Annotated in this window: 50 protein-coding genes (1 of these 50 running past the window's edge); 21 read left to right on the top strand and 29 right to left on the bottom strand. The window is 69.9% G+C overall.

The window, feature by feature from the left end:
• Both ACTH43_RS02040 and ACTH43_RS02045 read right to left on the bottom strand, forming a co-directional pair.
• On the bottom strand, nt 1–860 hold the 5' portion of the coding sequence (locus tag ACTH43_RS02040; RefSeq protein ID WP_441443258.1) for a type II secretion system F family protein. 13 nt of this gene lie to the left of the window's left edge; 860 of the gene's 873 nt are visible here — the first part of the coding sequence; it begins with the start codon at nt 858–860; its stop codon lies beyond the left edge, outside the window.
• A complete protein-coding gene (locus tag ACTH43_RS02045) occupies nt 857–2083 on the bottom strand; it encodes a CpaF family protein (protein ID WP_441443259.1) in 1227 nt (408 codons plus the stop codon). The genes ACTH43_RS02040 and ACTH43_RS02045 overlap by 4 nt, the downstream gene beginning before the upstream one ends.
• 193 nt (nt 2084–2276) lie before the next feature.
• On the opposite strand from ACTH43_RS02045, the gene ACTH43_RS02050 reads away from it, so the two are divergent.
• From ACTH43_RS02050 to ACTH43_RS02075, 6 genes are all read left to right on the top strand, one after another.
• On the top strand, nt 2277–3437 hold the full coding sequence (locus ACTH43_RS02050) for a YihY/virulence factor BrkB family protein (protein WP_441443260.1): 1161 nt from the start codon (nt 2277–2279) through the stop codon (nt 3435–3437).
• 1 nt (nt 3438) lies between these two features.
• Nucleotides 3439–4185: an SOS response-associated peptidase gene (locus ACTH43_RS02055; protein ID WP_441443261.1), complete on the top strand. Its 747-nt coding sequence runs from the start codon at nt 3439–3441 to the stop codon at nt 4183–4185.
• Between the two features lie 228 nt (nt 4186–4413).
• Nucleotides 4414–5676, top strand: a complete 1263-nt coding sequence (locus tag ACTH43_RS02060; RefSeq protein WP_441443262.1) for a sensor histidine kinase — start codon at nt 4414–4416, stop codon at nt 5674–5676.
• Nucleotides 5677–5754: 78 nt separating this feature from the next.
• Entirely contained in the window at nt 5755–6444 is a 690-nt protein-coding gene (locus ACTH43_RS02065) for a response regulator (RefSeq protein ID WP_441443263.1), read from the top strand.
• Between the two features lie 194 nt (nt 6445–6638).
• Entirely contained in the window at nt 6639–7388 is a 750-nt protein-coding gene (locus ACTH43_RS02070; protein ID WP_441443264.1) for an ABC transporter ATP-binding protein, read from the top strand.
• Complete coding sequence (locus ACTH43_RS02075; RefSeq protein ID WP_441443265.1) at nt 7388–9901, top strand: ABC transporter permease; 2514 nt, start codon at nt 7388–7390, stop codon at nt 9899–9901. The genes ACTH43_RS02070 and ACTH43_RS02075 overlap by 1 nt, the downstream gene beginning before the upstream one ends.
• 247 nt (nt 9902–10148) lie before the next feature.
• Here ACTH43_RS02075 and ACTH43_RS02080 read toward each other — a convergent pair whose 3' ends face one another.
• The gene (locus tag ACTH43_RS02080; RefSeq protein ID WP_441443266.1) at nt 10149–10601 is read right to left on the bottom strand and encodes a hypothetical protein; all 453 of its coding nucleotides are present in this window, start codon (nt 10599–10601) and stop codon (nt 10149–10151) included.
• A gap of 386 nt (nt 10602–10987) precedes the next feature.
• Between ACTH43_RS02080 and ACTH43_RS02085 the strand changes: the two genes are divergently transcribed.
• Nucleotides 10988–11236 carry a WhiB family transcriptional regulator gene (locus tag ACTH43_RS02085; RefSeq protein WP_299304496.1) on the top strand — a complete coding sequence of 83 codons (249 nt, stop codon included), beginning with the start codon at nt 10988–10990 and terminating at the stop codon, nt 11234–11236.
• A 116-nt stretch (nt 11237–11352) separates the two neighbouring features.
• Here ACTH43_RS02085 and ACTH43_RS02090 read toward each other — a convergent pair whose 3' ends face one another.
• Nucleotides 11353–12846, bottom strand: a complete 1494-nt coding sequence (locus tag ACTH43_RS02090) for a sensor histidine kinase (protein ID WP_441443267.1) — start codon at nt 12844–12846, stop codon at nt 11353–11355.
• Between the two features lie 108 nt (nt 12847–12954).
• Between ACTH43_RS02090 and ACTH43_RS02095 the strand changes: the two genes are divergently transcribed.
• Complete coding sequence (locus tag ACTH43_RS02095) at nt 12955–13461, top strand: DUF2505 domain-containing protein (RefSeq protein WP_441443268.1); 507 nt, start codon at nt 12955–12957, stop codon at nt 13459–13461.
• A 19-nt stretch (nt 13462–13480) separates the two neighbouring features.
• On the opposite strand, the gene ACTH43_RS02100 is transcribed toward ACTH43_RS02095, so the two are convergent.
• The 3 genes from ACTH43_RS02100 to ACTH43_RS02110 are packed head-to-tail and all read right to left on the bottom strand — an operon-like array spanning nt 13481 to nt 15823.
• Nucleotides 13481–13966, bottom strand: coding sequence for a DUF6912 family protein (locus ACTH43_RS02100; protein WP_441443269.1), 486 nt, complete (start codon nt 13964–13966; stop codon nt 13481–13483).
• Between the two features lie 16 nt (nt 13967–13982).
• Nucleotides 13983–15185: an AAA family ATPase gene (locus tag ACTH43_RS02105; protein ID WP_441443270.1), complete on the bottom strand. Its 1203-nt coding sequence runs from the start codon at nt 15183–15185 to the stop codon at nt 13983–13985.
• Nucleotides 15182–15823 (bottom strand): SAF domain-containing protein, encoded by a 642-nt coding sequence (locus tag ACTH43_RS02110; protein WP_441443271.1) that lies wholly within the window; start codon nt 15821–15823, stop codon nt 15182–15184. Before ACTH43_RS02110 ends, ACTH43_RS02105 begins: the two co-directional genes overlap by 4 nt.
• A gap of 219 nt (nt 15824–16042) precedes the next feature.
• Between ACTH43_RS02110 and ACTH43_RS02115 the strand changes: the two genes are divergently transcribed.
• On the top strand, nt 16043–16282 hold the full coding sequence (locus ACTH43_RS02115) for a helix-turn-helix domain-containing protein (protein WP_441443272.1): 240 nt from the start codon (nt 16043–16045) through the stop codon (nt 16280–16282).
• A gap of 41 nt (nt 16283–16323) precedes the next feature.
• Here ACTH43_RS02115 and ACTH43_RS02120 read toward each other — a convergent pair whose 3' ends face one another.
• Entirely contained in the window at nt 16324–16869 is a 546-nt protein-coding gene (locus tag ACTH43_RS02120; protein WP_441443273.1) for a hypothetical protein, read from the bottom strand.
• A 259-nt stretch (nt 16870–17128) separates the two neighbouring features.
• On the opposite strand from ACTH43_RS02120, the gene ACTH43_RS02125 reads away from it, so the two are divergent.
• Both ACTH43_RS02125 and ACTH43_RS02130 read left to right on the top strand, forming a co-directional pair.
• Nucleotides 17129–18022 (top strand): LysM peptidoglycan-binding domain-containing protein, encoded by an 894-nt coding sequence (locus ACTH43_RS02125; protein WP_441443274.1) that lies wholly within the window; start codon nt 17129–17131, stop codon nt 18020–18022.
• Complete coding sequence (locus tag ACTH43_RS02130) at nt 18019–18420, top strand: Rv3235 family protein (RefSeq protein WP_441443275.1); 402 nt, start codon at nt 18019–18021, stop codon at nt 18418–18420. The genes ACTH43_RS02125 and ACTH43_RS02130 overlap by 4 nt, the downstream gene beginning before the upstream one ends.
• Nucleotide 18421: 1 nt before the next feature.
• Here ACTH43_RS02130 and secA read toward each other — a convergent pair whose 3' ends face one another.
• The 7 genes from secA to mtrA all read right to left on the bottom strand — a co-directional run bounded on the left by secA (nt 18422) and on the right by mtrA (nt 28748).
• The gene (gene secA / locus ACTH43_RS02135) at nt 18422–21439 is read right to left on the bottom strand and encodes a preprotein translocase subunit SecA (protein ID WP_441443276.1); all 3018 of its coding nucleotides are present in this window, start codon (nt 21437–21439) and stop codon (nt 18422–18424) included.
• Between the two features lie 113 nt (nt 21440–21552).
• Entirely contained in the window at nt 21553–22815 is a 1263-nt protein-coding gene (locus tag ACTH43_RS02140) for a winged helix-turn-helix domain-containing protein (protein ID WP_441443277.1), read from the bottom strand.
• Nucleotides 22816–22900: 85 nt separating this feature from the next.
• Nucleotides 22901–23560, bottom strand: coding sequence for a ribosome hibernation-promoting factor, HPF/YfiA family (hpf, locus tag ACTH43_RS02145; protein WP_441443278.1), 660 nt, complete (start codon nt 23558–23560; stop codon nt 22901–22903).
• Nucleotides 23561–23725: 165 nt separating this feature from the next.
• Nucleotides 23726–24520, bottom strand: coding sequence for a ComF family protein (locus tag ACTH43_RS02150; RefSeq protein WP_441443279.1), 795 nt, complete (start codon nt 24518–24520; stop codon nt 23726–23728).
• 100 nt (nt 24521–24620) lie between these two features.
• Complete coding sequence (locus ACTH43_RS02155; RefSeq protein WP_441443280.1) at nt 24621–26324, bottom strand: LpqB family beta-propeller domain-containing protein; 1704 nt, start codon at nt 26322–26324, stop codon at nt 24621–24623.
• A complete protein-coding gene (gene mtrB / locus ACTH43_RS02160) occupies nt 26321–27991 on the bottom strand; it encodes an MtrAB system histidine kinase MtrB (protein ID WP_441443281.1) in 1671 nt (556 codons plus the stop codon). The genes ACTH43_RS02155 and mtrB overlap by 4 nt, the downstream gene beginning before the upstream one ends.
• A 61-nt stretch (nt 27992–28052) precedes the next feature.
• Nucleotides 28053–28748: an MtrAB system response regulator MtrA gene (gene mtrA, locus ACTH43_RS02165; protein WP_441443282.1), complete on the bottom strand. Its 696-nt coding sequence runs from the start codon at nt 28746–28748 to the stop codon at nt 28053–28055.
• Nucleotides 28749–28938: 190 nt separating this feature from the next.
• Here mtrA and ACTH43_RS02170 point away from each other — a divergent pair, with 190 nt between their 5' ends.
• From ACTH43_RS02170 to ACTH43_RS02190, 5 genes are all read left to right on the top strand, one after another.
• The gene (locus ACTH43_RS02170) at nt 28939–30087 is read left to right on the top strand and encodes a glycerophosphoryl diester phosphodiesterase membrane domain-containing protein (protein ID WP_441443283.1); all 1149 of its coding nucleotides are present in this window, start codon (nt 28939–28941) and stop codon (nt 30085–30087) included.
• The gene (locus tag ACTH43_RS02175; RefSeq protein ID WP_441443284.1) at nt 30084–30758 is read left to right on the top strand and encodes a DUF4129 domain-containing protein; all 675 of its coding nucleotides are present in this window, start codon (nt 30084–30086) and stop codon (nt 30756–30758) included. The genes ACTH43_RS02170 and ACTH43_RS02175 overlap by 4 nt, the downstream gene beginning before the upstream one ends.
• 188 nt (nt 30759–30946) lie before the next feature.
• On the top strand, nt 30947–32041 hold the full coding sequence (locus ACTH43_RS02180) for a DUF4350 domain-containing protein (RefSeq protein WP_441443344.1): 1095 nt from the start codon (nt 30947–30949) through the stop codon (nt 32039–32041).
• Entirely contained in the window at nt 32038–33066 is a 1029-nt protein-coding gene (locus tag ACTH43_RS02185; RefSeq protein ID WP_441443285.1) for an AAA family ATPase, read from the top strand. Before ACTH43_RS02180 ends, ACTH43_RS02185 begins: the two co-directional genes overlap by 4 nt.
• Before the next feature lie 10 nt (nt 33067–33076).
• Nucleotides 33077–34375: a DUF58 domain-containing protein gene (locus ACTH43_RS02190; RefSeq protein ID WP_441443286.1), complete on the top strand. Its 1299-nt coding sequence runs from the start codon at nt 33077–33079 to the stop codon at nt 34373–34375.
• Between the two features lie 47 nt (nt 34376–34422).
• Here the strand turns inward: ACTH43_RS02190 and ACTH43_RS02195 are convergent, their stop codons facing one another.
• Nucleotides 34423–35076, bottom strand: a complete 654-nt coding sequence (locus tag ACTH43_RS02195; protein ID WP_441443287.1) for a class I SAM-dependent methyltransferase — start codon at nt 35074–35076, stop codon at nt 34423–34425.
• Between the two features lie 41 nt (nt 35077–35117).
• Nucleotides 35118–36113, bottom strand: coding sequence for a stage II sporulation protein M (locus ACTH43_RS02200; protein WP_441443288.1), 996 nt, complete (start codon nt 36111–36113; stop codon nt 35118–35120).
• Between the two features lie 116 nt (nt 36114–36229).
• Here ACTH43_RS02200 and ACTH43_RS02205 point away from each other — a divergent pair, with 116 nt between their 5' ends.
• A complete protein-coding gene (locus ACTH43_RS02205) occupies nt 36230–37078 on the top strand; it encodes an RDD family protein (RefSeq protein WP_441443289.1) in 849 nt (282 codons plus the stop codon).
• Between the two features lie 80 nt (nt 37079–37158).
• On the opposite strand, the gene ACTH43_RS02210 is transcribed toward ACTH43_RS02205, so the two are convergent.
• Together ACTH43_RS02210 and ACTH43_RS02215 are read right to left on the bottom strand one after the other, a co-directional pair.
• Nucleotides 37159–38949 (bottom strand): phosphomannomutase/phosphoglucomutase, encoded by a 1791-nt coding sequence (locus ACTH43_RS02210; protein ID WP_441443290.1) that lies wholly within the window; start codon nt 38947–38949, stop codon nt 37159–37161.
• 4 nt (nt 38950–38953) lie between these two features.
• The gene (locus ACTH43_RS02215) at nt 38954–39325 is read right to left on the bottom strand and encodes a DUF3499 domain-containing protein (RefSeq protein WP_441443291.1); all 372 of its coding nucleotides are present in this window, start codon (nt 39323–39325) and stop codon (nt 38954–38956) included.
• 105 nt (nt 39326–39430) lie between these two features.
• Between ACTH43_RS02215 and ACTH43_RS02220 the strand changes: the two genes are divergently transcribed.
• Nucleotides 39431–39886, top strand: a complete 456-nt coding sequence (locus ACTH43_RS02220) for a metallopeptidase family protein (RefSeq protein ID WP_441443292.1) — start codon at nt 39431–39433, stop codon at nt 39884–39886.
• 85 nt (nt 39887–39971) lie between these two features.
• Here ACTH43_RS02220 and ACTH43_RS02225 read toward each other — a convergent pair whose 3' ends face one another.
• From ACTH43_RS02225 to ACTH43_RS02235, 3 genes are read right to left on the bottom strand one after another with little or no spacing between them, the layout of a single operon-like run.
• Nucleotides 39972–41621, bottom strand: a complete 1650-nt coding sequence (locus ACTH43_RS02225) for a DUF5719 family protein (RefSeq protein ID WP_441443293.1) — start codon at nt 41619–41621, stop codon at nt 39972–39974.
• The gene (locus ACTH43_RS02230) at nt 41614–45114 is read right to left on the bottom strand and encodes a hypothetical protein (RefSeq protein ID WP_441443294.1); all 3501 of its coding nucleotides are present in this window, start codon (nt 45112–45114) and stop codon (nt 41614–41616) included. Before ACTH43_RS02230 ends, ACTH43_RS02225 begins: the two co-directional genes overlap by 8 nt.
• Before the next feature lie 12 nt (nt 45115–45126).
• Nucleotides 45127–45426: a WhiB family transcriptional regulator gene (locus ACTH43_RS02235; RefSeq protein ID WP_299304560.1), complete on the bottom strand. Its 300-nt coding sequence runs from the start codon at nt 45424–45426 to the stop codon at nt 45127–45129.
• Between the two features lie 141 nt (nt 45427–45567).
• On the opposite strand from ACTH43_RS02235, the gene cofE reads away from it, so the two are divergent.
• On the top strand, nt 45568–46671 hold the full coding sequence (cofE, locus tag ACTH43_RS02240; RefSeq protein ID WP_441443295.1) for a coenzyme F420-0:L-glutamate ligase: 1104 nt from the start codon (nt 45568–45570) through the stop codon (nt 46669–46671).
• Nucleotides 46668–47414, top strand: coding sequence for a TIGR03089 family protein (locus tag ACTH43_RS02245; RefSeq protein WP_441443296.1), 747 nt, complete (start codon nt 46668–46670; stop codon nt 47412–47414). Before cofE ends, ACTH43_RS02245 begins: the two co-directional genes overlap by 4 nt.
• Nucleotides 47415–47515: 101 nt before the next feature.
• Here the strand turns inward: ACTH43_RS02245 and ACTH43_RS02250 are convergent, their stop codons facing one another.
• From ACTH43_RS02250 to ACTH43_RS02275, 6 genes are all read right to left on the bottom strand, one after another.
• Nucleotides 47516–48286: an ABC transporter ATP-binding protein gene (locus ACTH43_RS02250; RefSeq protein ID WP_441443297.1), complete on the bottom strand. Its 771-nt coding sequence runs from the start codon at nt 48284–48286 to the stop codon at nt 47516–47518.
• A gap of 13 nt (nt 48287–48299) precedes the next feature.
• Nucleotides 48300–49226 (bottom strand): ABC transporter permease, encoded by a 927-nt coding sequence (locus tag ACTH43_RS02255; RefSeq protein WP_441443298.1) that lies wholly within the window; start codon nt 49224–49226, stop codon nt 48300–48302.
• A complete protein-coding gene (locus ACTH43_RS02260; protein ID WP_441443299.1) occupies nt 49223–51328 on the bottom strand; it encodes a glycosyltransferase in 2106 nt (701 codons plus the stop codon). The genes ACTH43_RS02255 and ACTH43_RS02260 overlap by 4 nt, the downstream gene beginning before the upstream one ends.
• Before the next feature lie 56 nt (nt 51329–51384).
• Nucleotides 51385–52545 (bottom strand): UDP-galactopyranose mutase, encoded by a 1161-nt coding sequence (glf, locus tag ACTH43_RS02265; protein WP_441443300.1) that lies wholly within the window; start codon nt 52543–52545, stop codon nt 51385–51387.
• 135 nt (nt 52546–52680) lie between these two features.
• Nucleotides 52681–53577: a glycosyltransferase gene (locus ACTH43_RS02270; protein WP_441443301.1), complete on the bottom strand. Its 897-nt coding sequence runs from the start codon at nt 53575–53577 to the stop codon at nt 52681–52683.
• Nucleotides 53574–54581 carry a glycosyltransferase gene (locus ACTH43_RS02275; protein ID WP_441443302.1) on the bottom strand — a complete coding sequence of 336 codons (1008 nt, stop codon included), beginning with the start codon at nt 54579–54581 and terminating at the stop codon, nt 53574–53576. The genes ACTH43_RS02270 and ACTH43_RS02275 overlap by 4 nt, the downstream gene beginning before the upstream one ends.
• Before the next feature lie 641 nt (nt 54582–55222).
• On the opposite strand from ACTH43_RS02275, the gene ACTH43_RS02280 reads away from it, so the two are divergent.
• The gene (locus tag ACTH43_RS02280) at nt 55223–56140 is read left to right on the top strand and encodes an LCP family protein (RefSeq protein ID WP_441443303.1); all 918 of its coding nucleotides are present in this window, start codon (nt 55223–55225) and stop codon (nt 56138–56140) included.
• Between the two features lie 69 nt (nt 56141–56209).
• Here ACTH43_RS02280 and ACTH43_RS02285 read toward each other — a convergent pair whose 3' ends face one another.
• The gene (locus ACTH43_RS02285) at nt 56210–56929 is read right to left on the bottom strand and encodes a glycosyltransferase family 2 protein (protein ID WP_441443304.1); all 720 of its coding nucleotides are present in this window, start codon (nt 56927–56929) and stop codon (nt 56210–56212) included.
• Between the last annotated feature and the right edge of the window lie 16 nt (nt 56930–56945).

The following is a 56945-nucleotide window of genomic DNA, read 5'->3' on the forward strand; positions in this document are numbered from 1 at the left end:
CGCTCGTCCTGAGGAAGCCTGGCGATCAGCAGCATGATGCGATACGCGACCAGGGAGACGGCCGCTCCGACCATGATCACGATGAGTCCCGTCCCCGAGTCGTAGGCCTGGGCCGCCTCGGGACGCGTCGCCATCAGACCCAGCACTATCCAGGGCGCGCCGAGCGCAAGCCGCGCCGCATTGACGGTCCAGGACTGCCTGGCCTCCAGCTCCGCGCGGGTTCGGGAGTCTTCACGGAGGAACGCGGACAGCGTGCGGAGCAGGCCGCCGAGATCTGTGCCGCCGACATCCCGGGTGATCCGCAGCGCCTCGACGATCCGGTCCCCCACGGGATCCGCAAGGCGAATCTTGAGCCGATCGAGGCAGGATGCGAAATCACCGCTGGCCTGGTAGTCGAGGGCGAACTCCGCGAAAGCTGGTTGCAGCTCCTCAGGCCCCTTACGGCTGAGCTGGACGAGAGCTTCCGGGAGCGACAGTCCGGCACGGACCGCTGAGTTGATGTGGTCGACTGCCTCCGGCCAGACCTCGCGCATGGCGGTGGTGCGACGGCGCGCCGCCGAGCGCAGCACGAGCACCGGAAGCGCGGAGACGACCACTCCGATCGTCAGCGACGGGACTACCGCGCTGGAGATCGCCCAGAGGACTGCCGCCACCACCACTCCCAGACCGGCACTGAGTGCCGGCACCGAGGCGGGCGGAACCGTATCGAGCCCGACCTTGATCAGATCATCGCGAAGTCGATCCATCGCCCGGGCGACGACCCCTCGGCGGCTCGTGCTGCCCTCCTGTTCCCACATCGACCACCAGATCGCAAGCAGGCCGAGTCCCGCGATCAGTCCCAGGAAAGCTCCATCACTCATGCCGCCAGCGCCTGCCCCAGCAGTGCCGTCAGGTCGAATCCGGCACGGGCGAAACGCTCTGGATGAGGCGGATGACCGTCACCCCGCACCAGCCGATCCCCGCGCTGCGAGAAGACATCGGAGATCTCGATCGTCTCGTCCTCCACCCGACCGCTGAGCCCGACGATCTCCCGCACCCGGCGACGACCATCCGCGAAGATGTCGAGGTGGACCACCAGGTCGATGGCGCTCGCCACCGTGGGGACCACGAACCTGCTCGACACGTTCTCCCCGGCGAGCAAAGGCAGCGTGCACAGCTTCGTGACGGCATCGCGTGCCGAGTTCGCGTGGATCGAGGCGAGGCCGGGCAACCCGCTGTTCAACGCGATCAACATGTCGAGGCTCTCCGCCTCACGGACCTCACCGACGATGATCCGGCTGGGGCGCATGCGGAGCGCTTCCTTCACGAGCCTTCGCATCGAGATCTCCCCGGTGCCTTCGAGGTTCGCCTGACGGGTCTGCATCGCCACCACATCCCGCAACGCGAGGTTCAGCTCGAAGACCTCCTCGATCGTCACCACTCGCTCCCGAGCACCGACGGATTGTGCCAAGCAGCGCAGGAAGGTGGTTTTTCCGGCGCCTGTCGCCCCTGACGCGATCACGTTGAGCCCGGAGGCGATCGCGGCGTCGAGGAAATCCGCAGCCTGCTGCGGAAGGGAGCCGAGGGCCACCAGACCCTGCAGGTCATATGCCTTCGCCACGAACTTTCGGATGTTGATCGCCCAATGGGCCCGAGTCACGCTGGGGATCACGACATGCAATCGCGACCCGTCGGGCAGCAGCGCATCCACGAAGGGTGTGCTCATGTCGAGCCGGCGGCCGCTGCTGACCAGCATCCGCTCGACGATGCCGCGCACCTCGGTATCGCTCAGCACGACGGTGGTCAGCTCGCTGCGCCCGTTCCGCGCGACGAAGACCTGCGAGGGCGAGTTCAACCAGATTTCCTCGATGCCCGGGTCGTCGAGCATCTCCTGCAGCGGGCCGAAGCCGCCGATCCGGGCAGCGATCGTCGCGACCATCGTGTCGTCGTCGCGCAGCACCGGGACCTCACCCGACGAAGCGCGGCGATCGTAGTCAGCGACCACCTCACGAATGAAGGGCTCCAGCTGATCAGCATGCACATCGAGCCCGCGGCGGCGTATCAGCTCGCGCGATTCGCTCTCGATGATGGTGGCGGCGTCCATCCATTCCCCTCCCGGCTCCGACCGACCGGTTGCCTCACGAATGTGAGGTGACGCACGTCGCGTCGTCTCCGCCACTGTAGGGGGAACCAGCCGCCACCGCTCGTGACTCTCAGCGATTGTGGACAACTCTCCCTGCTCGCGCTCATGGCAGGATGACAGCTGTCCGCGAGTCAACCGATCCCAGGAGCTCCCCATGGCCGACTCCGCAGCCAAGGGCGATGGCGCCCCATCGATGTCCGGCACCACCGTGAAATACATGGCCAAGCGCGTGCTCTCAGAGTTCACCCGCGATGGCGGCACCGACCAGGCCGCGAAGCTCACCTACTTCATGGTGCTCTCGATAGCGCCCACGCTCCTGGCGCTGTTCTCCCTGGCCACACTGCTGCTCTCCGGGATCAAGGACCAGATCGCGCAGCTCATCAAGGATGCGATCTCTTCGGGGGCAGGCGGCAGCGGGATGGAGGTCGGCGGCGCCGTCGACTCCACGCTCGACTCGTTGCTGGGCTCCTCGACCGGCGGCACGGTCGCCCTGATCATCGGTATCGCCACGGCGCTGTGGTCCGCCTCGGCGTACATCAAGGCCTACGGCCGGGTCGCGAACCACATCTATGAGGTGCCCGAGGGTCGCGGTCCGGTCCGCATGAACGGCACCATGCTGCTGCTCACGATCGCGATGATCCTCGGCATCCTGCTGGTGATGATCTCCTTGCTCCTGAACGAGGCGATCGTGCAGAGCCTGCTGGGCCCGATCGCCTCCAGCATCGGGGCGGAGGGCGTGCTGACCTTCCTCTTGGGCTCGTTCCTGCCGATCTGGGCGTGGGCCAAGTGGCCGGTGATCCTGGTGATCGCCTTCGCCCTGATCTCGCTCCTGTACTGGGCAGCGCCCAACATCAAGAAGCCCTTCCGCTTCATCTCCCCCGGCGGGGTCTTCGCGATCCTCGGCATCGCCGTCGCCGCGGTGGCGCTGTCGATCTATATGAGCACCGTCGCCGGCTACTCCAGCTACGGCGCCATCGGCGGCATCATGGCGGTGCTGTTCGCGCTGTGGGTCATCAACATCGTGATCATCATGGGGGCGGAGGTCGACGCCGAGTACGAGCGCGCGCGCGAGCTAGCGGCCGGCAAGCCCGCCGAGGACTCCCTGGCCCTGCCGATGCGCGAGACCGCCGGCGCGGAGAAGGCAGAGGCCAAGCACGAGAAGATCGTCGACGAGGGCCGCGACATCCGTTTGCAGAACCTCCACCACGACTCCGAGGCGTACACCGGTGAGGATGCCCGCCTCACCCCGCGCCACGGCGTGCCCGCCGTCGATCCCGAGACCGACAGCGCCGGTGCCCCCTCGAAGGACTCCTGAGATGTGCGGTCGCTTCGCCTTCTTCCAGGAGATCGAGCCGCTGGTGGCTGACCTCGGCGCCGTGGACCTCACCGATCCGCACCTGCGCAGCCGCTGGAACATCCCTCCCACCGCGCCGATCCATGTGGTCACCGAGTCGGTGGACCAGGAGACCGGCCACGTGCTGCGGGCCCTGCGGGTGGCGCGCTGGGGGCTGCTGCCCCCGTTCGCGAAGGAGGCGTCGTTCTCCTCCCGCACCTTCAACGCCCGTCGCGAGACCCTGGCGGAGAAGCCGAGCTTCCGCGGGAGTCTGGGGCGATACCGCGCGATCGTCCCGATGGACGGCTACTACGAATGGGTGCGCGGGGAGAAGGGCACCCGGAAGCAGCCGTACTTCATCGCCCCGGCGGATGGCTCCGCGCTGTACATGGCAGCCCTGATCTCCTGGTGGAAGGGTCCGGGATCTCACGAAGGCCCCGCCGCGAGCGAGGACGGCCGCTTCCTGCTCAGCGCCACGATCATCACCCGGGAGGCGACCGGGGAGCTCGCCGAGATCCACGACCGCACCCCGGTGATGCTGCGACGTGATCAGCTCGATCTCTGGCTCGACACCGCGGTGGATGACCGTCACGCCGCTCAGGAGTGGATCTTGGAGGACACCCACCTGGTGGATGACTCGACCCTCGCCGTCCGCGAGGTGGATCCGGGCGTCGGCAAGGTCGGCACCGAGGGGCCCGAGCTGCTGGATCCGCCGCAGACCCTGCTCTGAGCAGCGTCTCGACTCACACTTCACCACCGCGCAACGCACCGCGCCGCTCCGTTCCGCTCCGCTCCGCTCTGCACTGCACTGCACTGCACTGCACTGGGCTGTTTCTGCACGGTTTCCGCACGGCTCCGACCATGGCCTCACATCACCACCCCTGGTGCGACGACCACCGGCGCAGATCCGACCGCGGTCTGACGCGCCGGGCACCGCAGCGCCCGTACCCTCAAGGCCATGACCAACGGTTCCGAGCATCGGACGGACGCACCCGGCGGGCGCGTCCGCTTCCGCGACCCGTTCCGCTGGATCATCGAGAATCCCGGCACCGTCGACCTGATCGGCTTCGGCGGCGCCTCATTCCTGGCCCTGCTCTTCTCACTGTGGACCGGATCCATCGGCTGGTGGACCCTGTTCACCGTGCCGATGATCGCCGCCGGAGCGCTGTGCCGGGTGCGGCCGCTGCTCGGCGTGCTGCTGATCGGCGGGCTCGCAGTGCTCCATCTGCTGGTGAACGTCCCGGTGGTCATGGGCGACATCATGACCTTCTACGCGATGTTCTGCGCCGTCGCCTACGGCAGGCCCGTCGTGCACGGTGTCGGCGTGGCCGCAGGCATGCTCGGCGTCTTCGCACAGGCCACGTTCTGGGCGATCGACGCCCTGCGCAGCGAGTACGGCGGGCCGATCGAGGCACTGATCAGCTTCTTCGGCCTCGGCCTCGTCGGCACCATCACCATCGTCGCGGTCTGGGCGCTGGCCAACCTGCAGCGGGCTCGGGTGCGACAGCTCGCCCTCACCCGTGACCGGGCCGAGCAGGCCCTCCGCGAGCGAGAGCAGCGCACCGCCCTCGCGGTGGCCGCCGAGCGCGCCCGCATCGCCCGTGAGATGCACGATGTGGTCGCCCACTCCCTCTCGGTGATCATCGCGCAGGCGGACGGCGGCCGTTTCGTCGCCGCGCAGAAGCCGGAGAAGGCCGCCGAGGTGCTGGCCACCATCGGGGAGACCGGTCGAGCGGCGCTGGCCGACATGCGCTCCCTGCTCGGCGTGCTGCGCCAAGAAGATGAGACCAGCTTCGGCCCGCAGCCGGGCACGGAGATGCTGGGCGACCTGACGGACCGGGTGATCGCGGCGGGGCTTCCCGTCGCTCTGGAGATCAACGGATCGCTGGACGGCCTTCCCCATGCGCTCGGCGTGTCCGTGTTCCGTCTGGTCCAGGAATCGCTGACCAACGTCCTCAAACACGCAGGCCCCGGCGCCAGCGCCGCCGTGCGGATCACCCGCGCCCCTCAGCAGCTCATCATCGAGGTGCTCGACGACGGCCAGGGCACCGACCCATCCTCCGACGGCCAAGGGCACGGCCTGACCGGGATGCGGGAGAGGATGTCGGTGTTCGGGGGCACCCTGCAGGCCGGTCCGCTCCCCTCTCGCGGCTACCGGGTCCGTGCCACCGTGCCGCTGACCGGATCCTTGGAGCCGCTGGCCGCCCGCACCGCCTGGTGACCGCGTCGGTCCCCGTCCCTTCACCATGTCCTCCCTCCACCCCGCCCGTCCCCTCTGCGAGTTCCCAGGAGAGCCCCGATGAATGATCCCCTCGACCGACCGCTGCGCATCGCCCTGGTCGATGACCAGCCGCTGGTACGCGCCGGCTTCACGATGGTGATCGGCTCGCAGGACGACATGGAGGTCGTCGCCCAGGCCTCCGACGGCGTCGACGCCGTCGAGGCGCTGCGCGGCCGCACCGTCGACGTGGTCCTCATGGATGTGCGCATGCCGCGGATGGACGGCATCGAGGCCACTGCCCGGATCCTCGAGCAGGCTCCGGCGGACCGCTCCCCGAAGATCATCGTGCTGACCACCTTCGATCTCGACGAGTACGTCCTCTCTGCGATCCGGGCCGGTGCCAGCGGCTTCCTGCTCAAGGACGCCCAGCCCGAGGACCTCCTGGGAGCGATCCGCACCGTCCACCGCGGGGACGCCGTGATCGCCCCGTCGGCAACTCGCCGCCTGCTGGAGCGCGTGGTCCGCGCTCCCGATCCGCAGGAGAAGGACACGGCGGTCCTGGAGCCGCTCACCGAGCGGGAGCGAGAGGTGCTCACCCTGATGGGTCGAGGCTTCTCCAACCGCGAGATCGGGGCGGAGCTCTTCGTCGCCGAGGCGACCGTGAAGACCCACGTGGGCCGCGTTCTCGCCAAGCTCGGCGCCCGGGACCGGGTCCAGGCCGTGATCATCGCCTTCGAGACCGGGCTGGTCGCCCCCGGCGCCAGCTGACCCCGCCCCTCCCACCGCCGCCGCTCCAACCGTCGGTATCAGCCCGCTGCGTCGCGGCATCAGACCCCGGTATGACGGCATCAGCGCTCCAGGTCGTTCCAGACCTCCGACAGCGCGACCACAGGCTGACGCGGCAGCATCCCCCGCCACGGGATCATCGATCACGACCGCTTACCTCCTCGTGAAGGACTCCGATGACTTCCCAGCCACTCGCCGTGCCCTCCTCCGGCGGCACCGCCGCTGCGGCCCCTGCACCGCCCGCCATCACCGCCCGCGCCGTCACCCGCACCTACGGCACCGGGGCCGGGATCGTGACCGCTCTGGATGCCGTGGACCTCGAAATAGCCCGCGCGGAGTTCACCGCCATCATGGGCCCCTCCGGGTCTGGGAAGTCCACGCTGCTGCACACCCTGGCGGGACTCGACGACGTCGACCACGGATCCATCAGCATCGATGGCACCGAGATCACCGCGCTCGGCGATGACGCCCTCACCAAGCTCCGCCGGGAACGCATCGGCTTCGTGTTCCAGTCCTTCAACCTGCTTCCGATGCTCACCGCCGAGCAGAACATCCTGCTGCCCCTGGAGCTGGCCGGGAAGCGCGTGGACCGCACCTGGTTGGACACCATCACCTCCGCCTTCGGGATCACCGACCGGCTCTCCCATCTGCCCTCGCAGCTCTCCGGCGGTCAGGTGCAGCGCGTCGCCATCGCCCGCGCCCTGGTCACCTCCCCCGCCGTGGTCTTCGCCGATGAGCCCACCGGCAACCTCGACTCCCGCACCACCGAGGAGGTCCTGGAGTTCCTGCGGCTCTCGGTGGACCAGTTCGGCCAGACGGTCGTCATGGTCACCCATGAGCGGGACGCCGCCGAGCGCGCGGACCGCATCATCACGCTGGCCGACGGCCGGATCGCCCGTGACGAGGATCTGCGGGGCGAGCGCTGATGGCCCTGCGCACTCCGGTGAAGCTCACTCCGCTGCGAAGGCACCTCGCGGCCGTCGTCACCATCGCCCTGTCCTGTGCTTTCGTCGCCGTGATGGTGCTGGCCGGGAACCTCATGCAGGCCTCGTTGCGCTCACAGGCCTCCCAGCAGTACGAGGGCGCGGACCTCGAGATCGTTCGCCCGCTGACCGATGAGCAGTGGATGACCGAGGCGCCGCTCGAGGCACCGCAGGTCGAGGGAGCCGACGCCGTGTGGCCCCAGCTGCAGGAGTACTTCGAGCTCACCTCCGCGGAGGGTGACAGCAGTTTCCTCTCGCTCTCCCTGCTGCCGCCGGGGCAGCCGGAGGCAGACTCCATGCAGGAGGGCGTCCTGCCCGCCTCGAGCACGGAGATCGTGCTCGACACCGCCGCGGTGGAACAGCTCGGCGTCGACCTCGGGGACACCGTCACGGTGCCGGCCGAGTGGACTCCGAGCAACCAGGAGCTCCCGCTGACGGTCGTCGGCATCGCCTCCGCCCCGCAGGGTGCCGTCTTCGGCGGCACGCCACGGGTGCTGATCTCCGAGGCCACTGCCGTCGACCTGCTCGGGCCGAATGCCGGCACCATCACCGAGACCTGGCTCGCCACCGTGGCCGAGGGCACGGACCCTGCCGCTGTCGCATCCGCGGCGACGACGGACGACCAGAGCGTGCGCACCGTCGAGGAGGCCGAGGACGCGGCCGCCGGGCAGTTCCTGGGCGACTTCGCGGCCCTGGGGATGGTGCTCGCCGTCTTCGTGGTGATCGCCCTGTTCACCAGCGCCGTGGTCATCGCGAACACCTTCGCCGTGACCATCGCCCAGCGCACCAGGAGCCTGGCGCTGCTGCGCACCCTCGGGGCGACGCGCTCGCAGGTGCGCGGCGTCGTGCTGCGGGAGTCGCTGAGCGTCGGCCTGATCGGTGCCGCGGCGGGCATGATCGGCGGGCATCTCCTGGTGCAGCTCGCACTGGCGATATCCGCCGGCGTCGGCTGGCTGGACGGCGTGATGCTGGTGCCCTTCAGCCTCTGGTCCCTCCTGCTGCCGTTGCTCGCCGGCGTGGCGATCACGCTGCTCGCGAGCCTCGCCCCCATGCGGTCGGCCACCAGGGTGGCACCCCTGCAGGCGCTGCGCCCGGTCCCTCCCGCGATACATCACGGCATCGGCCTGCGAGGTGCCCTCGGCCTGGGCGCCGTCATCCTCGGCATCGCCGTCATGGCCGGAGGCACCGCCCTGGCCATGAACGGCAACGCCACGATCGGCATCCTGCTGGCGATGCTCGGCGGCGTGGTCAGCTTCACCGGCATCCTGCTCTCGCTGGTCGTCCTCACCCGGCCCCTCTCGGCCCTCGTCGGCCGCATCATGGGCAGGGTCGGCGGACTCCCGGCGCGGATCGCGAGCGCGAACGTCGCCCGCAATCCGCGGCGCAGCGCAGCCACGATCGCCGCCCTCCTGATCGGCACCACGCTCATGACGATGATGGCCGTCGGAGCCCGCACCGCCGAAGCGACGCTCATCTCGGAGCTCGATTCACGGCGCCCGATCGACATGGTCATCTCCGCCGAGGAGGTGCCCGATGATGCCTTGGAGCAGGTCCTCGCCCTGGATGGCATCGACACCGCCCAAGAGGGGAGCCGCGGGGACATCCAGGTGGGCGTCCCCGAGCCGATGACCCTCTATGGCATCTCCCGCGATGCGGTGCGGGAGACCTCGCACCGACCGGGCATGGCCGATGAGCTCGTGGACGGCGTGGTGCTGCTGGGTCAGGAGCGCTCCGAGCGCTTCGGCGTCACCGATGGTCAGATTCTTCAGGTCGAGGGCGCCGACGGCGCTGTGCACGAGCTGCGGGTCCAGATCGATGCCAACCTGCAGCTGTCCTTCGTGAGCCCGGCGACGTTCGAGGAGATCGTGGGGGACGAGGCCACGACGGCGATCTTCGGCGACTTCGCCGATCCCGGCACGCCCGAGCGGGAGGGTGTGGAGGCTCTCGACCTGGTGGGAGCTGTCGACGAGGTGCTGATGGGCGAGGGCTTCTCAGAGGCCTCCGCCGACTTCGGCGGGATGGAACGGGAGGCCTACGGCCAGATCCTCACCATCCTGCTGGGGATCACCGTCGGCCTGCTCGCAGTCGCCGTGCTCGTGGCCCTGGTGGGTGTCGCCAACACGCTGAGCCTCGGCGTCATCGAGCGCACCGGGGAGAACGCCCTGCTGCGAGCGCTGGGCACCACTCGCGGCCAGATGCGCGCGATGCTCGGCTGGGAGGGTGTGCTGCTGGCGCTGGTCGGTGCGGTGCTGGGCATCGTGATCGGCAGCGCCTACGGGATCCTGGGTATCAACGCCCTGCTGGGGTCCGCGTATCCCGTCACGATGACGATCCCGTGGGGGCAGGTCGGCCTGGTGCTGCTGCTGGCCAGCATCGCCGGTGCTCTCGCCTCGGTTCTCCCCGGGCGCACCGCCGCCCGGACGGCACCCGCCGCGGCCCTCGCGGACAACGAATGAGCCGCTGAGGGGGCTGCAGAGGTCCCTACGCTGAGGTCCCTGCACAGTCCAGGCCCTGCTCCGGAGTGCTCCGGGGCAGGGCCTGGGCTGTGTCTGGGCTGTGCCCCTCTGTTCTCTCACCGCGGGTCGTCGTTCGCCGCGGGTCGTCGTTCACCGCGCGTCGTCGTTCTCTCCTCGAGGGTCGGCCGCTGCTCGCTTCGGAGGCTCGCCGCCACCGCTCACGGCTGCGCGGCGCAGCGGCCAGTCCTCAGTCGCCGCGGTGCGGCAGGGGTGTGGAGTGGACCAGTCGAGTCAGCAGCACGAACAGCGTGATCGCGAGGATCAGTGCGAGGGTGCCCTGCCAGTACATGGAGGCGTTGAGCATGCTCGCCCCCACCAGGGCCTGGAAGAGCTGCCAGGTGATGCCCCATCCGAGTCCGAAGCGGCCCCTGAGGAGGATCGAGCGCGCGGCCAGTGCGAGCAGCAGCGCGAACAGGAGCAGGAAGACCCCGAGGCCTATCCCGAGGCGGGTGTGCAGGCCGCCGCCGGCGACCACGACGAAGCAGTAGGTGGCGGCCGATGCGAGCAGCAGCGCCTCGATGCCCAGCAGCAGGGCGACGATCGGGCGGCTGCGAGGGCTCGGATCCGGGCCGTCCTCAGATCCGCGAGCGCGGTCGTCTCGAGAGCCTCCGCGCGTGGAGGTATGGGATTCGGTGGGCATGAGGGCACTGTAATCTCCGCGCCTGTGCCGGGACGTCACCTCCCCGGCCTCGTCATTCCTCGAGCCCGCCGACGCCCGCACAGGCAGCTTCTGAAGCACCTTCCGCACCCGGATGCAACGCCTTCGTGCCCGGCATCACGCCTGCTGCGGCCCGGACTCAGACGGTGTGGGAAGTGCCACCAGGCTTGCCCATCCTGGCCCTTGTCGAGTTCCCGACCGCCCCAGAGAATGGAGATCGGCTCGTCGGGCTGATGGACATCGCGGGAGCATCCGCTCCCCGTCCTGCCCCGAAGAGCCAGAGACCCGAGAACGCCCCGTTGAGGGTGACCCTCGCCGCGCCACGCCCCACGGGGCGGGGCGGGGCGTCCTGGAAAGAGAGAGTGACGATGGACTGGCGCCACCGTGCCGAGTGCCTCAAGCATGATCCCGAGCTGTTCTTCCCGATCGGGAACACCGGACCGGCGATCACCCAGATCCAGGAAGCGAAGGCGGTGTGCCAGGGCTGTGACGTCATGACAGCCTGCCTCAAGTTCGCGCTCGAGACCGGCCAGGATTCTGGCGTCTGGGGCGGACTCTCCGAGGATGAGCGCCGTTCCCTGAAGCGCCGGAACGCCCGCGCCCGACGCGCAAGCTGATTTCTCCGTCCTGCGGCGCCCCCCTCTGAGCGTGGCGCCGCAGGACCCAGTTGCGCTTCCTGACCGACGCCCCCGGCTGGCTCCTGCCCGGTCCTCGGCTCGTGAGCGGTCCCCGCTCAGATCGTGAGCGGATCCAGGTAGACCTCGACCATCGCCCTGGTCCCGCCTTCCGGGCGGTCCTCCCAGGTGAGCGTCCCGCCGAGCTGGCCCTGCACCAGGGTCAGGGCGATGTTCGTGCCCAGCCCCGTCGGCTTCGCAGCCCCCATGCCCATACCGTCATCCTCGATGGAGATGACGAGATGGGATCCGGTGCGATCGCTGCGGATGGTGAGCGTCCCCCCGGTCTCGGAGAGCCCATGCTCGACCGCATTGGTCGCAAGCTCGGTGACCACCAGAGCCAACGGCGTCGCCTCCTCCGCCCGGATGGACCCCACCCGGCCGATCTTCTGCGTGCGCACCTCGACCTGGCTGTCGGTCAGCTGCGGGGTCCCCGCGCGATGGACGGATGCGCTCGCTGCATCCACTGCCAGCCGCAGGCAGCGGTCGATGACCTCGTCGAAGTGGACGGCCTCCTGAGATCCCTGGAGCAGGGACTCATGGACCAGGGCGATGGTCGAGACTCGGCGCATCGCTTCGGCCAGCGCCTCCCGCGCCTCATCCGTCTTCATACGTCGTGACTGCATCCGCAGCAGCGCAGCCACCGTCTGCAGATTGTTCTTCACCCGGTGGTGCACCTCGCGGATGGTCGCGTCCTTGGTGATCAGCTCACGCTCGCGGCGACGCAGCTCGGTCACGTCCCGCACCAGGATCACCGCACCGGTGCGGCGGCCCTGCTCGGTCAGCGGCACTGCTCGCAGGGAGAGGGTCCCCCCGCGCGCTTCCATGTCGGAGCGCCAGGCGGCGCGACCCATCAGCACCAGCGGCAGGGATTCATCGACCGGGGAACGGGACTGGAGCATCTCGGTGGACAGTTCGGCGAGCGTGATGCCCTCCATGTCCCCTGCGATGCCGAAACGATGGAAGGCCGAGCGTGCATTCGGTGAGGTCCACTGGACGATCCCGGACTCATCGAGCTCGACCACCCCGTCCCCGACCCGGGGCGCACCGCGCCGGGGCGGGATCGGTGCACCCGCGATCGGGAAGGCACCGTTCTCGAGCATCCGCAGCAGGCGGTGGCCCAGCGCACGCTGGTGGATCTCGTTGTCGGACGGCTGATGGTCCGCCTCGGGGACCTCGGCGGCCAGCGCGGCGAGGGTGCGGCCGTTCTTGCGCACCGGGACCAGGGTCCCCATCGCCCGACGTCCTTCTCGTTCGATCTCGGTGGTGACACGGAGCGGGTCCCCTCCGGCCAGCAGCCGCGCGATCTCGGTGCCCTGTTCACCGCCGTCGCTCGTGGTGCCGACGGGATCCTCGTAGTAGACGGTCGGACCGGTGGCAGGACGGCAGTGCGCGACAGCCAGCGGACCGTCATCCTCCTGGATCCACAGCACGAGGTCGGCACGCAGAAGGTCGGACAGCAGGTTCCAGTCACCGACCAGGTGCTGCAACCAGTCCGCTTCCTTCTCGGAGAGACCACGGTTGTCGGCGAGGAACTTGGACAGGCTCGGCATGGGAACAGGATAGGCGTCCGCGTCACCTGGCCGGTGACCGTCCCACCGGCGAGCGGCTCCTCCGCACTGTTCTAGGCTGGGCCCGAACCGTTCCGAGGAAGGACCAGGATGAAGCTTCGCGAGACTTTGAACCTCCCGCTGTCCGCACGCGCCGCTGCGGAGATGTACGCCGATCCGGAGTACACCGGGATCCGCCGGCGCACGCTCGGCGCCGCACAGGCAAAATCCACCCTGGAGGGGGACCCTGCCGGTTCCTTCACCGTGCGCACCGAGCTGTCGATGCCGACCGACCGGGTGCCGGACATGGTGCGGCCCTTCGTCGGCTCCTCGGTCACCATTCGTGAGGAGCAGTCCTGGTCCGCGCCCGAGCAGGACGGCAGCCGCCGAGGCACCATGCACCTAGACGTCGTCGGCACTCCCGCCGGACTCACCGCGACGCTGCGCCTCACCCCCACCGGAGAATCGACCAGCACGGTCGAAATCGACGGCGATCTGGTCGCGAAGGTCCCGCTGCTGGGGCCGCGCCTGGAGAAGGCGGCGATCCCCTACGTCTCTACAGTGCTCCGCGCCGAAGAGCGCTCAGCGTCGACCTATCTCGAGTCGACGACCCGCTGAGCGACCCCTCCAAGGACGGTCAGCTCTTCGTTGCGGCGTCTGTAGCTGCGACGTCCGAGGCGGCGGCGTCCAGATAGTCCAGGGCGTCGGTCGCCTCGCTGGTGTCGAACCACAGCAGGGCGGGATCCGTGTCGTCAGCATGCGCAGCCGCCGCATCCTGCTCGGTGACATGAAGGCTCGCGATCCTGGCAGAGGTCGCTTCCCTCAGGACGACTCCGAAGACTCCACTGTCCTCGGCTCCGGGCGACAATGCGCCGTCGGGCACATCTGCGGCGATCACGAGCGCCCTCGCGCTGCTCCGTCCCGTGCTGAAGGCGACATGGACCGCGTCCTGGAGAGCGTCGTACTCGAGGTCCTCCTCGTCCTCGCCGGAGCGGTCTGCACGCGCTTCGACGGTGACCGCCCAGGCGGTGCGGCCCGCCTCGAGATCGAGTCGGGCGCCTGCGCCCTCGAGCGTGCGTCGGTCCTGGTCGGTCAGCGGCAGGTAGATCCTCATGGAGGTCATCTTCTCACCGGCTCCCTCAGCCTCGTGCCGGAACACCCTGGCCGCGCAGAACAGGAGAGGCCGCGATATCCCGCAGCCCCTTGCGCAGCGCCGAACGTGGAGCAATCTCGGCGAGCAGAGCCCCGTCCCAGCCCGCGGTCCGGCAGGCGATCGGATCATCGGGCAGCAGGTTCAGGGAGGCGACCGGGATCCGCGAGGCGATCAGGTCCCGCACCCGGTCACCCGGAACCGGCGCCCCCACCCGGTTGACCACGACATGGAGCTCTCTCACCCCCAGCTCCTCCAGCCTGGTGTGCTCGCGGAGCAATCGGGTGATGCTGATGGGATCGGCGGTGACCACCGCGATCACCGCGTCGGCCGCCTCGATCGCGCTGATCGCCGCGGCGTTGCGCTGCGGTGCGGCGGTGTCGTAGCTGAGCTCCTCGTCCTCCTCCAGCACCGGACCGATATCGGCGAGCACGAGCCCGCCTCGTCTCGCCAGCGCTCCCCAGACGCCTTCCATCGAGGTTCGGCGCAGCTCTGCCCAGCGGCCGGGGACCCCGATCCCGCTGAGCAGGTGCAGGTGGGGCTGGACCAGCGGCAGCAAGGACTCCAGGGTCTCCTCGTCCAGGGTGTCGCGGTCATGGGCACGTGCCGCGGCCACCAGACCGGGCGCCTCATCCAGCACTCCGAGCAGCTGGCTCTGCGAGGGGCCATAGGTGTCTGCGTCGACCAGGACCGTGTCCTCCCCGCTCGCTGCAGCCTCGGCGGCCAGGTTGACCGCGATCAGGGATCGGCCGGGGGACCCCGTCGGCCCCCACACCGCCACCAGCCGACCTGTCGGCACATCCTCGAGGTCCGACGCCTCCTGCACCCAGGAGTCCGCCTGCTCCTGCTCCCCCGAGACTGCCGCGGAGACCGCGGCCAGGATCTCGTCGATCGAGGAATGGGCGGGGAGCACATGACGCAGTCCGAGCCCGGTCTTCTCCGCAGCCTCCTCGGATTGCAGTCCCACCACCGTGGCGTCCCGCATCATCGCAGCGATCGCATCGCGTCCCAAACCGCGGACCGACACGTCGATGAGCACCACGTCACCGATCCCCGCTGCAGTCACCGCGAGGGTCTCGGCGAGATCCGCGCATCGGCGCACCACCCGGGCCGTGCGGTCACGGTCCACCGCCAGGTCGTGCACGATGCGTACCTCATCGCTGCCCGAGGCGCAGAGCACGATGTCGATCATGGCGCGAGTCCATGGGCGCCGGGGACGCCGATCACGTCCAGCCGTTCATCTTTCGAGAGCACCTCGAGCACCGCTCCGACGCTGCCACTGGGCACCAGCACCTCGACGGCCATCGACCGCATGCCCAGCGAGCTGCCCTCATCGATGCGGCGGACCACGGCGTCGGGAACCAGCAGCACTGCCTGTGCGTCCTCGGAGTCAGCACTCGTGGGAGCGGTATGCCAGAGCTCCACGGTCGCACCGGGGACGACGGACTCTGCCACGGTCGCGTCGACCGGGATCACCACGGGTCTCAGCGTCACGTCAGCTGCCTGCCCGATCGCCGACATCGGGAGCAATTCCCCCTCATGCACGGTGCGGGTGGCGACCGCGCCGGCGGGGATCGACTCCACGTTCCCGGCGTAGAGAGCCGTCTGGTCCCCGAGCCTCATCTCCACGACCACCAGGTCCGCGGAGTCGATCGGGTCCCCGGGCACGATCGGAGAGCGGGTGACCAGGACCGGCGTCGTCTCGGAGAGTCGAGAGACCAGCAGGGCTCCCATCAGCACGCTGGCGACGACCAGGACGATCCCTACGATCAGACGCGGATCCTTCCATCGTGGTCGGCGCAGCCTCATCATCGGTGCGGTAGCCCCCACTGCCCTCTCCTGCCCCCTCGCTGGGATCCCGGGGTACCGGGACCTCCCGGGAGGTTACGACAGCAGGGGCTCCGATGGGGCCGATGCGGGAGCTTTGTGGATATCCGGGCCGCCGAGGCAGATGGATGGCGGCTGTCCACAGCGGGGAGGGCGGTCAGTGCCGAGGATGAGAGAATGGCCGGGCCTCACCTCCAGGTGCTCCGCTCGGAAGGATCGTCGATGTCGCCACGTTTCGTCCCGCTGTCTGATGTCGCGGAGATGCTCTCCATCTCCGCGTCGCAGGCGTACGCTCTGGTGCGCTCCGGGGAACTGCGGGCGATCAAGGTCGGCGGGCGGGGTCAGTGGCGGGTCGAGGTCACGGAGATCGAGTCATACATCCAGCGCAGCTACGAGGCGACCGCGAGCATCCTCGAGGAGGAGCGCCAGCGGGAGCAGCTGAAGGCTGGCGGGAAGAGCTGACCGCACAGCTCCTTGCAGGTCGGTCCTGCGACGCACGGAGTTCAGCGCGGCAGCACGGCCTGCAGCGCGGCGATCGCCACGGTGAGCCGTTCTGATCCGGGGACCAGCACCGATTCCCCGGTAGGCAGCGCATGGAGATCCAGCGTGTCAGCACCCACCGCCGCGATCCGACCGATCACTCCGCCGGCAGTGGTCTCCAGCCGCACGATGCTGCGATCCCTTGCGATCTCTCGCAGGACGGAGCCCAGACCGAGCGGCGATCGTAGCGACTCCTCGGGCAGCCGCGCCCTTGTGGGCAGCCCGTGCACGAGCGCGATCGCTCCGAGCGGGACCAGGATGCGCTGACCGCCCGCGCTGTCACGCAGTGCAACCCAGTCCGACCCCACCCCTTCGACGGTGCCATCGAGACGCAGCCCGGTACCGACGTGGAGCGTCAGCCGCTGCGTCCCCGCTCCCCGCAGCCGGTCGGCCAGTGTGAGCTGGGCACGCTCAGCCCGGGCCAGGTCCTCTGAGACTGCACGCATCTCCTGCTGCTCATGGTGGGCGAACCGTCCCTCGAGGTCTTCGAAGATCCGCTCGAATCGCATGGCGCCACTCTAGGCCCTGCCCGGTTCCGCACCCTGGCCCGAAGCTTCTCTGCGCCGACCCTGGGTCTCTCAGCGGCCGCCGGGGATCGTTCCTCCCCAGCTGCCGATCTTCCACATCTCACGGCGACGCCATTGCGTCCTGCATCACAACACGATAAATTGCTCCCAAGAAGCACTAGATGCATCAAACTGCACCAAACGACACCAACGGGACGGCGTCGCTCCCTGCAGCGACGGCCCATCACAGCCAGGGGCTTCCATGAAGGACGACACCACGGCGACGACGCCGGGACACACAGGGACCACGTTCCTGTGCATGCTGCTCGCGGCGAGCGGTACCGCCGGTATGACAGCCGCAACCGACTCGCTGCGCAGAACAGCAGAGACCTCCCACGCGGACCAGGCACTGATCGGCTGGGTGCTGGTCGTGCTCGCCGCACTGGGCGCTCTGCTCTGCCTCTATCTCACGGTCGTCTGGGGGCTCGCCACTGCCGTGCTCCTGGCTGGGCCCGCTACCCGCATCGGCACCGCCTCACTGGCTGCGCTGCGACTGCTCGCACCACGGCTCGCCCAGCGAGTGGCCACCGGGGCCGCAGTCGCGACGACGGCGACCGCCCTCGTGCTCGCCCCTGCGACGGCGAGCGAAGGACATCCCGCCTCCTCGGCTCTGAGCGAGCGGGCTCCCGCCCAGACCGCCCAGCTGCTGCCCACAGACGGCCCGCTTGCGGCTCCCTCACCGGAGCCCGCGGCATCAGGCTCTGCTGCCGGAAGTGACGCCGCCGAGAGCAGAGCGCTGCTGCCCCCGCTGGACTGGGCCGAGGAGCCCTCCGCCACCCAGCCGGCTCCCGACGGGTCAGCCTCGACCGTCTCCCCGGCCTCTGCGGCACCCACAGCGGCACCCGCAGAGGACGAGACGACGGACGAGACGACAATGTCCAGCCCGCACATCGTGATCGTGCGCAGCGGAGACAGCCTGTGGAGCATCACGGACGACCTGCTCTCTCCCAGAGCGACCGCTGCCGCGGAGATCTCCGCCTCATGGCCGCTGCTGCATGAGGCCAACTACGAGGTGATCGGGGCAGACCCGGATCACCTGGTCCCCGGGATGGAACTCACCGTCCCCCACGCACTGACCAACAAGGACATGCCATGAGTGCCACAGATCAGCGCCCCGCCGCCCAGGCCGCCAATGCCGAGACCTACGCCCCTGACGATCCGCGGGCGATAGAGCATCTGGTCGTGCCGGTGGCTCGGCGCGCTGTCGAGATCGTGCGCGACATGCGGCCGGAGAACTCACTGACCCGCCTGGTCACCCCTGAGATCAGCCAGCAGCTCGCGCGGCGCGCCGCACTGACCCGTCGGCTCCGGGCCACCACCGGCTTCGCGCCTGCACGACAGCTGATGGTGACCGGGGTGCGGATCTGCGTGGTCAACGATCACACCGTCGAAGCCAGCTGCGTGCTCAGAGAGCCCGACCGCGCACGATTCATGGCCATGCGCTGGGAGCTGCGGCACACGGGGTGGCGCGTGACGGTGCTGGAGATCGGCTGAGTCAGCGGCGGCGACGCCTCATCCTCCGCTGAGCCCGGTTCTGGCCCTCTCCCTGCGGCGCGCCCTCGGGCTTGTCCTGCACCTTGTCGCTCGCGACGGGGCTCGCCTCGCCGTTCTGGGCCTGGCGCGCCTGCCTGCGGCGCTGCGCCCGAGAAAGAGTCGAGGAGTCTTGGACGCCACTGCCCTCGGCAGAGGTGTATCGCAGCTGGCGCTCTCCCGGGCCATCATCCAGGCCCTTGGCACGCAGCACGACGCGACCTTCCTGCGCCAGCTTCTCCTCAGCGGGTGCGTCGCTCCCGCTGTCGTCGCTGTCAGTCTCGGCGTCGTCGGCCCCCTCCGAGCTCGACGACTCCGCCGGCTCTGCAGCAGCCTCCTCGGACTTCACAGACTTCACGGCCGGGGCGCGCTCGCTGCCGGCACCGGCACTCGCCGCCGCGCCGGTCGCGGCAGCTGCAGCAGCGACCTTCGAGGCACTGCGCAGCAGGTCGCTGACAGCCTTGGGCACCACGGGCTCGACCTTCTCGACCTGGACCTCGAGGTTGTAGACGTAGCCGACCACGTCCTCCTTCACGCCAGCCATCATGTCGTTGAACATGAGGTGGCCTTCGCGCTCGTACTCGATGAGCGGATCACGCTGGGCCATCGCCCGCAGGCCGATGCCCTCCTTGAGGTAGTCCATCTCGTAGAGGTGCTCACGCCAGCGTCGATCCATCACGGACAGCAGCACGCGGCGCTGCAGCTGCCGCAGTCCCTCGGCGCCCAGCTCGTCCTCGCGCTTCTCGTAGGCGACACGGGCATCGGCCAGGATCTCCTCCTTCAGCACCTTCGCCTCGAGGTTCTCCTTCCCGCCCACCTCCTCGATGAGCTCCTCGGCCGTGAGGGAGACCGGATATGCGGGTCGCAGGGCGCCCCACAGCTCCTCCAGATCGACATCCTCCGCAGGCTTGCCGCGGGTGTGGGCGTCGACGGTGCCTCCGATGACCTCTTCGATGAAGCGTTCGACGTGCTCGTCGAGGTCTTCACCCTCGAGGATCCGCGAACGCTCCTCGTAGAACTTCTTGCGCTGCTTGGTCAGCACATCGTCGTACTTCAGGACGTTCTTGCGGATCTCGGCGTTGCGCGACTCGATCGAGTTCTGCGCGCGCTGGATCGCGCCGGAGACCATGCGTCCGGTCAGCGGGATCGATTCGTCGACACCGCCGCGGGCCAGCAGGGACTCTGCCGCTCCGGAGTTGAACAGCCGCATCAGGTCGTCCTGGAGGGAGAGGTAGAAGCGGGACTCCCCCGGGTCTCCCTGTCGGCCGGAGCGGCCGCGCAGCTGATTGTCGATGCGGCGGGACTCGTGCCGTTCGGTGCCCAGCACGTACAGGCCACCGATCTCGACGACCTCGTCGTGCTGCTCGGCGACGGCCGCCTTGGCCCGCTCGAGCTCCTCGTCCCAGGCCTTCTCGTACGCGTCCCGGTCCTCCTCCGGATCCATGCCGCGCTTCTCGAGCTCGGCGTGGGCCATGAACTCGACGTTGCCACCGAGCATGATGTCGGTGCCGCGACCTGCCATGTTGGTGGCCACGGTGACGGAGCCCTTGGCGCCGGCCATGGCGACGATCGCGGCTTCTCCCGCGTGGTTCTTCGCGTTGAGCACCTCATGCTCGACGCCCTGGGCGGTGAGCAGCTTGGAGAGGTACTCAGACTTCTCGACGCTGGTGGTGCCCACGAGCACTGGCTGGCCCTTGTCGTGGCGCTCGACGATGTCCTCGACGACCGCTTCGAACTTCGCCTTCTCGGTGCGGTAGATGCGATCGGCTTCGTCCGCACGCTGCATCGGACGGTGCGTGGGGATCGGCACCACACCCAGGTTGTAGGTGTTCATGAACTCGGCGGCCTCGGTCTCGGCCGTGCCGGTCATGCCCGCAAGCTTCTCGTAGAGCTTGAAGTAGTTCTGGAGGGTGATCGTGGCGAGAGTCTGATTCTCCGCCTTGATCTTCACGCCCTCTTTCGCCTCGATCGCCTGATGCATGCCCTCGTTGTAGCGGCGACCGGCGAGGATGCGACCGGTGTGCTCATCGACGATCATCACCTCGCCGTTGAGGACCACATAGTCCTTGTCCTTCTTGAACAGCTCCTTGGCCTTGATGGCGTTGTTGAGGAAGCCGATCAGCGGGGTGTTCAGCGATTCGTAGAGGTTGTCGATCCCGAGATGGTCCTCGACCTTGTCGATCCCGGCCTCGAGCACGCCGACGGTGCGCTTCTTCTCGTCGACCTCGTAGTCACGATCCTGGCGCAGCAGCTTGACGACCTTCGCGAATTCGCTGAACCACTTGTTCGCGTCCCCGGAGCCGGGCCCGGAGATGATCAGCGGGGTGCGCGCCTCATCGATCAGGATCGAGTCGACCTCATCGACGATCGCGAAGCTGTGCCCTCGCTGGACCCTGTCCTCGGGCTTGAGGGACATGTTGTCGCGCAGGTAGTCGAAGCCGAACTCGTTGTTCGTGCCGTAGGTGATGTCGGCGTTGTACTGCTCGCGACGCTCGGCAGGGGTCATCCCGGATTTGATCACCCCGGTGGTCAGTCCCAGCGCGCGGAACACGCGGCCCATCAGGTCGCTCTGGTAGCCGGCGAGGTAGTCGTTCACGGTGATCACGTGCACGCCCTTGCCGGAGAGCGCGTTGAGGTACGCGGGGAGCGTCGCCACGAGAGTCTTGCCCTCACCGGTCTTCATCTCGGCGATGCGGCCCCGGTGCAGGGCCGCGCCACCCATGATCTGCACGTCGTACGGACGCTGGCCGAGCGTGCGGTGAGCCGCTTCGCGCACCGCGGCGAACGCCTCGACCATCACATCGTCTAGGGTCTCGCCGTCCTCGAGCCGTTCCTTGAAGTGGTCGGTCTCGGCACGGAGCTCGTCATCGCTGAGCTCGCTGAAGACGTCCCCCGCCTCTCCCACTCGCTGGGCGATGGCTTCGAGCCTGCGCACTTCCCGGCCTTCGCCGGCGCGCAGGATCTTGTCGAAGAGGTTGACCACTCGTGCTCCCGTAGATCTCGTGTACACCCCGTGGGGCGGCTGATGCCTGCCCCATCGTATGCGTCACCGCCCAGGAAGGTGACCACCTGCGCGCATCATCACCCGAAGCCGGTTCACCCGTGGACGGCCGCCGCGAGCTCGGGCGAGAGCTCCCCGGTCCCGGGCCCGGTGAGGACCTCGATCGTCTCAAGGCCCTGCCAGCGGGCGGCGCGCCGGAGCTCCTCGGCGAGCGCCGCGACGATCAGGTGGTCCTCCGGCCGCTGCCCGGTGGGCAGGTTGGGCAGCGGTTCACGGTAGGTGCCCCGCACCTCGAGCACGTCCCGGGCGCGATCCGCCCGCAGATCCACGCGCGCCGGGATGACGTCATCGAGCAGGAAGAGCAGCGAGTAGTAGCCGGTGGTGCGCCGTGCGGCAGGGGTGTAGATCCCGATGCGGTACTCCACATCGAAGAGATGCGCGAGTCGTGGGCGATGGAACACGATCGGGTCGAACGGGCTGACCAGTGCGGCGACGCGCAACGGGGCGGGGGCCGGGGCATCCCGGTGCAGCAGCATCCTCCGGCTGCCGGCGGGGTGGGAGACCTCGACCTCCTGCAGCTCGCCCTGGACGATCAGACGCTCGACGGCGGGAATGACTTCCCGCGTGCGAAGGCGGAAGTAGTCCGCCAGCGAGCCGACCTCGGCGATGCCCAGCGAGCAGGCCGCTCTCGAGGTGAGCTCTTCGATCGATGCTGTGTCCTCCCCTAGCTCCTCCTGAGGCGGTGGGGAGTCCTCCCCTGCGAGGGAGTACAGCCGCTCGAACTGCGACGAGCGGCCCACGCAGTCGAGGTCTCCGGTGCGGAACAGATACTCCACCGCCCATTGGGTGGCGGTGCGGCGCCACCCCCAGCCCTCTCCGCGCTCGGTGTCGCCCAGGTGCTTCGAGACGGTGGCCGCGCTGGCGGGCCCGATCTCCTCCAGCACCTCCCGGATCTGCGGGAACAGATGGGGTGAGGTCACAGCGATGTCCCGCAGCACTCCCCAGTCCTTCTCGGAGGTGGCCCGGCGACGGAAGGCCAGCAGGCGGTGAATCTCGGGAGAGGTGTAGGTGGCCTCATGCGCCAGGCTCTCCCGCAGAGTGCGTCGCGGCCCGGGACGGACGGAGTCCTCGAGCACGGAGGGGTCCCAGGGCCCGCTGCGGGTGAAGACGGGGAGGTGATGGGCGCGCGCGAACACGCTCACCGAATCGATCTGGAGCAGGTGGGTCCGCTCGAGGGTGCGTGCGAGCGCACGTCGGCTGGTCGCCATGGCCGGCATATCGTTGCGGCGGGCTCGCCCCATGCCTTGTGCCCGCAGGGCGATCCGGCGTGCACGGGTCCACGTGAGGGTCGAGCTCATCAGCGGGGTGCTCCTGCATGGTCGGCACGACAAGGGGCGGGAGGAAGCTGTGCAGCTCCTCCCGCCCGGCCGTCGTGAAGAGAGGTCAGGCTGTCAGCTCTGCGTCGAGCTCGATGACACCGTAGTTCCAGCCCTTGCGGCGGTAGACCACTTTCGGGTGGCCGGTCTCGGCGTCGACGAAGAGGAAGAAGTCATGGCCCACGAGCTCCATCCGATAGAGCGCGTCATCAATGCTCATGGGTGTTGCGGAGTGCTTCTTCTCGCGGATGACCACCGGTGAACCGGCCTCGGCGAGGTCGTGCTCGTCCGTGGCCGTGACCGACTCCGTCTCGTCCTCGCTCGCGGCTGCGTCGTCCAGCAGAGGTGGGGGCATCTCCTGGTCAGCAGGCATGGTGCGGAGGCTCGCTCCGGCGCCCTGATGGGAGCGGTCTCGGCCACGACGGTGGTCCTTACGGCGGTCGCGGGACCGACGGAGGCGTTCGAGGAGCTTGCCGTAGGCGACGTCGAGCGCTCCGTAGAGATCGTCCGCCCGGGCCTCCGAGCGGATCACCGCGCCATTTTCATGGACGGTCAGCTCCACACGATCGCTGAGCTCAGTCTGCCTGGGGTTCTTCTCCTGTGAGATCTCGACGTCCACGCGGAGAGCCGCGGGGGCGAGCTGGGTGACCTTGTCGAGCTTGTCGGCGAGATGGCGACGGAATCGGTCCGGGACGTCCATATGGCGTCCGACGACATTGATCTCCATGAGTGGGTTCTCCTCCTATCCGGGTGCGGCCGCTCTGAGCCCGGCCGCGGTGGCTCTTCGGCTGGGTGTCGCACCTCCTGGTGAAGGGGGTCCCGCCGTCGTGTGGCGGGTATCACCAGCATGCCATGTTTTGCGCAGGGTTTCCTGAATGTTCGTGCCGAAAGTTCATCCTGTTCGCTCGCTGGCCGCGCTCTGCGCAGGGACTCGGGCGGAAGCGACCACCGCCGCCCCCAGCACCCGCATGCCGGCGGAGGTGAGCGCCTGATGCATCCCGCGCAGGGTGGAGCCGGTGGTGACCACGTCGTCGACGATCACCACCGGAGCACCCTGCCGTCCCGCTTCGCGGGCGGCGCGCCCTCGAAGGAGTATCTGACGGGTGCGGCGCTGTCGTGCGCCCTGTCCCTCCTGGGCGGTGGTGGGCCGCGCGCGCAGCAGCAGAGCGTGCCCGGCACCGCTGCGTTCCATGGCACGCACCAGCTCCGCGGTGTGGTCCTCACCTCGACGAAGCCGTGCGCTGCGCTGCGAGGGCACCGGGACCAGGAAGGGCGGGGCGGGGTCAGCTCCCTCGACGAGCCGGGCGACCGCAGGGGCCAGCGCAGGGGCGATTCGTGCGCCGAGGTGGAGCATGCCTCCGTTCTTCCATGCCAGGATCAACCGCTGCAGGTCCCCGCCGTACTCTCCGAGCGCGAGCACAGGCAGCAACGGTGCGTGGTCGACTCCGGCGGGCAGCACGAGATCGCCGAGCTCCACGTCTCGCACCCGTGCAGCGCTCAGCTCCTGCAGCGCGTCACAGCACGACTCCACTCGGCATGGCGCCGTCTCCAGCAGCTTCGTGCATGGCTGGCAGAGCCATGTGCCCTCCTGCCCGCAGGGGCAGTGCCGGGGCGCGACCAGTGCGCAGGTCTGGGCTGCCACCCCGCGCAGCATCCCCCACAGGGTCGGGTGGCCGGTATCCGTCATGCCTCCATTTCACGCCAGCTCGGCCGGGCGATCCATCCCTGGGCCCCGTTGGTGGATGAAACTGCTCTGTGGAGGAACGATGGCCCGCGAGGCGGGCTGCTCAGTAGAACGACGGATCCCGGCCCTCGATGTCGACCGTGGCCCACCCTTCTCCGCTGCTGCGCAGCAGAACGCCCTCCGTGGTGCCGGCCCACACCGTCTCCGCCACCACCGAGCCGGCGATCCGATCGGTGCCGGGAGCGAGCGGGGGCAATGCCTCCCTGCCGCTGGCGAAGTCGACGATCTGCGCCCGCCGCTCCCCCGACGCGGGGTCGGTCCCCAGCACCAGCACCGCGATCTCGTCATACCAGCCGGCCTCGGTGATGTCCTGGAGATAGGTGCGCACGGCAACGGGCTCGGTGAGCGAGGTCGGGCTCCCCTCCCCATCCCGCACCACCGCGCACAGATCCAGCCGGCTGCCCCCGGAATCCGCGGACAGCACCAGCATCCTGGTGGCGTCGGCTGCGATGTCCAGGGCACGAATCTCGCGGGAGGTCAGCCAGGGGGCATCGACCTTCGCATCGAGCTCCGCCCCCTGGCCGGACAGCGCCAGCAGAGCGCCCGCGCTCGACCGGGTGGCGGTCCAGACGAATCCCGCGTCATCGAGGCACGGTGCGACGAATGCGCCACCGGTCGCGGCCTCCCGCACCGGGACGGAACCGTCCGTCGAGGCGAGCAGCACGATGCTCCCCTCCGGGTTGCGGGCTGCTGCGAGCACTCCGTCCTGCGCGATCACCGGGGAGGAGAGCTCAGCATCTTCGAGTGCAGGCACCAGCTGTGCGGCGGGTGCTCCCCCGCCCGGTTCGGCCAGCGAGATGATCCCGGTCGCTCCGGCGGCGATCGGGCGATGTCCGGGCAGCGCGCGCTCGGTCCGCACCTCCTCGTCGAGCACCAGCTCCTCGCCGTCCTGCACCATCCGGACTCCGGACAGGGTGCGCAACGAGCGCAGAGAGGCCTCCAGCTGGGACAGCGCCAGCATCCTCGGGCCGGTGGGAAGGCTGGCGATCGCGGTGGGCACCGCAACCTGCGTGCCGCCGTCGGCGCCGGTGGTGATGACGGCATCGGAGATCCCGGAGGTGCGGGGGATCTCGCTGCTGACAGCCCCTTGGAGGAAGATGGCGGGACCGGCGACGAGCGCTTCGAGCACGCTGGCGGCGCCCCGGCGCAGCGGGAACCAGCGATGATCGGGGACCAGGTGACGCTCCCGCACATCCAGGAAGTAGAGCCGGGCAGGGCCATAGAGCGTCTCGAACGCCGCCTCCGAGAGGAAGATCCCGTCGGGCACCTCGCTGAGCCGCCATTGGTCATCGACCTGCTCGATCGCCACCTGGACTTCCCGGGGCACCGCTCCGGCCAGCACCGTGCGCACCCCGCTGCCGTCCACCAGGGCGACCACCTGGAGGACCAGTGCGAGCCTGCCGTCATCGAGCGTCTCAACCTGCAGCTCCTGGCTGCCGGAGTACACGGTGATCCCGGCGGCCGGGTTCCACAGTTCGCTGGCCGGGTCGGTGAGATATGCGCGAGCCACCGCGAAGTCGTCCTCGGAACCGACCCCGGCCTGCACGAATCCGGCAGCGACCTCCGAGGCGTCGGCGTCGGGCGGGGGCGGCAGCGCCCTCACATAAGGGGCCCCCGGCTGGGACCGTCCGGTCAATGCGCGGCTGTCGATCGGGGAGTCCGTGGGAATACGGGCACAGGCCGCGCCCATTCCCAGCACCGCCGCGGCACCCGCAGCGCGCAGCACATGACGACGTGCCGGTCTCATCGCACACCTCCGCTCTCGTCGGGCTCCGGGAATGAATCGCTCCCTGGATCCTCCAGATCCGGGAGCAGGCCGGGTCCGATCCGGAGCTCCCCGGTCGGGGTCGGGGAGACCGCGGCGTCGGCCCCCCACCGATCCAGCGATCGCTCGAGCCGCAGCGGGGAACGTGTCAACGGGGTTCCCGGGCGCCGCGGGAGAGTGAGCCGGAATACTGCGCCCCTGCCCTCCTGTCCCCAGGCCTGGAGCCAGCCGTCATGCAGTCTCGCGTCCTCGGCGGAGATCGACAGCCCCAGGCCGGTCCCCCCGAGGGTCCGCGCCCGGGAGGGATCGGCACGCCAGAAACGGTCGAACACGTGCGCCGCATCCTCAGGGGAGATGCCATGGCCCTGGTCCTGGACCACCACCGCCACCGCGTCATCGTCCGCGGCGGTCTGGATCAGCACCGGATGCCCCGCGCCATGCTCGATCGCATTGGTCAACAGATTGCGCAGCACCCGGTCGATGCGACGTGCGTCGACCACCGCATGCACGTCCCCGCCCGCCAGCCGCACGTCCAGCAGGCAGCCGCGGGCCCCTGCCAGCGGGCGGAGGTCCTCGAGCGCCCGCTCGACGAGCGCGTCGACGTTCTCGCGGTGCGCCTCGAGCTCAGCGGCGCCCGCATCGAAGCGGGAGATCTCCAGCAGGTCCGTGAGCAGCACCTCGAAGCGCTGGACCTGCGCGGAGAGCAGCTCAGTGGTCCGCTGCAGCTCACCGGGCAGATCGGAGCGTCGAGCATCGAGCACCGAGGAGGCCATGCGGATCGTGGTCAGCGGCGTACGAAGCTCATGGGAGACGTCGGAGACGAACCGCTGCTGGACGTACGAGAGCTCGGTGAGATCGTCGACCTTCTGCTCGAGGCTGCGGGCCATATCGTTGAAGGACTCCCCCACCCGGGCCAGCTCGTCACCACCGGAGACCTCGACGCGGCTGGTCAGATCCCCTGCGGCCATCCGCTCCGCCGCGTATGCGGCGCGTTTCAGAGGAGTGGTCACCATCCGCGCCACGACGATCGCGATGCCGACGATGAGAGCCATCAGCACCCCGCCGCCACCCAGGATCACCCGCTGCACGAAGGCGAGCGTGTCCTGTTCCTCCTGCATGGAGTAGACGAGATAGAGATCGTAGGAGCCGGAGCCGGGGACGATCACCCGGGTCCCCACCAGCAGTGCCGGGGCTGTGTCCCCCCAGCTGTCCTCGCGTCCGATCGAGCGCCAGGAGATCGTCTCCGGCTGCTCCGCGACCGCTGCGGCGAATTCGTCGTCGACCTCGTCGAAGAGGGTCCGATCGGAAGAGGCGACGGGGAAGACCGTGCCTGTCGTCTCCACCGGCACCAGCGCGACCTCGCGGCGGTCACCACCTCCCTGCCCGCCCGAAGTCTGGACGAAGGCGCTCACAGCGTCCTGCTGCTGGGTGCTGGTGGCTCCTGAGACCTGCGTGAGGCTCTCGGTGAGATCACCCCTGACCTCGAGCGTCTCTTCGAGCACCCGGTCCCGGCGCTGCTCGTAGAGCCCGTCGGCGATCACCGAGGAGAGATAGGCGCCGACCACGAGCAACGCCACGACGGACAGCAGGGTGGTCACCAGCACGACCCGGAGGGCGAGCGGCCAGCTGCGCGGATCGACGTCGATCATCGACCGTCTCACCGGAGACGGGCCGCTGCCCTCGAGAGTGCTCACGACCATGCCGGTGCTCTCAGGATCCGCCCCCGGCGCGATATCCGACCCCGCGCACGGTCACCACGATCGCGGGGTTCTCCGGATCGTGCTCGATCTTCGAGCGCAGCCGCTGCACATGGACGTTGACCAGACGGGTGTCCGCGCTGTGGCGGTATCCCCAGACGTCGCGCAGCAGCACGTCACGGGTGAACACCTGCCACGGCTTGCGGGCGAGCTGGGTGAGCAGGTCGAACTCGAGCGGAGTCAGCGAGATCAGCTCGTCACCGCGGCGCACCTCATGACCGTCCACGTCGATGGTGAGATCACCGATCGCAAGCTGCTCGGTGGTGGGGGCCTCGACCCGCCGCACCCGGGCCTTGATCCGGGCGACCAGCTCCTCGGGTTCGAAGGGCTTGGTGAGATAGTCATCGGCCCCCGCCTCGAGGCCCTCGACCACATCTGCGGTGTCGGTGCGGGCGGTGAGCATGATGATCGGCACCCCGGATTCCCGGCGCAGCCGGCGGCACACCTCGATCCCGTCCATTCCGGGCAGCATGAGGTCGAGCAGGACCAGGTCAGGTCGCAGGCGTGGGAAGGTCTCCAGCGCGGAGGCTCCATCTGGTGAGGTCGCAACCTCGTAGCCCTTGCCGCGCAAGACGATGCCGACCATTTCGGCGATCGCTTGATCGTCATCGACCACGAGGATCCGTGAAGGCGTCGTCATGGGGATCATTGTGCCACCGCCGAGGGTCAGGAGCTGGGAGGCGGGGGCCAGGGGTGTCCGGAAGACGCGAGGTCTTCGACGTTCGTCGGATCAGCTGCGGTGCCCGCACTCCGTAGTGTCGGTCCTGGAGATCCGCTCCCACCCCGTCCGGACATGGCAACCGGCCGCACAGCACCCGCCAGCAGCAGCAGGAGGACCGATGAGCACGCAGTGGACCGCCCCGGGAGCACAGGGGTCCGGCGAGCCCTCCCCGCCGTCGTCCGCTGACGGCGGGCCGTTCGGGCCGCAGCCCACCGACGGCGCACCGGGCCAGCACTCCGCGCCGCCCCCGGGCGGGCCCCGTCGCGAGCTGGTCCAGGCGATGCCGCTGTTCCCGCTGCGGCCGCTGGGACTGGGCGAGGTGCTCGGAGCGGCGGTACGGATCTATCGGCTGCGCGCTCGCTCGGTGCTCGGCGTCGCCGCAGCCGTCTACGGCGTCGCCTTCGTGATCATGACCTTCGCGACCGGCGCGAGCATGGTCCCCATGATCGGTGACATGCAGGCCGTGTTCGAGGATCCCGAGACCACCACCACCGGGCTGGGATCGCTGCGCGACGTGGTGCTGATGGTCGTCTCGAGCGTGGTGACCATGATCGTCTCGCTCCTCTCCTCGGCGCTGGTGACCGTGGCGCTGACCCGCGTCGCGCTCGGAGAGGCCGTCGGCGATCACGTCTCGACCGCCGATATGTGGGCCACGATGCGCCGCCGCGGGCTGCCCGCCGTCGCGGTGGTCCTGCTGATCGGCCTGCTCAGCACGGTCGCCTTCGTGGTGCTGCTGGGCCTGGGGATGCTCCCGCTGATCCTGCTCCAGGAGGCGACGGCAGTGACCATCACGCTGCTGGTGATCGGCCTCGTCGCCGCGGTGCTGGCCTCGCTCTGGGTCTGGGCCCGCACGGTGCTCGCCATCCCCGCGCTCGTACTGGAGGAGGCCGGGGTGCTCGGCTCGCTCCGGCGCAGCTTCGCGATGACCCGCGGCCGTCGGCTCTGGCGAGTGCTGGGCACCACGCTCCTGCTGTACCTGCTCTACATGATCGCGGTGCAGGTCATCGTGGGCGTGTTCAGCACCATCGCCATGCTCGCCTACGTCGCCATCCTGCTGATCAGCTCGTTCGAGGCGATGCTGCTGGGCATGACCGTGCTGACGATCCTCTCGATGGTGGGCAGCTATGCGGCGACGTTCCTGCTGGCCCCGTTCCTCTCCGCCGGCTACGTGGCCGTCTATGCGGACAACCGGATGCGTCATGAGGCCTGGGACGTCGAGCTGACGCGCCGCGCCCGTGCGCACTGGGACGGGACAGGGATCCGGTGAACCCCGCCGCTCCCCCGCCCCTGGATCCCGACGAGGCACGCACCCGCGTCCTGGAAGAGCTCTCGAAGCCGGAGTACGACGACTCCCCCGGGTTCGTGGCCTGGGTGCTCAGCGCCCTCGAGAACTGGCTGATGAAGGTTCTCGACGGCATCGACGGCTCCTCGGCCACACAGGCGGGGATCGCCGTGCTGATCGTGGTGGCGCTGGTCGTGCTGGTGGTCCTCGTGCTGCGCCGCACCGGGCTGATCCGCCGCAGCCATGCCCTCTCCGTCGCGGCCGAGCTCGATGCGGAACCGGTGCTCAGCGGCGCCGAGCTGCGCGACGCGGCCAGGGCGGCGATCGGTGCGGGTCGCATCGACGACGGCACCGTGCTCGCGCTGCGCGGGCTGGTGCGCGATCTCGAGGAGCGCACCCTGCTGGATGTGTCCGCCGGGATGACCGCGCACGAAGCTGCCGCCCACGCCGCCGCCCCGTTCCCTGAGCTGCGGGGGCGCCTGCAGCGCGGCGCAGATGCCTTCGACACCGCCGCCTATTCCCACCGCACCGTCGCCGTCAAGCAGGCGGATGATCTGCTGCGCCTGGCCGAGTACATCGCCGAGTCCGTGCCGGATCTGTCCGCCGTCGGCGACGAGGAGCCGGTCCGTGCACCGGTGACGGGAACGAGCACATGAGCCTCGGTCCCGCCCCCGCCCCGTCGGCACCTGCTGGCCCGTCGGCACCCGCCGACCCGTCGGCGCCCTCGGGAGCATCGCAACCGTCGAGAGCAACAGACCGGACAGGAGGCTCAGACCGTGCGGAGGGCCGACAGGCACGGCCCTCCCGCCGGCGCCCCTGGCTGACCGTCCTCATCGTGCTCGCGATGCTCGCCGCGATCCTGGCCTCGATCGCCCGCGGGTATTACCGGGACGGGCCGCTCGAGCCTGATGCTCCCACCGGTCAGGGCTCGAAGGCAGTGGTCCAGGTGCTCGGGAATCTCGGCGTCGACGTGGACGTGGACCGCCACACGGCCGACGCCGCAGAGGCGCTGCGCAACGGCCGCACCGTGCTGGTCACCGCCCCGCGGAGCCTCAGCGCCGACCAGCTGATGACCCTCGCCGAGGCCCATGAGGACGGGGACGGACGCCTGGTGCTGGTCGCCCCCGATCTGGTGACCCTCTCCTTCGTCTCTCCGGAGATCATGCCTTCGGGCGCGGTGCGGACCGAGACCCTGATCGAAGCCGGCCCCGGCTGCGGCGATCTCCAGCATCAGGCCGAAGCGGTCCTGGTCCCCGCGGCCGAGGAGGCGATCCGAGGTGCCGCGTCCCTGTACCGGGTCGCGGGCGACAGCGAGGGCAGCTCCTGCTTCAGCACCGAGCAGGGCTCGCTCGTGGCCGAGCATGAGGGGGTGGTCGTGCTGGGCAGCGCGGATCTGCTCACCAACGACACCCTGGGCCGGGCGGACAACTCCGCCCTGGTGCTGAACCTCCTCGGGGCCGAAGGCGAGCTGAGCTGGTACGTCCCCTCTGCGACCGATCCGATGGGCTCGACCTCGCAGACCCTGCTCGGCTATCTGCCGGACTGGGCGGGCCCGCTCCTGCTGTGGCTGCTGCTGATCGCGACCGTCGCGCTGGTGGCTCTCAGCCGACGCTTCGGACCGGTCGTGGTCGAGCCGCTGCCAGTCACCGTCCGCCCCCAGGAGCTGGTCCTGGGCAGGGCCCGGCTGCTCCAGCAGTCCGGCAGCCGGCAGGCCGCCGCGACAGCGCTGCGATCGGCGACGGCGACCCGGCTCGCGAATCGTCTCGGGCTGCGCCGTGAATCCGCCCTCGACGGTCTGCTGGCGGCGCTCGCACCGCATGTGGACCGCTCCCCCGAGCAGCTGCGCACGCTGCTCGGACCCGCCCCCGTCACCAGCGACCAGGACCTCGTGCGCCTCGCACACGACCTCGACCATCTCGAGAAGGAGATCGACCGATGACTGACCCCACCCCGGGCGCCGTCCCGCCCGCCGCACCCACCACCACCGAGGTGCCCGGCGCCGGTCCTGATGTCGACCAGGACACCCGCGCCCAGCTCCAGCGCCTCTCCACCGAGATCCACAAGGGGGTGGTGGGGCAGGACGCGGCCGTGACCAGCCTGGTCGTGGCGCTGCTGTGCCGCGGGCACGTGCTGCTCGAGGGCGTGCCGGGCGTCGCCAAGACGCTGCTGGTCCGCTCGCTGGCCGCAGCGCTCGATGTGCGGATGCGGCGCGTGCAGTTCACCCCTGACATGATGCCCGGCGACATCACCGGATCGCTCATCTACGACACCGCCACCAGCGATCTCGTCTTCCGCGAGGGCCCCGTCTTCACCAATCTGCTGCTGGCCGACGAGATCAACCGCACCCCGCCCAAGACGCAGTCCGCGCTGCTGGAGGCGATGGAGGAGCGGCAGGTGACCGTCGACGGGGCGAGCCGGCCGCTGCCTGACCCCTTCGTGGTGATCGCCACCCAGAACCCGATCGAGTTCGACGGCACCTACACCCTGCCCGAGGCCCAGCTGGACCGCTTCCTGCTCAAGGCCGTCATGCCGTTGCCGGAGCGGGAGGTCGAGGTGGACGTGCTGCGTCGCCACGCCGATGGCTTCGACACCACGGACCTCGCGGCGATGGGTCTGCGGGCAGTGGTGGACATCCCCTCCCTGCATCGCGCCCAGCGCGATGTCGCCGCGGTGGTGGCCGAGGATCCCGTGGTGCAGTACATCGTGGACGTGTGCCGGGCCACCCGTCGCTCCCCCAGCCTCACCCTCGGGGTCTCACCGCGCGGCGCGATCTCGCTCCTGCGCACCTCCCGGGCCTGGGCCTATCTCTCCGGGCGCGATTTCATCACGCCGGATGACGTCAAGACCATGGCCCTGTCCACGCTCTCCCACCGGGTGCGCCTGACGACCGAGGCCGAGCTCGAGGGCACCCAGGTCGAGGCCGTGCTCGCCGCGACCCTCGCCTCCGTGCCGGTACCCCGCTGAGGAAGGGCTGATGAGGATCTCGCTGACCCCGCGCGCGGCCCTGGTCGCGCTGCTCGCGCTGCCCGTGATCGTGCTCTGGCCCCAGTGGTGGGTGGTGCTGATCCTGGTGGCGCTGTGGGCGCTGGTGATCCTCGCCGATGCGTTCACGGCCCCGGACCCGCGCCGGATCCGGGTACGCCGCGAGGCGCCGACGCAGGTGCGGCTCGGCAACACCGTCCGCGGCCGACTGCTGCTGACGAATCCCACCTCACGCACCGCTCGGCTCGAGGTGCGCGATGCCTGGAACCCCACCGCCGGGCTCGACGCCCAGCGCTGCGCGCTCGACGTCCCCGCACAGGAACGACGGGCCGTCGCGCAGAGCTTCACCCCCACCCGCCGCGGAGAGCACAGCTCGCGCACGCTGCTGGTCGCTTCACGCGGCCCGCTGGGGCTGGCCCGGCGCACCACCGCGGTCGACACCCCGGGGCGGTTGCTGGCCCTGCATCCCTTCGGGTCACGCCGGCATCTGCCGTCGCGGGTCCAGCGGCTGCGCGAGCTCGAGGGGCTGGCGGCGATCCATCAGCGTGGGCAGGGGACCGAGTTCGACTCCCTGCGCGACTTCGTGGACGGGGACGATGTGCGCTCGATCGACTGGCGCGCCACCGCCCGTCGGCGCAGCGTGGTGGTGCTCACCTGGCGACCCGAACGGGATCGTCATGTGCTGATCGTGGTGGACACCTCGCGCACCTCGGCCGGCCGGCTCGGTGAGTCGACCCGGCTGGATGCGGCCTTCGACGCCGCGCTGCTGCTGACCGCGCTCGCGGGGCAGGCCGGTGACCGGGTGGATCTGATCTGCGTGGACCGCATCCCCCACCTGTCGGTGCTCGGCTCGACCCGCACCAAGGTCCTCCACGACATGGTCACCGCGACCGCTGCGGTGGATCCGGCGCTCGTGGAGACCGACTGGGAGCTCGCCGCGAGCACCATCGCAGAGCGCGCCCGTCGGGGCTCCCTGGTGGTGCTGCTGACCCCGGTCGAGCCCTCTGTGGTCCACACCGGGCTGCTGCCGGTGGCGGCCCGTCTGGCCAGGGACCATCCACTCGTGGTCGCCTCGGTCTCCGATCCGGCGCTCGAGGAGCTCGCCGCGGGCCGCGGCGATCTGGAGTCCGTGTATCTCGCGGCGGCGGCAGAGCAGGCCCGCGCCGAGCGATCGGGCGTCTCTCACGCCCTCGAGCGGGTCGGCGCGCATGTGGTCGATGCCCCGCCGGATCGGGCCCCCCAGGCTCTCGCGGATGCCTATCTCGCCCTGAAGGCCGCTGGAAAGCTCTGAGCCGTGCGCCGTCCCCCTCCGGGCATCACCGGAGGGGGCGCCGCGGCTCAGGGCCGACGGGCGAGGACGCGGTAGGTGTGCCAGTGCTTCGGGCCGCTGAACGAGCGTCCATCGCGTTCCTCCTCGACCAGCTCGAGCACCTCGAGCCCGTCCAGCAGGGCCTCGACCTCCGGCCGGGTCAGGAAGGTGCCGTCCGTCCCTGCCCAGTCGTCACGTTCTCCGAAGAGGTCCACGGCCAGGATCCCCCGCGCTCGCAGCCCGGCCCTCATGACGTCCCACAGCGTGTCGAAGGACCCGCGCGGCAGGAAGGGCAGGGAGGCGCAGGCCAGGATCAGATCGGCCCCGGGCAGTTCACGGAGCTGCGAGAGGTCGAGGATCTCGGCGTGCACCGGCAGCTCGGCGGCGAGCTCCTCGAGGGCGCCGCTCACGCTCGGGTCCACGTCATAGGCGTGGACCGTGAATCCGTTCTCGGCGAGGAATCGTGCTTCGATGCCGCGACCGCATCCGAGCTCGACAGCGACCGGTCGATCTCTCCCGGCGGTGGGATCGTTCCCCGAGGTGGGCTCATTCCCGCCGGGGAGCTCCTCCGCCGCGTCGCTATGGGCGAGGGCGACGGCCCGCTGAGCGAGCGGGCGCACCGCTCGCTCGGCCTGGGCCGCGTTGTACTCGGAGAAGTCACGGTCGGAGTGGCTGCGTTGCACGGCACTGAGCGTAGCGGATCCCCGCAGCCGGATGTCTCCGTTCAGCCGGCGGTCGCGAGGTGGTCGCCGACCAGCTCCGCGGAGAGATCCCCGGTGATGCCGGCGCGATGCACCTGGCGGCCACGGCCCAGCATGAACACCATGAAGGCCAGCCAGGCCGCCGCGCCGATGCCGATCCGCACCGCGGGCGGCAGGGTGCTCGGGGTCACGAAGGCTTCGATGAATCCTGAGACCAGCAGCACGGGCACCAGCCCGATCGCGACGGTCACCAAGGCGCGCGCGGATCGTGAGAGCGCCCAGAGCCGCGGCACCGGGCCCGGCCGTACCCAGGCCCAGAAGGTGCGCAGTCCGGCACCGGCGCCGACCAGCACCGAGGTGATCTCGAGCAGTCCGTGCGGAAGGATATAGATGAAGAAGGTGTCCAGCCCCCCGTAGGCACCCATCACCCCTGCGGACAGGCCGACGTTCAGCCCGTTCTGCACCAGCATGATCACCGGCCAGAATCCGGTGACGCCGAAGACCACCGCCTGGACCGTGATCCAGGCATTGTTCGTCCACACCTGGGCGGCGAATCCCGAGGCCTCGCCCTGGAAGTAGTAGCTGACGAATTCATGCTGTGCGAGGGAGCGCTGCGCCGCCTCGGGCACCACCAGCCCTCTCGCCGTGGCGTCGAATCCGAAGTAGAAGCCCGTCACCAGGGCCGAGACCAGGAAGAGCCCGGCCGCCAGGGCCACCGTCCACCGCGCCTCGTAGAGCGCCGCGGGCAGGTCCTCCCAGAAGAAGGTGCGGGCGTGCTTCCACAGCGGGATGCGGGCGCCGGTGATCCGCAGTCTCGCGCGGTGCACCAGCAGGGAGAGACGGGAGATCAATGCCGGGTCGGGGTTGGTGGAGCGGACGGTCGACAGGTGGGTGGAGGTCTCCTGATAGAGGGAGAGCAGCTCGTCGATTCCGGCCGCGTCGAGGTGCCGGCTCCGGGAGAGCTCCTGGAGCCGGTCCCACTGCTGTCGGTGCACGGCGATGAAGGCGTCGGTGTCCACGCTCTCAGGGTAGGGTCCCGCGGGGCTCGGGACCGCCGACGAAAGTCGGAGGCCAGGGCGTCGTAAGCCGACGGTCGGCGCTGACCTCCACGCCGCTGCGGTGTCAGGATGGGGCCATGGCAACCATGGGAACCACAGCGACGGTCTCCCCCGTCGATCGCGATGCCCTGATCACCGGAGACGCTGTGCTGCTGGACCTGCGCACGGCATCCTTCGCGACCCGCATGCTCTCCGCCGTGATCGACGGGGTGCTCCAGCTCGCGATCCTGGTCGGAGGCACCATCGCGATGGCCTGGCTCGCAGCCCGTGCCGAGCTCGATGACGGCATGGTCGTCGCCGCGGTGCTGGTGATGTCGGTGCTCGCGTACGTCGGCTACCCGGTGCTGTGCGAGCTGCTGCTGCGGGGCCGTTCGGTGGGCCGCCTGGCCATGGGGACCAGGGTGGTGCGTGATGACGGCGGGCCCGTCCACGTGCGCCAATCGCTGATCCGCGCGGTGATGGCGATGCTCGAGATCTGGTCGACCTCCGGGGCGATCGCACTGACCTGCTCGGTCATCGACCGCCGGTCACGGCGGGTGGGCGATCTGCTGGCCGGCACCATGGTGATCCAGGAGCGGATGCGTGACCGCACTCCCCAGCGCGTCGAGGTGCCCGCCTCGCTGCAGGACTGGGTGCAGGGGGCGGACGTCGGGCGCCTGCCGGTCACGCTGATGCAGGATGTCCGCTCGTTCCTGCCCAGGGCGTCCACCATCAACCCGGAGTCCCGCCGTCAGCTCTCCCGGGATCTGCTGCGGCGGACTCTGCCGCACGTCGCCCCGGCGCCACCGCCGGGCACCGACCCGGAGTCATTCCTCACCGCGGTGCTCGCCGAACGGTCCCGCCGTGACGAGCAGCGCCTGCGACGCAACCAGGAGTGGCAGCGCGAGCTGTCCGCCGAGGTCCGCGCCGTGCCGTTCAGCGCCTGAACGACACCGATCCGGAACCGGGCCGCGGACCGTGCCGCTCGCGTCGCCGCTGCGGGGCAGTGGCGCCGTCGCTGCTCAGCTCAGCTGCGCGCAGGCTCCTGTGCCGTCGGCTCCTGCTGGCGCCCGGCGATGAGCACCGGGATCCCGCCCTCGACCGGGTGGACCCGTGTGCAGCTGCTGCACTGCATCGCCCGCTCCACATCACGCAGCTCACCGCCGCAGTCCGGGCAGCGCAGGATCGCGCGCACCCAGCTGGGCACATCCGCGCCGCTCGCTCCCGCTGCAAGGACCATGGAGCCCGCTCCCTCTCGATCTGATGCCTCCGACGTCCCCACGGCGCCCGCACCGTCGGAGCTCGACTCTGCAGAACCGACGGCCAGGCCTGGAACCGTGCCTGACACCGTGCCGGGGGTCGCGCCCTCGACGAGGTCGTCCTCGTGCACGAGCGCGAGGATCTCGTCCCGCAGACGGATCATGGTGATCTCCCGCTCCGCCTCGACGTTCAGCCGCAGCAGTGCCTCTGTATGGGAGGAGCGCAGGGAGAACCACCAGCGGTCCTCGGCTGCCAGCTCCTGGTCCCAGTGCTCGACCGTGAGCCCGTCGAGATCATCGATGCGCGCGCCGGGCAGCGCGGCCATATGGTCGCGCACCCGATCACGAGCCGCTGCGGCATCGTCGACCCGGCGATTGATCTCTCCGCTCGCGGCGTAGGGGTCGTGCGCCGCGACCACTGCGGAGAAGGGCGCGTCGGATTCCGAGAGGGCGGCCAGCACATGAAGTGCGGCGAGCATCCCGGAATCAGCGAAGAAGAAGTCCCGGAAGTAGTAGTGAGCGGAGTGCTCACCGCCGAACACCGCATTGCGCTCGGCCATGATCGCCTTGATCAGCGCATGGCCGACGGGCGTGCGGACGGGCTCTCCCCCGGCCTCACGGACGGCCTCTGCCACGTGGCGTGAGGAGACCAGGTTCGCGATCACTGCCGGGCGCTCCTCGCCGGCGGCACGGGCACGGGCGATCTCGCGCTGGGCGATCAGGGCGGTGATCGCCGAGGGCGGCACCGGCACCCCGTTCTCGTCCAGCACCACGCAGCGATCGGCATCGCCGTCGAAGGCGAGGCCGAGGTCCGCACCCTCACGGAGCACCGCGTTCTGCAGGTCAACCAGATTCTCCGGACGCAGCGGATCGGCGGGGTGGTGGGGGAAGCTGCCGTCGAGCTCGAAATGGAGCTCGATCAGTTCGATCTGGGGAAGCACTCCGAGCACCGCGGGTGCGGTGTGTCCGGCCATTGCGGAGGCCGCATCGACCACCACCCGCAGCCGACGGGTCCCGGTCAGGGGCACCAGCTCGTGGAGGGTGGCGGCGTAGTCGGCGAGGGTGTCGATGCCCTCGGAGCGGCCTTCTCCGTGCGTCGGGATCTCGCCCGCCTCGAGGTAGGCCTCGGCGCCGCGGCGGATCTCGTCGAGACCGGTGTCCCGTCCCACCGGACGGGCGCCGGGGAGGCACAGCTTCATTCCGTTGTCTGCCGCCGGGTTGTGGGAGGCCGTGATCATCACGCCGGCCGCACGATGCAGTCCTGAGGCGCAGTAGAGCTGATCGGTCGAGGACAGGCCCCCATCGGCGACGATCGCGCCTCGGCGCACTGCGCCCTCGATCACGGCGCGGGAGAGCTCCGGAGAGCTCAGGCGCATGTCGTGGGCGACGATCAGCTCGGGGTCGTCCAGGAAGTCTGCGAAGGCGGCACCGAAGGCGCGTGCGATCTCGACCGTGAACTCCTCGCCCGCCACGCCGCGCACATCATTGGTCTTGACGATGCCGGCGAGGTCATGGACGGCGGCTGAGGACGGGGTTCGACGGCTGTTCGGCTCAGTCATCGGCTCAGTCATTCGTGCTCCTGACCACATGCAGGTGGCGGGCGGGAGCCGCACCACGGGACGGCGTGTCACGGGAGCTGCGGGCGGTCCCGCGCGACGAGGTCGGGGCCGGCTCGGAGCTCGCCTGCTGGGGACGCACGGCGTCGGCCAGCGCGACCAGGTCGTCGCTGACCACCTCGGCGCCAGGCACTCTCAGCAGCTCCCAGCCGCGCGGCGCGGTCATCCGGGTCGCATGCTCGCGGCAGAGGTCGTAGGCGTGGGGCTCGCTGGTCCTGGACAGGGGGCCGAGCACCGCCGTCGAGTCCTCGTATACGAAGGTCAGCGAACTGACGGCTGGCCTGGAGCAGGCGGTCCGGGAGCATTCACGAGCAGGCACGTCCAGCAGTGTACGCAGGTGGCTCGACTGCCGGTGGAGGGCGCGCCCTGATACCGCGGCGCGGGCCGCCCATCCTCGGGCAGGACGGGAACTAGAGTGCGATCCATGGATGTCGAGCCGCTTCTCCCCGGACCTCCGGCCCCTCGTCAGGGTCCGCGCCGCCGCGATCGCCGCGGCCGCGGGAGGCGTTGGGACCTGATCCCGCCCCACCTGCCCGGCTACCGCACCCGCCGGGATCGTTTCGACGATCTCGTCGCCGACGCCGGGGCGATGCTCGCCGAGCGGTTCCCGCGCCGCTTGGCGCATATGCAGGTGCTGGTCGAGGAGGTGCCACCGGCCGATCCTGCCCCCTGGGAGGAGGCGACGGTGATGCTCGGAAGGGTGATCCCGCCCTCACGCAGCAACCCTGCCCGGGTCATCGTCTACCGACGACCGCTGCAGACCCGCTGCGCCGACGAGGCTGAGCTGGAGATGCTGGTGCGTCAGGTGCTGTCCGAGCAGATCGGCTCGCTGCTGAACATCCCGCCCGAGGATGTGGATCCCGAGGCCTGGAGCGCGTGATCCGGGAGCCATGTTCAGTGCACAGTGCTCAGTGCTCTGTGCTCAGTGCTCTGTGCTCCGCACTCCGTGAGCTGACCAGCTCGGGTCATTCCGCCAGGCGCACCACGACCGGCTCCCCGCCGCCCTGGTCGGAGAGCACCGGGACGGAGGACAGCAGCACACCCCCGGCACCGTCGTCAGCTCGTTGCATCCAGCTCGCATGCACTGCTCCGGGCACCTCCGGGACCACGCTGAGCGCGGCCGCCGAGCCGCCGCCGATCTGCAGCTGCTCCGCGGTGACCGTCGTGGTCGAGCCGGTGTTCACGGCGACGTCCACGGGGTCACCGGCGGATCCGTCGGCCGCGATCGGCACCACGGTGACCGCGGAGTCCGCGGTGCCGATCAGAGTGAGCTCACCGGCACCGGCCTGGATCGGAAGGGCGCTCATGCCGTGGGAGCGCAGCGCGGGAGCAGGGGCCACCAGTGTGAAGTCGACCGGGGCGCCGACGGTGTCCCCGGGCAAGTCCTTCCCCGTGCGGACGCTGCGGGTGACCGCGGCGATGGGGTCTGCGGCGCGGACGCTCACGGCATAGGTGCCGTCGGGCAGTCCGTCCAGCGTGGTGCGCAGCACGCTGCCGGCAGGAATCTCGATCTTCTCGAGGGCAGGGATCTCGAGTGCGCCCTCGGCACCGTGCACCTCGACCGTGGCCGTGGTGTCCACGCCCTGGGGGTTTGCGAGCACCAGCGTGGGCGGTGTCCCGGCGACGTCCACCCCAGGCATCTGCAGCTCGGTCGACGCGGCGGGCAGGGGCGAGAGGATCTCGGCGCCGCCGGGGGTGAGCCCGTCACGCTCGGTGGTCTGGACGTGCATCGCCAGCGGTGAGCCGAGCACGGAGACGTCCACCCCGACAGCGGCCTGACCAGCGGCGATGGATTCGAGCAGCACTCGTCCCTCCGCCCCCGGGGCCACGACGACCTGGCTGCGTCCCTCCATCGCGGCGGGCCCCTCCTCGGTCCACAGCTGCACCGAAGCGGTGGCGGGACGCTCGGTCGGGTTGTGGAGCACCAGCACGGAGCTGTCCCCGGTGTCGGTCGACATCCCGAGGAACCTCGCCTCGGTCGCAGGCTCGGCGCAGCGGGAGACCGCGAGCGAGCGGTAGTCCCCGCTGGAGGTGATCGTGGATTGGAGGGTGTCCGTCACCGGTCGCCCGTCCTCGGAGGTCGCCGAGGTGACGTGGGGGGTCCCCTCGGCCGCCGGCAGGTCCAGCACGGAGACCCCGATGTCCTGGGAGACGGGCTGGTCCCCCAGATCGGTGCCGTCGGCGCCGCGGGCGGTGATCGAGGGGGCGCGGACGGATCCGTCGTCCTCCTGCTGCGTGGTGGAACCGCTGACGGTGCCGAACAGGACCGATGAGCCGGGTTCGACGGACGTCGTGCGCAGGGAGATCGCGGTGCTGGGAGGGGTCACGGCGAGCTCGCTGTCCGGTCCGCTGTCCAGGAGCTCTTCGGGCAGCAGCAGCGGTCCCTGGCACCAGCGGGTGCTGGCGCCGGGTTCCGACTCGACCGTCGCGCGCTGCACGGACGGGACGTCCTCGGAGGGAGCGGTGGCCAGCGCGCCGGCGGCCAGGGCGAGCGGCACCACGGCGGCCAGGGACAGCAGGACCCTGGCCGCGCTCCGGCGCGGGTGCTCCGGCACCGGCTGCTCCCCGTGCTCGTCCAGCAGGGCGCGCTCGTCGAGCGTCGGGTGCTCAGCCATACATCTCCTCAGCCGTGCGGGTGCGGACCCGCCAGGGGATCGCCAGCAGTGCGGTGAGCGCGGTCGCGCCGTAGAGCAGGAGCCGCCAGAGCAGCAGCAGCGGCTGCTCCCGGTGCACATCGATCTCGCCCTCGGTCCCTGCGGGCACCACGAACCCCTGCGCCCAGCCGTCGATCTCGACGGGGACGAGTTCGTCACCGTCGAGGGTCGCCCGCCAGTCGGTGTCGAAGCGCTCGGAGAGGACCACGGTGCGCTCGACGTCCTCGGCGGGGATCGTCCCCGACGCCTCGATCACCTCGCTGGCCAGGGGCAGCGGGGCCGCGCCGCCCGCGACCAGTGCCCGCGGCGCGGCATCGACCACTCGCCACAGACCGCCCCGTGAGCTCTCGGTGACCTTCTCGAGCTGGGTGGAGCTGTCCAGGGTGCGCATCAGCTCCTGCTGCTGGGCCGGATCGCCCGGGACCACGACATAGGCGATGGCGAGATGGGCGACGGCCTGGTCCTCGGCGTCCATGCTTGCCTGACTCCCGCCACCGGAGAGCATCCCGGCGACCGTCTCGCGCAGCGCTGCGGAGGCGGGATCGTCATCGACGGCCCTGCCTGCCTGCACGGTGGCGACGTCCCGGGCGTCGGCGATCACGGCATGCTGGATGACGGTGTCCCCGCCGTGCACGACCAGCTCGGCGCGGACGGCGCCGTCGTCCTCCCCGGTGAGGACCAGCACGCGGGCGCGGGCGTCGGTGCGGCCCTGGTCCGCGGCTGCGGCCGGAACCTGCCCCCGTTCGATCCGCTCCAGCTGCAGCTGGCCGGGCAGCACCAGCGTCCAGCCGACGACCGTCGCGAGGCAGGCGAGCGCCACGACGGAGCCGATGAGCCCGGTGGCCGCGCGCCGGAGGCTGGAATCATGTGACTCCCTGCGAGCGAGGCCGTCGAAGGTGGCGGCCGCGCCGATCGCCAGGGCCAGCAGGATGACGCTGAGCAGTGCGTGCAGCGGTGGCGTGACCAGGTGCCCGGCTGCGACACCCGTCCAGGTGCCGCGGGCCAGGAGCACCGTCAGCAGGCCGAGTGCGGCCAGCAGCACGCTGAAGCGTCCGGCACGTCCCGCGGCGCTGGCCAGCAGCGGGGCGCAGAGTGCGGCGAGCGCGACCGGGGCGACGGGCAGCAGCGGAAGCAGCAGCGCCGCGGTCTCCCCCACCAACGGGATCAACACTCCCTGGACCTGGGGAGCGACCGGCCAGAGCCCCGCCAGATCGAGGGTCGAAGCGGTCCCTCCCGTGGGCGGGACCCCCGCCACCGCCAGCAGCGTTCGGGGATGGCCGAGATAGCTCGGGAGGTAGGGTGCGTGCAGGGCGAGGGACGGCAGCAGCACCCAGAGCAGACGGCGCCGCCGGCCGGGGACGGCGATCGCGATCAGCGCCAGTGCTGCCGCGGCGAGCAGCACCAGCACGGGCTGGACCGCTCCGATCACCAGCAGCAGCAGCCCGCCCGCAGCGGCGGCGGACGTGCTGGCCTGCGAGACCTTGTGCGGCAGTCCGATGGCGCGGCCGAGGGCCAGAGCGAGCAGCGGGAGCAGCATGTGCACCAGCAGCAGCGGCCAGGCCCCGACCGCGAGCGCGGTCAGGAGGGACGGTGCCAGGGCCCACACGGTGGTGATCACCAGGCGGGCGCCGACAGCGCGGGTGATGGCGCCGGAGGCCCACCACGCCAGCAGGACGCTGATCGGTACTGCGGCGAAGACCAGGACCTCGATCAGCAGCCCCCCGCCGAGAGGGAGATGCCCCAGCAGCCTGATGAGGGTGTCACCAGGCCCACGCTCTCCGAGCCCGCCGGGGATCCAGCTCGACCAGGCCGCGGCCCAGAGGGCATCCCAGCTCTCGGGCAGCGGGCGCAGCCCGGGGCCGGCGAGCTCCCCGCGGCCGAAGAGGCCTCGCAGGGCGAACAGCCCGAGGACCGCCGCCGCGAGACCGACCACGCCGGTCCACACGATGTGACGGCCGTAGTCGGCATCCTCGAGTCCGTGCCGGGTCCCAGCGATCCCCCAGGTGGTGTACCGGATCCGTCGGCGCCGGTCGTCGTCTGCGAACAGCCGGCTCCAGGTGTCGTCGACCCACCGCCGCATTCCCTCGCCGCGCGGCAGGTAGAGCGGGGCCAGGCGCCCGCGCGGCACCCGCGACCGGCGCCGGTCCTTCCGCCCGCGGGCGAGAACACGGCGCACCCGCGGCAGGACCGCCAGCGCGGCACGCAGCTCCATCAGCGCGAGGCGCGGAGCGGACGCGGCGACCGCGCCGAGCATCCGCAGCAGCGTCTCCAGAGGCAGCAGCACCAGGGTGAGCAGGGCGTGGACCAGCCGACGCTGCTTGAGCAGCGTGAGCACCTGCCCGGTGCGCTGCTCCTGGAGGCGCTCGAGCAGGGGGCGGGTGGGAGAGGGGTGCAGCACCCGGGCGGAGGCCTGGACCGCGACCCGCTCGCCGGACCGCCAGATGCGCCGGCACAGGTCGATCTCGGCCCAGGGCGCGGGCAGATCAGGGTCGAGGCCGCCCACCTCCCGCAGGGTCAGCTCACGGACCAGCATGCCCGGCAGCGGGACCGCGAGGACGTCCTGGCGCCAGTCGGCCTGTCCCTGATCGATCTCGCCGGGGTCGACCCCGGTGATGATCCGGCCTCCATGGGTGAGGGTCAGGCCGACGTCCACGAGGGCATCCGCGCTCTCGGCGGTCAGGGGCAGCTCGTCCCCGTTCTCCACCTGGCGTACGCGCTTCGCGCCGATCGCCGCAGTGTTCGGCGAGCGCTCGACCACTTCCAGCTGATGCTCGAGGGCGTCGAGGCTTGGCGTCGCGCCATCGACCACGAACCAGAGCCAGGACTCGCTGGCCGCGCCCTCAGCGGCCGCGACGCGACGGCCTGTCCGGGAGGTCTCCTCGCGGAGGCGCAGAGGCACCCGGGCGAGGTCCTCGGCCTGCTGGGTGCGTTCACGCTCGACGGCGGCGCTGTCGACCGCGCGGGCGCGGCGTCTGCTGGGCCGCGCTGCCTTCTCGCTGCTCTCGGGGATTCCTCGGGGCTCTGCGTCACTTCCGGGTGCCGCGTCGCGGTGGGAGAGGTCGTCGTTGCTGTGGGAATCGTCGCCGCTGTGGGAGTGGTCGCCGCTGTGGGAGTCGCCGCCGCGGGGGTCTGTGCGGTCGCGGGGGTCTGTGCGGTCGCGGGAGTCTGTGCGGTCGCTGGAATCGGTGTCGCGGGCGAGGAGCGCGAGGGTCTCACGGACCGTCCCGGCGCGGTTGAGCGCGCCAGAGACGGGCAGGATCTCATCGATCGTGCCGTCACCGAGGTCCCTCGCGACAGCGTCGCCGACCTCCTCGGCAAGATCCGACGGGGCGACCACCACGATCCGATCGGCCTGACGGGACTGCGCCGTCAGCGCGGTGCGCAGCGCGTCATGGGTGCGCGGGGTCGTCGTCCCGCTCAGCAGGACGACCGCGGTGATGTGACGGTCGCTCACCAGGGAAGGATGTCAGACCACCCGGCGCTTGAGCTTGCGACGCTCACGCTCGGACAGTCCGCCCCAGATCCCGAAGCGCTCATCGTTCTCGAGGGCATACTCGAGGCACTCGGCACGCACCTCGCAGGAGACGCAGACCTTCTTGGCCTCGCGGGTGGAGCCGCCCTTCTCGGGGAAGAACGCCTCCGGGTCGGTCTGCGCGCACAGGGCACGCTCCTGCCAGGTCAGCTCGACGTCGTCGGAGTCCTGCCCGGCGAAATCGAGCAGGGACAGCTCGGCACGCGCGTCGTCTTCGACTCGTTCCGCATCCATGGCCACCACTCCTTCCACTGCTGTGTCGACCACCGAAGGCCCGTTGGAGCCCAAAAGTACACCGGTGTAGTTATGGTCCGTCAAGCGGCGTCGGCGCGTCGCCTTGCATATCGCATCCGAATCACATTCCCGGGAGGCCCCGTGTCCATCGCTTCACCGCCTGCACAGGCAGCATCGCGCACGCCTGATCCGGCCCCCTCGCCGGTCACCGTACTGCCCGTCACCGGGCTCGGCGAGATCCGCGAGGGCGACGACCTCGGCGCCCTGCTCACCGCGGCCCTGGCCCCGCTGTCCCCGGCCGACGGCGACGTGCTGTGCATCTCCACGAAGGTCGTCTCCAAGGCGCTGGGACTGCGCGTGGCCCCCGAGGATCGTGACGAAGCGATCCGTGCCGCGGCGGTGCGCACCGTCGCCCGCCGTCTGCACACGCGGGTGGTCACCTCCGTGGTGCAGATTGCGTCCGGCCCGGTGATGGCGGCCGCCGGGGTCGATTCGTCCAACGCTCCCGAGGGACCGCTGCTGCTGCCCGAGGATCCCGATGCCTGCGCGCGGGAGCTCCGCGCCCACCTGGTCGAGTCGCTGGGCGTGGATCTGGGCGTCCTGCTGACCGACACCTCCTCCCGCGTCTGGCGAGTGGGGGTCGGGGACATCGCGCTCGGCGCCGCGGGTGTCAGTGCGCTGCAGGACTTGCGCGGAGGGACCGACGCCGATGGTCGGCCGCTGCATGTCACGGTGCGGAACCTCGCCGATGAGCTCGCCGCCGCCGCCGATCTGGTCAAGGGCAAGGCCAGCGGGGTGCCGGCCGCTCTGGTGCGGGGAGTCGCCTCCGCGACCGCGGATGATGTGCCGGCTCGGGAGCTCTCCCGTACCGGGGGCGATGACTGGTTCCGTCGGCCCAGCCTCGAATCGGTCTGGGTCTCCCTAGGGCTGACTCCGGAGCAGGAGCCCATCGCCCGGATGTCTCCTGAGCCTGATGGGGAGCGGATCGCCCGGGCACTCGCTGTCGCGTCCCTGCCCCGGGCCGGGCAGCTGCCCGGCACCGCAGCGGCCCACCTGAGAGCGGGTGCACAGGATCGTCCGCATATCGTGGTGGAGGCCGCGGACGATTCGACCGCCGCGCTGATCCACGCTGCGACGCTCGCAGAACGGATCCGCACCGCGCTGGGTGCCGAATCCCTCGCCGCCGCCCTGCCGGAGATCTCCCTCGAGATCTCCGTCCCCGATCCTCTGGAGGACCTGACATGAGCGAGCACCGCACGCCGAGCATGGACACCGGTGCCCAGCTGCTGCGCGCCCTGGAACAGACCGGTCCGAACCCGGTGCTCGCCTGGTACGGCGAAGCGTCTCGGATCGAGCTGTCCGGCCACGTGCTCGCCAACTGGGTGATCAAGGCGATCGGGCATCTTCACGACGAGATCGCGCTCGCCCCGGGCGACCAGATGGTCCTGGATCTCCCTCCCCATTGGAAGCGCCTGGTGCTGGCCCTGGCGGCCTGGTCCCTCGGCGCGGAGGTGACCTGGTACGACCGTGAGGGCTCCGCAGGTGACGCAGCGGGCACTGGAGATGCAGTGCTTCCGGTCCCGTCGCCGCAGGTGGTCGCCACCGACCGACCCGACTCGGAGCTGGCCGAGAGCGCGGATGAGGTGCTCGCCCTCCAGGCGGTCTCGCTCGCACCGCGCTACGACGGGGAGCTGCCTGCGCTGGTCCACGACTGGCTCAGCGAGGTGCGAGGGAGCTCCGACCGGCTCGGGGTGGCTCTGCCCCGCTGGAGCGGCCCCGCGCCGCTCGAGCCGGCTGTCCCGCAGCGGCCGAGCACGGCGCACGGCACGCCCCTCCCCCGGGTGCTGGTGGAGGACGACGGGCTGCCCGCGGCCGCGCAGCTGCTCGGGGCACTCCTGGCCGGTGGCGGGATCGTGGGGCCCGCGAGCGCGGTGGGCGAGCACCAGGAGCGCGAGGAGGGCGTGACCGAGCAGCTCCGCCCTCGCTGACAGCCCGAGACGGGTGCTGCTCGGACCGCTCAGATGGCCCGGCGGAAGCTGTTCGGACGGCTCGGACGGCTCGGGCAGCCCTGAGAGCTGAGAGAGGCGGCTCAGCCCGCGCGGAGCGTCGCGACGGCCTCGGTGGGGTCACCGTCGAAGATGGCCTGCCCCTTACGGAGCACCACGATGCGGGTGCACAGCTTCTCGAGCATCTCGAGCTCATGGGAGACGACCACCATGGTGCGGCCGGCCTCCTGCAGCTCACGGATCCGTTCGAGGCACTTGCGCTGGAACGGCTCGTCGCCGACGGAGAGGATCTCGTCGACCAGGAAGATGTCCGGCTCGGTGTGCACCGCCACGGAGAAGGCCAGGCGCAGGAACATCCCTGAGCTGTAGTACTTCACATCGGTGTCGATGAACTCCTCGATCTCGCTGAAGGCAACGATCTCCTCGAACTTCTCATCGATCTGCTCGCGGCTCATCCCGAGGATGGCGCCGTTGAGGTAGACGTTCTCGCGCCCGGAGAGGTCGGGGTGGAAGCCGGCGCCCACCTCGATCAGGCCCGCCACCCGGCCCCGCAGGAGCACCCGTCCGTGGTCCGGGTAGAGCACTCCGGAGATGGTCTTGAGAAGGGTGGACTTCCCAGAGCCGTTGAAGCCGATCAGCCCCACCGTCTCCCCCGCGTGCACCGTGAGGTCCACGTCGTCCAGGGCCAGGAAGGAGTCGGCCAGCTTCTTGCGCTTCAGCGCCGAGAACACGAGCTCCTTGAGGGAGTGGTCGTGGCGCAGGGAGAACTGCTTGGTGACGTGCTCGATGCGCACCATCTCGCGGTCGGTGGGGACCGCGGCGGAGGCGGGCACGGAGTCGATGTTCGGGCTCATCCGGGCGCTCCTGTCACAGTTCCTGGGCGAAGCGCCGCTTCGAGCGCTCGAAGAGGACGTTGCCGGCCACGAAGGTCACCGCCGCGATCAGCAGCCCGGCCCACCACAGCCCGAAGGGCTCGCCCGCGGCGGTGAGCGAGGGATCCGCGGCGACGGCCTCGACCACGGAGGGTGAATAGCGCCAGAAGGCGACGTGGAACAGCTCGACCACGATGGTCAGCGGGTTCAGCTGATACAGCCACCACCACACGGTCCCCCCGATCGCGTCCTCGACCATCGAGATCCGGTAGAGGACCGGCGAGAGCCAGGTCGCGACCATGACGATCAGATCCACGAAGTTCTCGACATCGCGGAAGGCGGCGTTGAGCGCCGCGGTGATCATGCCGAGCCCCATGGTGAACACCACCAGGATCACGATCCCGAGCACGAAGGCGATCGCTGCGGTGAACGAGGGCAACCACCCGAACAGCAGGGCGCCGACCACCAGCACCGCGAGCTGGGGCAGGAAGTGCACGAGCGCCACGATCATGCTCGCCCAGGGGAACAGCTCGCTGGGCAGATAGATCTTCGAGACCAACGCCTGGTTGCCCGTGATCGAACGGGTGGCGTTGCCGAACACCTCACCGAAGAGGTTAACCACCACGATCCCGCTGAAGAGGTACACCGCGTAGGCGGGGGTGTCGCGCTGGAGCTGCAGGAAGACACCCAGCGCGATGTAGAAGACGATGAACTGCACGGCGGGCTTGACGTAGCTCCACAGCATGCCCAGGGCGCTGCCGCGGTAACGCACCCGCAGCTCCTTGCGCACGAGCAGGCGCAGCAGGAAGCGCTCGCGGATCGGGTTCAGCCAACCTGCGTCCTGCCCCGGGGCCCGCCAGCCCTCGGCCTGCTCCGCGCGCGACGGAAGCCGCGCAGTTCTGCCGGTTCCGGTCGCGGTCACGCCGCAGAGCCTCCGGTGCCGCCGCCGAGCTCAGAGCCCTCTTCGCGGTCCCGCTCCCGCACCGGTGCCGGGTTGTCCGCGAAGGTCTGCTCCCAGGCGTCGAAGGAGGTGATCCGTGAGGCGGATTCGCGGTAGCTGTCACGCAGCTCGTTCCAGCGGCGGTGCAGCTCGAGATGAGCGGTGATCGCCTCGGTGAGCATCTCGCGCACCTGCTGCGGGTTGCGCTTGTACCAAGCGACCTGGGTGCCCTCGGCGTTGGAGACCAGTGCGCTGTCATAGGCGGAGAGACGCCACCACTTGGCGTCCAGGTGCGGGATCACGGTCTGCGGGTTCTCTGCAGATCGAGGCTGCGTGGGCTTCAGCAGCTGCTTGGCGAGGGTCTTCGCCGTCCATACCGGGAGCATCAGCCGATGCGGCTGCGAGAAGGGACGACCCTTCCGCGGCGGCTTGTCGATGTGGACCGGCGGATACAGATCCTGGTCCTTCTTGGCGACCGCGTCGTCGAAGTCCGCGGCCATCCCCCGGATCTGGGGAAGCTTGGTCCCGATCGAGGGGTGCAGGGCGTCGGGGCCCTCGAGCACGTCCCGCTGGGCCATGAGCCGGCCCGCCTCCGTGTAGTACTGCATGGAGATCAGGTGCTTGACATCCATGAACTGCGATTCCTTGACCACCCGGCCGCCTCGGGCGTACGGGGAGTGCAGCAGCGCGGTGATGATGCGGTTGCGCTCATGGAAGTAGGCCTGCCAGCCCACCAGGTCGTCCTTGTCCACCCAGCTCATGTGCCAGACCCCCGCGCCGGGCAGGGAGACCGTGGGATAGCCGGCCTTCTTCGCCCGCAGCCCGTACTCGGCGTCGTCCCATTTGATGAACACCGGCAGGCTGAGACCGATCGCGCGCACCGTCTCGGTGGGGATCAGGCAGCTCCACCAGCCGTTGTAGTCCACGTCCGCGCGGCGATGCAGCCAGGGGGTCGAGCGCAGCGGATCCAGCGCGAAGTCGTGGCCCATCTCGCCGCCGTCGTTCGCCAGCGCCGGCTGGATGCGCCAGGGATCGACGACCTCGCCGAAGGTGTGCAGCACCGAACGATTGTTGAGGTCGAACATGTGGGCGCCGACCAGGGTGGGGCGGGTGGCGAAGTCCGCGAAGGTCACCATCCGGATCAGCGACTCCGGCTCGAGCACGATGTCGTCGTCGCAGTTGATGACGTAGGTGGAGGCGCCTGCCGTCGACGCCTCGTACATCCCGCGGGAGAAGCCGCCCGAGCCGCCGATATTGCCCTGCTCGATGACCTGGAGCTTCGAGCCCAGCGACTCCTGCAGCGGTGCGAGCTCCTCAGCATGGTCGTTCAACCGATCGGAGCCCTGGTCGATGACATACATGACGTCCAGCAGCGCACGCAGATCGTCATCCTCGGCAAGGGTGCGGATGTTCTCCAGGCAGTACTCGACCTTGTTCATCGTGGTCATGGAGATCGAGAAGCTGCCTTCGGTGCGGGCGAGGTCCGCGTCCGCGGTCCACTCAGCGCCCAGGATCGTCAGATCCTCCGCCCCGGCATAGGCGTCGAACCAGTACCAGCCGCCATCGCCGAAGGCCGTCAACGGCAGCTCGAAGACCTGCTCGCCGGCGCCGCTGACGGTGCGGGATTCCTGACGCTGCAGGGTGCCGCGGGCGGTGGAGCGCATCACGACCAGGTGGCCGGAGCCGGCGGTGCGGATGGTCAGCCGGATCGCCCGCACCGGGGTCCAGCGCCGCCAGTAGCTGGCCGGGAAGGCATTGAAGTAGGTGCCGAAGGAGCGCATCGTCTGCGCCGGGATGCGGGCCGCATGCCGTTCGCTGAGCTCGCTGATGTCGACCACCGCCTGTGTGGTGCGGTGCGACCCCTGGCCCTCTGCCTCACCCTTCGCAGTCCGGTCCGAGCCGCCGCCGAGCCCGAAGGCTCCTCCGGTGGCCCCGGAGCGGGCATCAGACGCTTCGATGTACAGCGGCACGATGTCCGGGGATGCTTCGAAGGGCAGGATCATGCGCTGCAGCACTCGCTGCGGGGCGCCCTGGCCGGGCTGGTCGGTCTCACGGGGTGCCGCTGTGGCAGTGGTGGCGTTCATGGTGCTCCTCGTCGGCGTTCGGCGGATGCCCCGTGTCAAGCGGCGGGGCGCTCGGGTCACGCCCGCAGCAGGTCGGACAGCTTGTTGTCGGCCATGGACAGGGCCGAGCCGATGGCCATGTGCATGTCCAGGTACTGGTAGGTGCCCAGTCGGCCACCGAACAGGGTGCGCGGCTCGGCCTCGGAGAGCTCGCGGTATGCCAGCACCCGTTCGCGGTCGCTGCCGGAGTTGATCGGGTAGTACGGCTCGTCCCCGGACTCGGCGAAGCGCGAGTACTCGCGCTGGATCACAGTGCGATCCGTGGGGTAGTAGTCGCGCTCGGGGTGGAAGTGGCGCGGTTCGATGATGCGGGTGTACGGAGTCTCGGCGTCGGCGTAGTTCATCACCGAGGTGCCCTGGAAGTCACCGACATCGAGGTGCTCGGTCTCCAGGTCGATGGTGCGCCAGCCCAGCTCTCCGAGCTCGAAGTCGAAGTAGCGGTCCATGGGACCGGTGTAGACCACCGGGATGTTCCCACGCACGGCGTCCTTGTTCAGCGGCTGCGAAGTGTCGAAGAAGTCGGTGTCGAGCTTCACCTCGATGTTCGGGTGATCCGCCATCCGCTCGAGCCACGCGGTGTAGCCCTGCTTCGGCAGGCCCTCGTAGGTGTCGTTGAAGTAGCGGTTGTTGTACGTGTAGCGCACGGGCAGGCGCGAGATGATCGAGGCGGGCAGGTCCTTGGGATCGGTCTGCCACTGCTTGCCCGTGTAGTTCTTGATGAACGCCTCGTACAGCGGGCGCCCGATCAGAGAGATGCCCTTGTCGTTGAGGTTCTCGGGGTCCTTGCCCGCGAACTCCCCGGCCTGCTCGGCGATCAGCGCACGCGCCTCGGACGGCGTATATGCGGACTGGAAGAACTGGTTGACGGTGCCGAGGTTGATCGGCATCGGATACACCACGCCCTGGTGGGTCGTGTACACCTTGTGCTGGTAGCCGGTGAACTCTGTGAAGCGGTTCACGTAGTCCCACACCCGCTGGTTCGAGGTGTGGAAGAGGTGGGCACCGTACTTGTGCACCTCGATGCCGGTCTGCTCGTCGGCCTCGGAATAGGCGTTGCCGCCGACGTGGGGACGCCGGTCGATGATGGTCACCTTCGCGCCGTGCTCGGCGACCGCGCGCTCTGCGACGGTCAGGCCGAACAGGCCGGAGCCGACGATCAGGAGATCAGGAGTCGACACAGGAGGTCCTTTCGATGCGTGCGGAGAGGTCCGCTCGATGCGTGCGGAGGGGTCCGCCGGAGACCCGCTCACAGTATCGGAGCTGGACCGGTGGGAGGAGACCAGACCCCGGCGCGCCGGGGTGTGTGGCCTCCCTCATGGTGTGACCGACATCGAGGAGGGCGACGCCTGGACGCCCTGCTCGACGAAGCGACGGTATCCGATACGACGGGCCCATCCCGGGGCGAAGCGATAGAGCCCCCGCAGGGTGAGGTTGCGGGCGAACTGTGCCGGTCCGATCACCCTGTCCATCAGCATCCGGCGCTGCAGCTGCAGATCGCTCGAGAACAGCTTCCAGCCCCCGCGCCGAGCGAACAGCTCCTCGTCGACGCGATAGTCGACCAGCACCTCGGGACGGTTCCCCATCCGAGCACCGCCGAGCATCATCCGCTCCCACAGCCAGTAGTCCTCGAGCAGAGGAAGGTCCCGGTAGCCGCCGACCGCGAGCGCCACGGAACGCCGCATCACCACCGTCGGATGATGGAAGGGGCTGTGGTGCGGCAGATAGCGGACGATCTCCTCGTGCTCGAGCGGCCTCGTGCGCAACGGGCCCTGGCCGGGGTCGACCCGGTCGCTGAACTCCCGCATCGCACCGCCCAGCAGGTCGAGGCCCTGCTCCTGCATGCACGGGATCTGCAGCGCGAACCGCTCCGGCCGGCAGAGGTCATCCGCATCAGCGCGCGCGACCAGCTCATAGGGGCTCGCCTCGAGCCCGTCCTGGAGCGCCGCGGCGACGCCACGGTGCACATCGTGCCGGAGCACCTGGGCGGGACCGAACTCCCCGGCGCCGACCCGCTGCACGAGTGCTTCGAGCGCTACCGGCAGCGGCCCGTCCACGGTGAGGATCAGCAGCTCGGGGCGACGCTGCTGGGCGATGGTCGCCGAGGTGAGGGCGAGCTCGACGCGATCTGGGAGGTCACGCCCCCACAGCGGCATCAGCACCGCGAACGGGGAAGGGTGTCCCGTGGCGGGAGGGTGGTCCGGATGGCTCACCGACCGGCCGCCCTCTCGATCGCACGGATGTCCGCCGCAGCGTCACCATCGGCCTGGAGGACCGTCGTGGAGGGCCGCGGCCCCCGGCGCAGAGCGGAGAGCAGGCCACGCAGCCCCACGCCGAGCAGGTCGCCGCGGTGGCGCAGCAGGAGCCGGAGCCAGCCCAGGGCGGTGGCGCCTCCGTGGATGACCTTCTCGAGCGGCGTGAAGGAGCTGGTGCGCAGCAGGGCCCAGAGCCGATTGCGCACGTCATAGTAGAAACGAGAACCGGGGCCGGTCTGGGCATTGCTGAACCGAGCGGTGCGGTGCTCGACGACGGAGCCGGGGACCTGGAGCCCCCGGCCGTGTCGCAGCAGGCGCCCGGTGTGCTCGAAATCGTCGGACCAGATGAAGTAGTCCGCGTAGGGCAGACCGAGACGGCGCACGTCCTGACCGTTCAGCAGCGCCGAGACGTAGCTCGCGGTGCGGATCGGGCGCCCTCCGGCGCGGGCGGCATCGCGCTTCTCCTGCGCGCTCGCCCCCAGCCGGCTGCGCTGGGTGTTCATGGGGTGGTCGCGCCCGTCGGTCCAGACAGCCCGCGAGCTGAGCACGCTCAGCCGCACCGGGGATGCCTCGAGGGAGCGCAGCAGCTCGCGCAGCGCGCTCGGACGCGGAACCGTGTCGTCATCCATCACCCACACCCAGTCCGCGTCATGACGCACCAGGGCGCGGGCGATTCCTGCCGCGAAGCCTCCCGCCCCACCGACGTTGCGGCGCAGATGGACGACATCCGCGTTCAGGGGATGCTCGTCCGCGACGGTGCCGCTCGCATCGGTCGAGGCGTTGTCGATGATGATCACCGCATCGGGACGGCGGTCCTGGTCCGCGAGTGCATCAAGGCACTCCTGCAGCAGCGTCTCGCGGTTGTAGGTCACCACGACCGCGACCACACGCGCAGAGAGCGCGTCGGGGTGTGCGGTGCTCTGCCGAGGCGTCCGGTCGCCTGCGGGTGCGGAATGTGTCACTGCGCCTCCTGCTGCTGGTTCGTGCCGCCTCGGCGGCGCGTCACCAGTGTACGGAGCACCGGGCGGCCGTTCCCACCTCCTCGATGGCCGTGGTGTGAAGGTTCTCGGGAGGTTCCTGGGAACATCCCTGCGCGATCGTGCCGCTGCGGCGCGGGATGCACCGGTGCGGCTACCCTGACGAACGCCGCATGCACCGAGGGCCACCACCCGCCGGGTCCCGCATGCGCCCGATGCCCCGAATGCACGGCTCTGGCCGGAAGGAGACAGCTGTGAGCGATCAGCCACCGCCACGCTCCCCACGGCCCGGAGGGCCTCGACGTCCCAGGGGGCACCGCGCGAGAACCGGTGGCAGCGCCCGCCCGGTCCCGAGACAGGGACGCCGCCCGGCCTCCCCAGCCGCTGACAGCCCGACGCCCACCCGACCGCTGCCCCGCGCGGAAGCCGTCGAGCCGGGTCCCGGCTACAGCATCCCCGAGGCGCGCGCCGGCGTTCCCCCGAAGGGCCCGCCGCGCGATGCCTCCGGCGACGGATGGGATACCCAGGGACGACACGGTGCGGAGACGCCCGGGCCGACCTCACCGCCGCCCGGCGGCGCTCCGCTCCCCCACACCTCCCGCAGCCGCCGCCGCGCTCCCCGACCGGTGCGCCTGGGTGCCACGCTCCTGGTCCTGGTGCTCGTGGTGGTGCTGGGCTGGGGCGCCGGGCTGCTGCTGTGGACGCAGAGCCGGATCGAGCATGTCGATGCGCTGTCCGAGGCGGCGAACACTCCCGGGACCACCTATCTCATCGCGGGCTCCGACAGCCGCGGCGGGGAGACCGTCGACTCCGACGGCACCGCAGGTGCCCGCACCGACACGATCATGCTCCTGCACAAGGCTCCGGGCGGGAACAGCTACCTGATCTCGTTGCCGCGAGACACCCTGGTCGACATCCCCGGCAAGGGCGGTTACAAGCTCAATGCGGCCTACGCCTTCGGCGGGGCTCCGCTGTTGGTCGAGACCGTCGAGCAGTTCACCGGGCTCACGGTGGACCACTACGTCGAGGTCGGCTTCGACGGCGTCGCGCAGGTGGTCGATGCGGTGGGTCACGTGAACCTGTGCATCGACCAGGACGTCGACGACAAGCGATCCGGGCTGGTCATGACCGAGGGCTGCCACGACGTGGGCGGGGAGCAGGCCCTGGCCTTCGTACGTGCCCGCTACTTCGATCCCACCGCGGACATGGGGCGCCAGCAGCGTCAGCAGCAGTTCGTAGGAGCGCTGATGGATCGCGTCACCTCACCGGCGGTGCTGCTGAATCCGGTCAGCCAGCTGCGTCTGGCCGGAGCCGGATCAGGGGCGCTGACCACGAGCGAGGGCACCGGGATCATCGATGTGGGACGGATGGCCCTGACCGCCCGCAGCGCCATGAATTCGGGAGGGACGCTCAGCATCCCGATCGAGGACCCCGAGTACCAGACGAAGCATTCCGGGGTCGCGCTGCTCACCGATGAGGACGACGTCGCCGCCTTCTTCGCCTCGGTGGCGGACGGCTCCGCGGAACCTGCCCCCACGAAGTAGGCGGCACGGCAGCCCCTGCGCCCCTGCCCCGCTGGTGCGGCAACCGCAGTCGGTGCCGCTGGGGCAGACTCAGCGGAACAGCATGTCGATGACGATGTTCACCGAGTTCAGGACCGACTGGCCCTTCGAGCGGGAGTAGTCGGTGTAGAGGATGTGCACCGGGTGCTCGGCCACGGTGAACTTGTGGCGCCCGATCTCCTCGACGATCTCGGAGGCATGCGCCATCCGGTTCTGCTCGATGGCCATCTTCTCGCAGACCTCGCGTCCCAGCACCCGCAGCCCGTTGTGCGCATCAGTGAGCTTCACGCCGGTGGTGAGATTCGTGTACCAGATGGCGCCGCGCAGCACGACGCGCTTGAGCAGCCCGGGCTTGGTGCGGGAGTCCAGGAAGCGGGAGCCGAGCACGATGTCCACACCCTCGGCCTCGCGCTGGGCGATCATCGCGGCGGCGTCGTCGACCTGATGCTGACCGTCCGAGTCGAAGGTCACGATCTGCCGCATGTTCGGGTCACGCAGCGCGTAGTCGATGCCCGTCTTGAGTGCGGCGCCCTGCCCCATGTTGTACGGGTGGCGCACCACAGCGGCGCCCGCCTCGGCGGCGATCCTGCCGGAGTCGTCATGGCTGCCGTCATCCACGCACACCACGAGCGGGTAGCGGGTGCGCAGGTCACGCAGGACGTCCGCGACGACCTGGCCCTCGTTGAACAGGGGGACCACGAACCAGGTGCTGTCAGCACCGGGCGACTCTGAGGTGGCGGGCACCTCGGGTGCGGGATCGGACGTGCTCAAGTGCTCTCCTTCTGGG

It is taken from the genome of Brachybacterium sp. (assembly GCF_052095815.1).
Taxonomy (GTDB): Bacteria; Actinomycetota; Actinomycetes; order Actinomycetales; family Dermabacteraceae; genus Brachybacterium.

Coding starts and splice junctions, on each gene's coding strand:
- ACTH43_RS02100 (WP_441443269.1), bottom strand. CDS start 13,966: ATGACCTCCATGAGGATCTACCTGCCGCTGACCGACCAGGACCGACGC.
- ACTH43_RS02075 (WP_441443265.1), top strand. CDS start 7,388: ATGGCCCTGCGCACTCCGGTGAAGCTCACTCCGCTGCGAAGGCACCTC.
- ACTH43_RS02155 (WP_441443280.1), bottom strand. CDS start 26,324: ATGAGACCGGCACGTCGTCATGTGCTGCGCGCTGCGGGTGCCGCGGCG.
- ACTH43_RS02150 (WP_441443279.1), bottom strand. CDS start 24,520: ATGACGGATACCGGCCACCCGACCCTGTGGGGGATGCTGCGCGGGGTG.
- ACTH43_RS02140 (WP_441443277.1), bottom strand. CDS start 22,815: ATGAGCTCGACCCTCACGTGGACCCGTGCACGCCGGATCGCCCTGCGG.
- ACTH43_RS02170 (WP_441443283.1), top strand. CDS start 28,939: ATGAGCACGCAGTGGACCGCCCCGGGAGCACAGGGGTCCGGCGAGCCC.
- ACTH43_RS02125 (WP_441443274.1), top strand. CDS start 17,129: ATGAAGGACGACACCACGGCGACGACGCCGGGACACACAGGGACCACG.
- ACTH43_RS02120 (WP_441443273.1), bottom strand. CDS start 16,869: ATGCGATTCGAGCGGATCTTCGAAGACCTCGAGGGACGGTTCGCCCAC.
- ACTH43_RS02105 (WP_441443270.1), bottom strand. CDS start 15,185: ATGATCGACATCGTGCTCTGCGCCTCGGGCAGCGATGAGGTACGCATC.
- ACTH43_RS02065 (WP_441443263.1), top strand. CDS start 5,755: ATGAATGATCCCCTCGACCGACCGCTGCGCATCGCCCTGGTCGATGAC.
- ACTH43_RS02180 (WP_441443344.1), top strand. CDS start 30,947: ATGCTCGCCGCGATCCTGGCCTCGATCGCCCGCGGGTATTACCGGGAC.
- ACTH43_RS02050 (WP_441443260.1), top strand. CDS start 2,277: ATGGCCGACTCCGCAGCCAAGGGCGATGGCGCCCCATCGATGTCCGGC.
- ACTH43_RS02245 (WP_441443296.1), top strand. CDS start 46,668: ATGAGCGAGCACCGCACGCCGAGCATGGACACCGGTGCCCAGCTGCTG.
- ACTH43_RS02260 (WP_441443299.1), bottom strand. CDS start 51,328: ATGAACGCCACCACTGCCACAGCGGCACCCCGTGAGACCGACCAGCCC.
- ACTH43_RS02090 (WP_441443267.1), bottom strand. CDS start 12,846: ATGCCGAGCCTGTCCAAGTTCCTCGCCGACAACCGTGGTCTCTCCGAG.
- ACTH43_RS02190 (WP_441443286.1), top strand. CDS start 33,077: ATGAGGATCTCGCTGACCCCGCGCGCGGCCCTGGTCGCGCTGCTCGCG.
- ACTH43_RS02210 (WP_441443290.1), bottom strand. CDS start 38,949: ATGACTGAGCCGAACAGCCGTCGAACCCCGTCCTCAGCCGCCGTCCAT.
- ACTH43_RS02060 (WP_441443262.1), top strand. CDS start 4,414: ATGACCAACGGTTCCGAGCATCGGACGGACGCACCCGGCGGGCGCGTC.
- hpf (WP_441443278.1), bottom strand. CDS start 23,560: ATGGAGATCAATGTCGTCGGACGCCATATGGACGTCCCGGACCGATTC.
- ACTH43_RS02185 (WP_441443285.1), top strand. CDS start 32,038: ATGACTGACCCCACCCCGGGCGCCGTCCCGCCCGCCGCACCCACCACC.
- mtrB (WP_441443281.1), bottom strand. CDS start 27,991: ATGATCGACGTCGATCCGCGCAGCTGGCCGCTCGCCCTCCGGGTCGTG.
- mtrA (WP_441443282.1), bottom strand. CDS start 28,748: ATGATCCCCATGACGACGCCTTCACGGATCCTCGTGGTCGATGACGAT.
- ACTH43_RS02095 (WP_441443268.1), top strand. CDS start 12,955: ATGAAGCTTCGCGAGACTTTGAACCTCCCGCTGTCCGCACGCGCCGCT.
- ACTH43_RS02205 (WP_441443289.1), top strand. CDS start 36,230: ATGGCAACCATGGGAACCACAGCGACGGTCTCCCCCGTCGATCGCGAT.
- ACTH43_RS02250 (WP_441443297.1), bottom strand. CDS start 48,286: ATGAGCCCGAACATCGACTCCGTGCCCGCCTCCGCCGCGGTCCCCACC.
- ACTH43_RS02055 (WP_441443261.1), top strand. CDS start 3,439: ATGTGCGGTCGCTTCGCCTTCTTCCAGGAGATCGAGCCGCTGGTGGCT.
- ACTH43_RS02045 (WP_441443259.1), bottom strand. CDS start 2,083: ATGGACGCCGCCACCATCATCGAGAGCGAATCGCGCGAGCTGATACGC.
- ACTH43_RS02070 (WP_441443264.1), top strand. CDS start 6,639: ATGACTTCCCAGCCACTCGCCGTGCCCTCCTCCGGCGGCACCGCCGCT.
- ACTH43_RS02235 (WP_299304560.1), bottom strand. CDS start 45,426: ATGGATGCGGAACGAGTCGAAGACGACGCGCGTGCCGAGCTGTCCCTG.
- ACTH43_RS02220 (WP_441443292.1), top strand. CDS start 39,431: ATGGATGTCGAGCCGCTTCTCCCCGGACCTCCGGCCCCTCGTCAGGGT.
- ACTH43_RS02115 (WP_441443272.1), top strand. CDS start 16,043: ATGTCGCCACGTTTCGTCCCGCTGTCTGATGTCGCGGAGATGCTCTCC.
- ACTH43_RS02080 (WP_441443266.1), bottom strand. CDS start 10,601: ATGCCCACCGAATCCCATACCTCCACGCGCGGAGGCTCTCGAGACGAC.
- ACTH43_RS02130 (WP_441443275.1), top strand. CDS start 18,019: ATGAGTGCCACAGATCAGCGCCCCGCCGCCCAGGCCGCCAATGCCGAG.
- ACTH43_RS02225 (WP_441443293.1), bottom strand. CDS start 41,621: ATGGCTGAGCACCCGACGCTCGACGAGCGCGCCCTGCTGGACGAGCAC.
- ACTH43_RS02085 (WP_299304496.1), top strand. CDS start 10,988: ATGGACTGGCGCCACCGTGCCGAGTGCCTCAAGCATGATCCCGAGCTG.